The organism is uncultured Corynebacterium sp. (assembly GCF_947253065.1).
Classification (GTDB): domain Bacteria; phylum Actinomycetota; class Actinomycetes; order Mycobacteriales; family Mycobacteriaceae; genus Corynebacterium.
The window spans coordinates 1-57,671 of the sequence record NZ_CAMXWS010000002.1 but is presented as its reverse complement, the minus strand read 5'-3'; the positions used below and the strand labels follow the sequence as shown (position 1 = coordinate 57,671).

Genomic DNA, 57,671 nt, shown 5'->3' with positions numbered 1-57,671 from the left:
GCAAGCGAGGTTCTCAGCGCCGACATACTGCTCGAGGTAGCGGATGGTGCGCTCAGCAGCCTCGTCGCCCTTCAGGCCGTCGCGAAGCGGGTAGGACATCGGTGCGCGGTAGATGTCGCTGGCGAACGGGCCAAAGCTGGACTTGTACGGCTTGTTCTTCGCGGTCATGGCCATGGTCAGGTTGGTGCGGCCGTGGTATGCGTAATCGAAGACGGCAACACCTGCCTTGCGAGTGTAGGAACGCGCGATCTTCACGGCGTTCTCCACTGCCTCCGCACCGGAGTTGAGCAGCACGGTGCGCTTCTCAAAATCGCCCGGGGTCAGCTCGTTGAGCAGCTCAGCGACCTGCAGGTAGCTCTCGTACGGGCTGACCATGAAGCAGGTGTGGGTGAAGTGGGAAGCAGCCTCGGAGACAGCGTTGACAACGCGCTTGTTGGAAGCGCCAACGGAGGTCACGGCGATGCCGGAGCAAAAGTCAACGAACGAGTTGCCGTCGGCGTCGACAAGCACGCCGCCGTCAGCGTCGACGATGTAGCCCGGCAGGCCCGGGTTCATTGCTGCAGCGACGCTTGCTTTACGACGCTTGTCCAGCTCGGCGCTGGCCGGGCCGGGAAGCTCAGTGTTGATGCGGCGCTCCTGGGGGAGGCGGTATTCGAGATCCTGCATTGTGCGGGTTCCTTTCCGGGGTTCTAGGCGAGCTGCCCATGAATGAAAGTGGGCAAGCGATCTATGGCTGTAGTATCCGCTCTCTGCCCACCCCTAAGGCAACCGACACCGTGTCCATGTTGTAGCGCTAACTTGTACACTGTGTCCATGACTGGTGATGTGCTCGCTGAAACCCGTGGTGGCAGCGTTGAATGGCACGATGCGGCCGAGCTGTTGGATCTGAAATGGCTCTATGGAATTCGCACCCTGCAACTAGCCCCGATCGGCGAGCTCAAACGTGGAAAATTTGGCTCGGTTCAGGCCAGTGAGATTGTTGAGACCGCGGAATTCTTCCGCCCTCACTCCATCCTGTTGACGCTGGGCCTGCGTATTGATCCCGACGATGAGCAGGGGATTCATGACTATGTGGAAGGCCTGTGTCAGGCCGGCATCGCCGCGCTCGGTTTCGGTACTGGCCTGCAGCACACCGAAGTTCCGGTGGCTTTGCGTACGGCATGTGCGGCGGCCAATCTGCCCCTTTTTGAGGTCCCGCGCAAAACTCCATTCGCGCTGATCTCCAAAGTGGTGGGCGAGGAACATGCTCGCCGGCAGGCCGCCGCGGCGAATGAGATCTTGGAGGCAGCCGAAGGTTTGAACCGTGCTGCGTGGAATGGGGGAGTGGATGCCCTGGTCGGGCGCACGCACAATGCCGTTGGTGCGGACGTGCTCATCGGCGACAGCGCAGGGCGGGTTGTTTCTTCCGCGCCGACAAAGCCGACGGAACGTGCGCTGAAAGCCCTGCGCTTGGCCATTTCTGATGGTGGGCGCAGCCGTGCCTACCGTGCTGAAAACCGCACGATCATTGTTCAGCGCATGCGCGCTTTGGGCGGGAAATACTTCGTGGCTGTCGTTGATTCGCCACATGCTCTGCCCCCGCTGTCACGCAGTGCGATCAAGCACTTCGTGGGCCTGGCGGAGATCGTCCTGCGCGATCCGCTTGCGCTGCGCAGCGCTGAAACCCAACTCCACGGCGCCGCATTGGAGCTTTTCCTTTCGGATCCCACGACTAAGCCCGCGGTGGAAAGGCTTCTCGACGGCGCTGCGGACGGCCACGGTGCCGTGGTTCCCGTCGCGATCGTCGCGGCGAATAAAGCTGCATCGACCCGTGCACTGAACAGGCTCGATGAGGGGCTTGGCCTGGGACAAAAGCCATTGGCGCATCTGCGGACATCCCGTGATGGCTTCGTGTTTTTATCCCGCACACCGCTAACCGAAGCTGCCGCGATAGAACTCTTCGGAACCTTTGCTTCACGCCTGCGCGTGCTCTCCGGGCAGAAGACCCAGTGGCGGGATTTGAGCGCTGATGAACTGACTCACTTGGTGGAACGTGCACGTTCCCTGCCACCGGGCACCGTCGATGAATACGTGCCACGCAGACTCGATTGGGTGGAAGACACAGCAGTGCAAACAGCGCTTTCCCGCCGCTACCGGGAGGTGCTCGAACCATTAGCTGCCGACGATCCGACATTGCTCGAAGCGGTTCAAGCTTTCCTGATTCATGGTTGTGAGATCCGGGCTTCGGCTGAAGCACTCGGCGTGCACCGCCACACCCTGAAAGCACGGATTGATCGTGCGGAGCAGCGCTATGGGCTGGCCTTGGAAGATCCGCTTGCCCGTGCTGAGCTGCTGGTTTTGCTCAGTGCCGCTGATGCGGGATAGCTACCACAAAGGCAGCCAAGGCGCAATGCCCCAAAACGGGGGCGAGGTGCCAGCGTGCGTCGAACATTGCCTGGCGGTATAGCGTTGCTCTTATAGGGAGCCGGTGCGCGTACCGGCTGATTAAAAGACAACAAAGAAAGGCATGATCATGGCTGATTCCAAGGGTGCTGTGGATACCGCTAAGCTGCTCGAATCCCTGCCCACCGGGCTCTTCATTGATGGCGAGTGGCGCGATGCGTCCAGCGGCGAATCGTTTGATGTGGTCAACCCCGCCACGGGCGAGGTGCTGGCCACGCTGTCTTCCGCAAACAGCGATGATGCAGTAGCAGCGCTTGATGCTGCAGCGAAGGTGCAAAAGGAGTGGGCACGCACGTCGGCACGCGAGCGCAGCGAGATCCTCACCCGCGCTTACCAGCTGGTCACCGAACGTTCCGAGGAATTCGCCACGCTCATGACCCTGGAAATGGGCAAGCCGCTGGCGGAGGCACGCGGCGAGGTCAAATACGGCGCTGAGTACCTGCGCTGGTTCGCTGAGGAGACCGTCCGCCAGTACGGCCGCACCCAGGAGGTGCCGGAAGGCGGCATCCGCATGGTCACCCGCCGCAAGCCGGTCGGCCCGTGCCTTTTGATCACCCCGTGGAATTTCCCGCTGGCCATGGCCACCCGCAAGGTCGCCCCGGCTGTTGCTGCTGGCTGCACCATGGTGCTCAAGCCGGCAGAGCTCACCCCGCTGACCACTCAGTACTTCGTGCAGACCATGATCGAGGCAGGCCTGCCGGCAGGTGTGCTCAACGTCGTCTGCGGTACTGATCCGGCTGCGATCTCTGAGCCGCTCATTGCTGATCCGCGCCTGCGCAAGGTGTCCTTCACCGGCTCCACCGCTGTGGGCAAGATCCTGATGAAGCAGGCAGCCGACAGCGTTCTGCGCACCTCGATGGAGCTTGGCGGCAACGCCCCGTTCATCGTTTTCGAAGATGCAGACATCGACCAGGCAGTTGCAGGAGCAATGGCCGCCAAGATGCGCAATATCGGCGAGGCATGCACCGCTGCTAACCGCTTCCTAGTCCACTCCGACGTTGTCGACGAGTTCACCGAGAAGCTGGTCAAGGCCATGGAAGCCCTCACCGTGGGCAATGGCATGGAAGATGGCGTTGACGTCGGCCCGCTGATCGAGGAGAAGGCACGCAAGAACGTGGCAAGCCTTGTCGACGATGCGAAGCAGAACGGCGCTGATGTCCTTACCGGTGGCAGCGCTATCGAAGGCGATGGCTTCTTCTTCCAGCCGACCGTCCTGCGCGGCGCAAGCACCGATTCCCGCATCTTCCAGGAGGAGATCTTCGGCCCGGTCGCATCGATCTACGAGTTCACTGACGAGGACGAGGCTATCGAGCTGGCTAATTCCACCCCGTATGGCCTGGCTTCCTATGTGTTCTCGGAGACCCCGGATCGTATGTGGCGTCTGGCAGACGGCCTGGAATTCGGCATCGTCGGCTACAACGCTGGTGTCGTCTCCAATGCGGCTGTTCCGTTCGGCGGCGTGAAGCACTCCGGCCTCGGCCGCGAGGGTGGCGCCGAAGGTATCGACGAGTACACCGAGGTGCAGTACATCGGTGTGCGCGACCCGTACGCCAATAAATAACCCAACCTGCGCGAATCCGCGCAGGTAAGCGAGAAAAGACCGGGCGATCATTGGGGCACTTTCAACCCCAGATGTGACCCCGGTCTATTCGTTGCTAGATTCACTTCCATGTCTTCGACTGGTACAACTCCCGCGCCGTTGCGCGATCATGAATCAGATCCTTCGCGTGCAAAGAGTCACGCAATCGGTTTTTGGCAGGGCGTAGCCCTCATCTTTGGCACCAATATCGGTGCAGGCATTCTTTCTCTTCCATATGCAGGCCGCAATGGCGGATTCCTTGCCCTGGTGATTGCACTCGCTATCGCGGGAACGCTGACCACCATTTCTATGCTCTATGTGGCTGAGGTGTCGCTGCGCACCAAGGAACCACTCCAGCTCTCCGGTTTGGCGGAGCGTTTCTTGGGCCAGACTGGCCGCTTTCTGGTCTTCGCCGCGATCGTGGTCAACAGTATTGGTGCGCTCATTGCGTATGCATCAGGTTCTGGCCAGCTGATGAACAACCTCTTCGGACTCCCACCGCTGGCAGGCACGTTGATCTTCTACGTCCTGGGCTCCTACATCATGTGGAAGGGACTGCAGGCGACTGGTTTCGTCGAGGGCCTGATCACCAGTGGTATGGCTGCGATCATCTTGACGCTTGTGCTGTGGACCATTCTTGGTCCGGGCATCGAGTTGACCAACCTGTGGGTGCTCAAGCCGTACTTCATCATTCCGATCATGAACCTGGCTGTGTTCACGTTCTTGGCGCAGTATGTCGTGCCGGAGATGGCTCGCGGTATGGCTGAAACCAAGCCGGAAGCGCTGCCGAAGGCGATCATCGCCGGTATGTGCATCACCGCATTCACCTTGGCTTTGGTCCCGTTCGCAGCACTCGGCCTGCTGGGCACTGAGGTGACTGAGGTGGTCACCATCGCCTGGGGCGAGAAGCTTGGTACCGCTGCCTACTACATGGCTAATCTGTTTGCCCTGCTGGCCATGTTCACGTCCTTCCTGGCCATCGGCTTTACTGCGATGCGCAATGTGCTGGATATCTTCCACTGGCCGGAGGACGGCTGGCAGCGCGTGGCCGCAACCGCACTGACTGTTGTGCCGCCGCTGGTGATTGCATTGGCTGGTCTTGGCGGTTTCGTTTCCGCACTGACCTATGCCGGTGGTTTCGCTGGCGCCATCATGTCTGTCGTGCCGGTCCTGCTGCTGCGTCGCGCACGAGTTGCCGGTGACCAGAAGCCGGTGTGGCAGGTCCGCGGTGTGGACCATGTGGTCATCCAAGCCACGATCATCGTGGTCTATGTGGCTGCGTTCATCTACTCGGTGATCTCGCTGCTGGGACTCGTGCCAGCTGGCTGGGCTTAAACACCAGAACACCGAGAAATACAAAAGGTGGAGGGGAATCCCCCTCCACCTTTTCTCATGCGGGTTTGATCTAGCGGATCTCCAGGAGCACGGCGGTCTTATTCACCTGATCGCCCTGCTCCACAGCAAGACCCTTCACGGTGCCAGACTTGTGGGCCTTGACCGGGTTCTCCATCTTCATGGCCTCGAGCACGAGCAGGATATCGCCCTCGTTGACGGTATCGCCCTCAGCGACATTCACCTTGACCACGGTGCCCTGCATCGGTGCCGGCACAGCATCACCGGACAGAGCCGTACCGGAGGAGCGACGCTTTTTGGACTTGCGCTTGGAACCATTGCCGATCACCAGGGAAGCGGGCAGTGCGACCTCGATGCGGCGGCCGTCGATCTCCACGGCGTAGGTGCGGTTGGTACCCGGCTCATCGCCTTCTTCATCGCTGTCCTGGTACTGCGGGATGGTGTTGTTGAATTCCTCTTCGATCCAACGGGTGTACACACTGAAGCTCTCGCCATCACCGATGAAAGCCGGGTCATTCAGCACAGCCTGGTGGAACGGGATGACGGTGGGCAGGCCTTCAACGATGTACTCGTCAAGCGCACGGCGGGCACGCTGGATCGCCTCATCACGGGTCTCACCAGTGACGATCAGCTTGGCCAGCATCGAGTCGAATTGGCCACCGATGACATTGCCGGAACGGACACCGCTGTCCACGCGCACGCCAGTGCCGGACGGCTCGACATAGCGAGTGATCGTGCCCGGTGCCGGCATGAAGTTCATGCCCGGATCCTCACCATTGATGCGGAATTCGATGGCATGTCCACGCGGAGTGGGATCCTCCGTCAGACGCAGCGGCAGACCAGAAGCAATGCGGAACTGTTCACGCACAAGGTCAATGCCAGCGGTCTCCTCAGTGACCGGGTGCTCCACCTGCAGGCGAGTATTCACCTCGAGGAAGGAGATAATGCCTTCCGGGTTGCGCTCATCAGGAGGGCTGACCAGGTACTCGACCGTGCCGGCACCGTAGTAGCCAGCCTCCTTCACAATCGCCTTTGCCGAGGAGTGGATTGCTTCACGCTGCGCATCCGTCAAGAACGGGGCAGGGGCTTCCTCCACGAGCTTCTGGAAGCGGCGCTGCAGGGTGCAGTCACGGGTGCCGGCGACGATGGCGTTGCCGTGCACGTCCGCAATCACCTGTGCTTCAACGTGGCGGGCACGATCCAGGTAGCGCTCCACGAAGCACTCGCCACGACCGAATGCGGTGACTGCCTCACGGGTAGCGGATTCGAACAGCTCCGGGATTTCCTCACGGGTGTGCGCGACCTTCATGCCGCGGCCACCGCCACCGTAGGCAGCTTTGATGGCCACCGGCAGACCGTGCTCATCAGCGAAAGCCACGACCTCATCAGCAGTAGCGACAGGCTCCTTCGTGCCCGGTGCCATGGGGGCAGAGACCTTTTCCGCAATCCGGCGAGCCTCCACCTTGTCGCCAAGCAGAGCAATTGCTTCAGGCGACGGGCCGATCCAGGTCAGACCCTCATCAATCACACGACGGGCGAAGTCAGCATTCTCCGACAAGAAGCCGTAGCCCGGGTGAATCGCATCAGCGCCCGATGCCTTCGCAGCACCGATGATCTTGTCAAAGTTCAGGTAAGAATCCGCCGCCGTGGCACCACCAAGGGCGAAAGCCTCATCAGCAAGCTCCACGAAAGGACTGTCGGTGTCTGGCTCGGCGTATACCGCCACCGAGGCGATCCCGGCATCCTTAGCTGCACGAATCACGCGCACGGCGATTTCGCCGCGGTTAGCAATGAGAACCTTAGAAATGGTCAAAGGCGAAGACACTTCCAACAACGCTTCCTATCGGTGGACAATTCAAGGGGCCAAAACACAAAACGTACGGCAACGCATACTTCTACCCATGGGTTTGTCCCCCAAGGGTAGAGCACAAGGCGGTTAAAACAGCGTTGAACACTGCTTAACGACGCATCAGAGACCTTAAAAAGGCTGCGCTACCAAACGTCCTCTACTCATCCCTATCGATCGGCATGCGGACCATGTTTCCCCACTCGAACCACGAGCCGTCATAAAGAGAAACATTTTCCAGGCCAAGGACGTATCGCAGAATGAACCACGTGTGGGCAGCAGACTGGCCATTGCCGGAATACGTGATCACATCCGCATCAGTCGGAACATCCTTGTATGCCTCCGCAATGGCCTCACGGTTTTTCACCCGACCATTCGGGTACACCGCATCGCCCCACGGATGATTCACCGCACCAGGAATATGCCCGTGGCGCAGAACAGGGGAGACCCGCAGGCGGTCCGTTTCCAGTTCGGTCTCGGAGCCGGAGTAGTACTCGGGCCCGCGGACGTCGATAAGCATGCTCTTCTCGTCGCGGTCACGCACCTCGTCGACGAATGTGCGCCACGGCTTATCCGTGCGCTCCACCACCGGGTAATTCTGTGACGGGTACTCCGGCACCGCGAAGGACGTATCACGCTCCTCGCCCATCCAGGCGTCCCGCCCGCCATCAAGAATGCGCACATCCGGGTGGCCAAACAGCTCAAATACCCATGCCGTGTACGCCGCCCACCAGTTGTTGTGATCGCCGTAAATGACCACCGTGTCATCGCGGCCAATGCCACGCGCATTCATCAACTCAGCAAAAGCCTCACCGTCGATGAAATCACGCACGACATCGTCGTTGAGATCCTTGTGCCAATCAATGCGCACCGCGCCGGGGATATGGCCAATGTCGTAGAGGAACGAATCCTCATCCGACTCCACAACGCGCAAACCGTCCACACCCAAACGGGCGGACAACCACGAAGCGGAGACGAACTTCTCCGGATGCGCGAAGTCCTGGAACTGCGGGAAGGGATCTGCGGGGATTCCCATGAAAACAACCTCTGCGTACGGGGTGGAATTAACGGACAAATGAGGCTACACAACCATGTGCAGCGAGTCACCCGCAACCTTACCTGTGAACACTGGGGAACTGGTCATGAGATTGTGAACTTTGAGCGCTGTGAGCTTTATTACTATCCATTTCACTTGCCCCGCATACACGGGCAAAACACCCTAATGTCAGACAGGGAACACTCGGGATATGGGCTTGAGGGTTCCTCCCGCACTACAAGCACTTATCTGAAGGGATTCACTGTGCACAAGGCAATTGTCGTCTTCGAGGTTGAAGGCGGATCTGACAAGTACTTCGACGGGCACCGCAAGGACACCATGCCCATCGTCAACGCCATCAAGGAAAAGGGCTGGAATTCCGAGGTCGTGTACTTCCGCCCCGAGTGGTCCGACGACATCTTTGAATACGTCTCCAAGAATTTCGACGGCTACATCTCCCGCGTGAACCCGGGCAATATCCCGGGCGGCGAGAAGGGCTACTTCGACCTACTCACCCGCCTGTCTGAGGCTGGCCTGGTGGGCATGTCCACTCCGGAGGAGATGGTCTCCTACGGCGCCAAGGACGCCCTGGTCAAGCTGAACAAGACCTCCCTGGTCCCGGAGGACACCGCTGCGTACTACGACGTCGAGTCCTTCCACAACACCTTCCCGACCTCCCTGTCCTACGGTGAGCGCGTGCTCAAGCAGAACCGTGGCTCCACCGGTTCCGGCATCTGGCGCGTCCGCCTTGCCGACGAAGCGCTGGCCGAGTCCGTCGAGCCGGGCACCGCACTGCCGCTGGACACCAAGCTCAAGTGCACTGAGGCTGTGGACAACCACACCGAAGAGCGTGAGCTGGGCGAGTTCATGGACTTCTGCGACCAGTACATCGTGGGCGATAACGGCATGCTCGTGGACATGCGTTTCATGCCGCGCATCGTCGAGGGTGAGATCCGCATCCTCCTGGTCGGCCCGCACCCGGTCTTCGTTGTGCACAAGAAGCCGGCTGAGGGCGGCGACGCATTCTCCGCAACCCTGTTCTCCGGTGCGCAGTACACCTACCAGAAGCCGGAGGAGTGGCAGGAGCTGGTCGACATGTTCGCCGAGGCACGCCCGGTCATTGCCGAGAACCTCGGTGGCGACAACATTCCGCTGATCTGGACCGCGGACTTCATGCTTGCGGACGACGATGAGACCGGCGAGGACACCTACGTCCTCGGCGAGATCAACTGCTCCTGCGTCGGCTTCACTTCCGAGCTGGACATGGGCATCCAGGAAATGGTCGCTGAGGAGGCCATCAAGCGCGTTGAGGAGAAGAACGCCTAAGCACGTTCTGCTTATCGACGGCACCTTCGCCCGTCCCACACGGACCGTATAGCAGCTAGATCCTGCTATACGGTCCGGTTCTTGTTGGCCAACTTACGTGCACCAGTCTCTCGTGCCCAGTTCAGTAGCGTGAAGGTCGGAAGAATCTTGGATCCAACTTGATAACCGCGTCGCTGCAAAACTCACTAGTCCAGCAGCTGCGCCACGCTGGCCGGGTCTGCGTCGGAAAGCATCTGGCGGCAGCGGTCGTACTCGTCCTGGTCGCCGATCGCCTTGGAGGTCAAGGCCAGCATCGCGATGGCCTTGAGCACACCCTGATTTGGCTCGTGGCTGGCTGGGACCGGGCCCCAACCCTTCCAGCCATTGGCGCGAAGGCGATCTAGGGAGCGGTGGTAGCCGGTGCGGGCGTACGCGTAGGCGATGAGTTTGTCGCCGACGCTCAGTTCGCGTTCCGCGCGGGAAGCCCATACAGCAGGGGAGTCGGGGTGGGCGAGTGCGGTGCCGTCTGCAAGCAGATCCTTGCCCGCGGCCGGATCGGCGGGCAGCTTGATGGGCTTAGGGGCGAGCATATCGTTGATTTCCATGGCCACCAGGCTACCGATTACCTGGGGACCAGCGTGGGGATCAGCGTGGGGATCAGCGTGGGGATCAGCGCCGTGGCTACAACCTCCGAAAAGCTAAATACCTATTCCTGGATACCTATTCACAAGGTGACGGGTTCAACGCCCGCTGTCCCGACCCGGTGAATAGGTGTTTAGGAATAGGTATTTGGACCCTAGCCGGCCCTAGCCGGGCCCTAGCTGGCCCTAGCTGGCCCTAGCTGGGCCCTATAAGGGGTTAAGCCTCGCCAGCGATCAGCTGAGCAGCACGCTCACCGATGACGTAGCAGGTGATATTCGGGTTGACCGCGACGATCTGCGGCATGACCGAAGCATCAGCAACGCGCAGGTTCTTGGTGCCCTTGACACGCAGCTCCGGATCGAGCGGAGACATCTCATCGTCCTCAGAGCCCATACGCACGGTGCCCACCGGGTGGTAGACGGTGTTGTGGGTCTTGGAGATGTAGTCGGCGATGTCCTCATCCGACTGGACATCCGCACCCGGGGAGAGCTCGCGGGCAACGATGTCCTTGAGAGCCGGCTGGTCAGCGATCTTGCGGGCCAGCTTGATGCCCTCGACAGCGATGCGCATGTCGTAGCCCTCTTCATCGGTGAAGTAGCGCGGGTCGACCTTCGGCTTATCGCGGTAGTCATTGGAACGCAGACGCACGGTGCCGCGGGAGCGGGCGTGGCAGACATTCGGGGTCAAAGCGAAGACCTCATCTGCCTGCGGGTAGCCCTGACGTGCGGTGTGCATGTCGAACGGGGTGCAGCCGTAGTGCATCATCAGGTCCGGCAGATCGGTGTCATCGTCGATCTGGGTGAAGATGCCGATCTCCCACCACTGCGTCGAGTCGCGGACCATCGGGACCTTGGTTTCGAACTGGATGACAGCTTCCGGGTGGTCCTGGAGGTTGGAGCCGACACCGGGGGCGTCGACACGCACGTCGATGTTGAACTCCTCGAGGTGCTCACGCGGGCCGATGCCGGAGAGCATCAGCAGCTGCGGGGAGTTGATCGCACCGGCGGAGATGATGACTTCCTTGTTGGCGGAGATGGTGGCCTTGCGGTTGAAGGAGTCCGCCAGGTACTCGACGCCGGTGGCGGTGTTGGTGTCATCGTCAGCGAACAGGATGCGGGTGACCCACATGTCGGTGAGGATGTCCAGGTTCTCGCGCTTCTCATTCGGGTGCAGGTAGGACACTGCGGAAGAAGAACGGGTGTTGTCCTTGTGGGAGTTGATCTGGAAGAACTCCGCACCGTGCTTGACGGTCTCACCGGTGTTGAACTTCTTGCGCGGCAAGCCAGCTTCCTCACAAGCGTCCAGGACAGCGGTGCCCACCGGGTCGACCTGTGGGACGTCCATGATCTCGACCGGACCGTCGTGGCCGTACTGGTCGCCTTCGCGGGAGTTGGTCTCCAGCTTCTTGATCAAGGGGAGGACGTTTTCCGGGTTCCAGTTATTAGCGCCCAGCTTCTCCCAGATCTCCAGGTCCTCTGCCGGTGTGTGGAAGGCGATGCAGGAGTTGTGGGAGGAGCAGCCACCGAGCACCTTGGCGCGTGCGTGGCGCATAAACGAGTTGCCGTTCTCCTGCTCTTCGATGGGGTAGTCCCAGTCCAGGCCGGACTCGAGAAGCTCAGGCCAGCGCTTCAGGGAAAGGACCTCGTCGTACTTGCGGTCGTCCGGGCCAGCCTCCAGCAGGGCGACGGTGACGTCCGGGTTCTCCGACAGGCGGGCAGCGACAGCAGCACCGGAGGAGCCGCCGCCGACAACGATGTAATCGTAGGAATCACGAATAGCCATGAAAAATCTCCTTAGAACTAAGAGTGAAAACTAGGACTGCTTATTCGGGAACCAGCCGGTCACCGCCGGTTCGGTGTTGTGGTAGATGTGCTTGGTCTGCTGGTATTCCTCGAGACCGGTGTGGCCAAGTTCGCGGCCGATGCCGGAGAGCTTGAAGCCGCCCCACTCCGCCTGCGGGATGTACGGGTGGTAGTCGTTGATCCAGATCGTGCCGTGCTGCAGAGCACGGGAAACACGGTTGGCGGTGCCCATATCGGAGGTCCAGACTGCGCCGGCGAGACCGTAGTCGGTGTCGTTGGCAATCTTGATGGCCTCTTCCTCGGTGGAGAAGGTCTCCACGGTGATGACCGGGCCGAAGCCTTCTTCTTGCACAGCCGGGTTGTCGCTGGTGCACTGGTCCAGGACGGTCGGGGAGTAGAAGAAGCCGTCCTTGAGTTCCTCGCCACCCCAGTCGTGGCCACAGCGAAGGCGAGCGCCAGCCTTGATGCCGCGCTCGACGTAGTCGGTGACCTTGTCGCGGTGCTCCTTGGAGATCAGCGGGCCGGTCTCAGCCTTTTCATCAAACGGGCCACCCATGACGATGTCCTTGGCGCGGGCAACCAGGTCGTCGACGAAGCGCTCGGCGATGGATTCCTCGATGACCAGGCGGGTGCCTGCAGAGCAGACCAGGCCGGAGTCCATGAACGCGGCGTTAAGCGCATTGTCCAGCGCTGCGTCGTAATCCGCATCCGCGAAGATGACGTTCGGGTTCTTGCCACCCAGCTCGAGTGCAACCTGCTTGACGCCTTCGGCAGCGGACTTAGCAATGATGCGGCCGGTCTCCAGACCACCGGTGAAGGAAACCAGGTTTACCTCCGGGTGGGAGGAGAGCACGGAGCCGACATTAGCGCCGTCGCCGGTGACCACATTGGCCACGCCCTTGGGCAGACCCAGCTCATCCATCAGTTCCACGATCTTGATGGTGGTGTGCGGGGTGAGCTCAGACGGCTTGATCACAAAGGTGTTGCCAGCAGCAATGGCCGGGGCGATCTTCCACGATGCCTGGAGCAGCGGGAAATTCCACGGGGTGATCATGCCGCAGACACCGATCGGCTCGGTGACAACGCGGTCGATGACGGTGTCATCTCCAGCGTCGATAAGCCGTCCCGGGTTGGAATCTGCGACCTTGCCGAAGTAGCGGAAGCAGTTGGCGATGTCTTCCATATCGCCCTCTGCCTCGACGAGGCGCTTGCCCGTGTCGAGTGCCTCGGCCTTGGCAAATTCGTCCTTGCGGCGGAGCAGCTCGTCACCAACCTTGATCAGGAAGTCACCGCGCTGTGCGGCCGGCGTGTTCCTCCACTCGCCCTTCTCAAAAGCGGCGCGGGCGGCCAGAACTGCGCGCTCCGCATCGCCGGAGGTGCCTTCGGAGACGGTGCCCACGTGGGTGCCATCTGCCGGGCAGAGGATGTCGCGGGTTGCGCCATTTTCTGCTGCGACCCACTGGCCGTCGATGAACAAGGTTTGGGCTTGTGACATTAACTGTCCTTTCGCAAAACGTATTGTCCGCGGTCACGCCAAGGAAGTTCTCGGCCGATCGCGCTTCCCCTCTTTCGAGGGTACCTATCTCTGTGTTTAGTGCTCCGTGTTCTCCGCCACATCGATGTCCGCGCCAGCGTCGTCCCACGTGGTGGGGGCCGGCACAGAGGAATGAGCGATGACCTGGCCGCTGGCATCGTCTGCCATGTCCATGTAGAAGAGGTGGCGGTCGAAGTAGTTGATCACGTCCTGGATGACCTGGTCCTTGTTGTACATGATCACGTTGTGGCCGCGGGTGCCGCGGGCGTTGAAGACCTCGACGCGGTAGAAGTGCTCCTGGCCTTCACGCGCGTTGGTGGCGTAGGTGGGCACCTCGTAGGCGAGCGGGTAGAGCTGGTACTTGAACTCGTCGTGGTCGGTGAACGTCATGGTCAGGTCGATGAACGGCAGGCCGGTGTCTTCGGCGACATCCTCGACGACGTGCACTTCGCGGCCGAGGTGCTTGAGCTCGGCGGCGATTTCGCGCAGGGCGGGGGAGGCGGTGTCGTTCATGAATGCGACAGCATCGGCGCGGGTAGGGAAGTAGACGCGGCGGGCAAGACGGTCCCGCCAGTCGCGGTTGTCTTCACCGGCGCCACTACCTGCCATGGAGCGCGACACGAGTGCGCGGGTGGCGGAATCTTGGGCGCGTTTCTCGGCGCGCAGTACCTTCGCCACCGATGCCATGAGCAGGTACATCACCACCGAGAACGGCAGGCCGATCAGGACGGTGGCGGCTTGGAGGGTGTACACGCCGTCTACAAGCAGCATGGCTAGGGTGAGCGCGCCGATGATGACGGCCCAGAAGATACGCAGCCACGGCGCACCGTCGGAATCGCCGCGGGTGGCGTACGACGTCATATTCGCCATGACGAGTGCGCCGGAGTCGGCGGAGGTGACGTACAGCAGCAGACCGACGAGGACGGACAGGCCGATCAGGAAGGTCGCGCCCGGGTACTGCGATAGCAGGTTGAAGTAGCCGGATTCGGGGATCTCCACGGCCTCGTTCAGGAAAGCCTCGTCGCCCGCCTGGAAGTGCGCCAGCGCGGAGTTGGACAGGATGGAGATGAACAGCAGGATGAATCCCGGCGGGACAATCAGCACGCCGATGATGAATTCACGCAGGGTACGGCCGCGGGAGATGCGGGTGAGGAACAGGCCGACGAACGGCGCCCACGCGATCCACCACGCCCAGAAGAAGATTGTCCAGTCCTGCAGCCACTGGTCCGCCGGGTAATCGGCAGCGCCGCCGGTGTAGCCGAAGGTGGCGAACAGCATATTCGGCAGCTGGCTGAGCGAGTCGCCGGCATTCTGCACGAGCTGCTTGAGCAGGGTGGGCGTGTCGCCCGCGAGCAGGATGTAGGCCAACAGGCCCAGGGCAAGGAAGACGTTGGTCTCGGAGAGACGTCGAATGCCCTTATCGACGCCTGAGACTGCCGACACCGTCGCCATTGCCACCGACACGATGATGAGCGCGATCCAGACAGTCAGGTTGTTCGGGATGCCGAACAGCGCGGTCAGGCCGTAGTTGAGGAAGACAACTCCGATACCCAGCGAGGTACCAATACCGAAGATGGTGCCGATGGTGGCCACGACGTCAACGGTGTCGCCGGCAACCCCCTTGATGCGCTTGCCGAACAGCGGGGCGAGCGCGGAGCGGATGGACAGCGGCAGGTGGTAGCGGTACGCCGCCAGGCCGAGCGCTACGCCCATCAGGGCGTACATGGACCAGCCGGGGATGCCGTAGTGGAAGATGGTCCAGACGGGGGCCATCCGCGCGGCTTCGTCGGAAAGCGCGGCGTTGTCCGGCGGGGTCAGGAAGTTGGCGGCCGGGCCGGAGATGGCGAAGAACATCAAATCCACGCCGATGCCGGCGGCAAAGAGCATCGATGCCCACGTGAAGAGGCTGAATCGCGGCCGCGAGTGGTCGGGGCCCAAACGGATCTCGCCGAATTTACTCAAGGCGACGGTGAGGACGAAGATCACGATGAGCGCGGCGGTGAGGACGTAGTACCAGCCGAACGTGCGGCCGATCCAGTCCATGGAACCGAAGATCACGGTCTCGGCCTGGCCGGGGAAGATCGCGGACCACAGCACGAAGGCGATGATCAGGATGCCGGAGGCGATGAACACGCGCTTGTTCACGCGGGAGTAGCCCTTGGCGTCCAGTTCTTCGTGTGCTTCGTCGTGGAAGCTCTCTACATCTAGTTCTTTGGTTTTTTCAGGTGCGGTCGCGCGCATTCGGGACGCGTTAGGACTCACCGGAACTCCTTCAAAAATTCATGTACGAAAAATGGCATTTTGCTGTGCATGAAAAGCACAAGTCCACCAGCGTAGCCCTTTTCGCCCACCAAACACGAGCTGAGACCCGTAAACTACGTGGCATTCGTCCGCGTTCAACATCGTGCGCAACGCTGTGCGCTGGGACGCTTATCGACGAACCACCTATTCCCGACCATCCCCGAATTAGCCACGAAGGAACAAAATGTCTACACCTTTCAACCCGGATAACAACCCGCTGAACCCAGATGACACCGCCACCGATTCCACTGATTTCAACGCCATTGATGGAACCGCTGAGACAGAGAACCTGGACAAGCTGAACAACCTCAACAGCGCTACTGGGGTTAACGAAACTGCTGAAACCAAGAGCCTCCCTAAGTCCGAGAACATCGATCAGGTTGATTCCACATCCGCGTGGGGCGCGCCGTCTTCCACCTCCACGCCGACCACGGGCACTGGCACCGGCACTTACGGTGCAAGCTCGTACGGCACGACGCAATACCCGCAGCACGGTGCACCGATGGCTGGTTACCCGCCGCAGTATGGCTACCCACAAGGCGCGTACCCAGGCCAGCCGATGGTGGGCGGACAGCCGGTGCAGAAGAAGTCATTCTTCTCCGCCCTGTTTGATTTCTCCTTCCGCGACTTCGTCACCGACGACTTCGCGAAGGTGCTCTACATCATCCACATCGTCACCCAGATCCTGTTCTGGATCGGTGGTTTGTTCTACATCATCATGAGCACGTCATTTGTCTACGGTGTAGGAATTTCCTCCGTCCTTGGTTGGCTGATCTTTGGCACCATCTGGGTGGTACTGAACATCATCATTGGACGCGTGGTCCTGGAGTTCGTCATCTCAGTGATCCGGCTGTACCAGAACTCCGAAAAGCTGGTTGAGCAGGGCGAAAAGGAATAGCGTCCTGGTAGGGGGGGAATTACTAGCGCCAGAGGTCCGAGGCGCTGATACCAAACGAGTACAGTGCCTGGCGCAAAAGCGGCAGGGATAGGCCGATCACGCTGGTTTGATCACCCTCGATCGAATCGATGAACCAGCCGCCAAGGGCCTCAAGAGTGAACGCGCCGGCGCACTCGAGTGGTTCGCCGGAGCGGGCATAAGCCTCAATATCAGCATCGCTGACATCACCGAAGTGGATGCGGGTGGACACGGTGTCCACGACCCACTGGCCATTGAGGCCGATCGCGTGGCCGGTGACCAGCTCAGCGGTTTGGCCACGCTGGGCTTTCCAGCGCGCAATGGTCGCTTCCACGGTGTGCGGTTTGCCTTGGAGCTCCCCGTCGAGCAGGAGCATGGAATCGCAGCCGACGACGATATCGCCCGGGTATTCCGGTGCGACAGCATCAGCCTTGGCACGTGCCAGAGTGGACACGACCTCAGCGGGAGTGGCGCCAGCGAGCGAGGCAATGATCGCATCCTCATCCACATGAGCCGGATGCTGGATGGGATCCACACCAGCATTGGTCAGGATCATCTTCCGTGAAGGTGACTGGGAAGCGAGAACAAGGCGCATTATTTAAAACAGCGTCTGCGAGTTGAAAGCCGAAGGGTTGTACAGCACCGGGCCGTGATCGCGCGGGGTAGGGCGGCCCCAGAGGTTGCGGTGGCCGCCGGAGGTACGGGACTTCGCGGCTTGCTGCAGGTCGGTGAGCACCTGGGTCAGCGCAGCTAGCTCTTCTTCGGTCGGGTTGCCCTTGACCACGGTGAACATCGGCTTGGCGGTGGACTGTGCCTGAGATTGCGGCGAAGACATTGCAGGTGAACCTCCTAACAGGGAATGTGCGGGACTAATTACAACTTTTAGAGCGGAATATTGCCGTGCTTCTTCGGCAGGGCGTAGACCACCTTGCGCTCCAGAAGGCGGAGAGCCTCAAGGATCTGGGTGCGGGTCTGAGACGGCTCGATGACGATGTCCACGAGACCACGCTCGGTGGCTACATACGGCGTCATATTGGCGGCGGCGTATTCATCAGCGTCGACGGAGAGAAGCTCGGCGGCAGTGGTGGCGTCGGCAAGCGCGATTTGCGCAGTCGGCCATGCCAGGACGATGTCGGCGCCGAGGTCCTTCGAACCCATGGTCACGTACGACGGGCCGATCGCGCGGCGGGTGATCACCGTGACCTTGCCAACCTGTGCCTCCGCGTACGCGAATGCGAGGGCAGCGCCATAATTCGCGGAGCCGAGGTGCTCTTCCTCCTCGGACGGGAAGAAGCCAGGGGAGTCGACAAATTCAACGATCGGGATATTGAAGGAATCACACACGCGGATAAAGCGTGCGGCCTTGCGTGCAGCGGCGTGGTCGAGGCAGCCGGCGAGCACGCTCGGCTGGTTCGCCACAATGCCCACAGCACGGCCCGAAATGTGGGCAAAACCGGTGACGATATTGTCCGCGTATCCGCGGCTGAGCTCCATCAGGCCCTTGTCAGTGACACGGTTGATGATCTCGCGGACATCATAAGATTCCGCATTCGAATTCGGGATGAACGTATCCAGATCAGCGGTTTCCGGCTCGGTCGAGCTGTCATTGATCGGGGAGGCCGCGCGGTTATTCTCTGGCAGGAATGCCACCAGCTCACGCACGGTGGACATAGCCTCCAGGTCCGTTGGGGCGGTCAGCTGCGCAATGCCCGTGATCTTCGAATGAACATCGGAGCTGCCCAGCGACTTCGCGGTAGCCACACGACGCGTCACCTTCGTCACAGCGCTCACCGACGTCAGGTGCATCGTCGCATTCTTCACCATCACCGTGATGTCACTGACCGGCACCAGAAGTGCCGCCAAGGATGCGACCTCACCAGCAACAACGGAGATCTGCGGGACAACGCCCGATGCCTCAGTGGCCTTGCGTAGGATCCGCGCCGACATCGCCGCAGTGACCACGCCTTCCTGCAGACGTCCGCCCGTGGAGTCGTGGATGGCAATGACGGGAACACCCGTCTTGATTGCCAAGTCGTAGATCTTCAGGATCTTCTCGGCGTACACCTCACCCATCTGACCGTCGAAGATGGAGGAGTCGTGGGAGTAGACGGTGACCCGTCGGCCGTCGATAAGCCCGTAGCCCGTGACAACACCATCGGTGGCGGGCTTGGTGCGTCCCATGCCGTATTCCTCAACACGGTGACGTGCCAGCGCGTCTGTTTCCACGAAGCTGTCTGTATCCAACAGTGCCTCAACGCGCTGCCGTGCGGTGGAGATCCCTGCCTCGCCCGCGGCACGCGTCGCTTCGCTGCCCATCGGCTCACGCGATTCAGCGAGCCTGTTACGCAGGTCCTCGATCTTTCCGGCGGTCGTGGTCAGGTCGGGCTTCTTGTCGGTCATGGCGCTCCAGTTTACGGGCTCACAGTTACTACATCAGGTTCCAAACCACCTATCGGCCCGCGCGCCGCCAATGTTTCGCATCGCTTATCGACGATTCCGCGTCCACCAGCCCCAATTCCCACGAGGGGGAGCCGAGGGGGAGGGAAGCAGGGTTATTTTTGGCCGAGATCGAACGCCGTGACCCCGGAAAGACTCTTCGGATCCAGGCGCGTGGTGATTCCGATCCGGTTCCACGCGTTGATCGTGACAATCGCCATCAGCAGATTCCGCGCACCCTTTTCGCCGTGGTGGTGCTCAACACGGTCCCAGAGCTCATCCGGCACCGATTCTTCACCGTGGATCTTCGTCACCGCATCCGTCAGCTCGAGCGCTGCCCGCTCCTTATCGGTGAAAGCGTCCGGAGTGTCCGTCCAGTTCTCTACCCGGCTGATCTTCTCCTCCGACCAGCCATCTTTCCTGGCATCCCGGCGGTGCATCGCTAAGCAATAGACGCACTGGTTGATCGCGGAGGCCCGCAGCTGCACAAGGTGCGAGTATTCCTTTTCCACACGTGCCCGCACGTAGGTCTCCATGCCAAGCATGGGCGCGTAGGCGACTTTCGGAATTGGTTTCCGTTGGTTTGTTGTCATACCGCGACCCTACGCGCGCTCCCCGAATCCGTCAGACGGTTTAGTCGTAGGTGCCCAGCATGTATTGGAAGGACGGTTCATCCCACACACGGTTGAACTTGCCCACTTCGCCGTCGACTGCCTCAATCCGCCCGTTTTCCGTGGTGAGCGTGACGGAATAGTGCGCGGTGATGCCATCAGCGGTGTAGCCGGTGCGCTCACCCCAGGAGAACTCAACGGTGTCGCCATCGACATGGATGTCCTCGATAGCGGCGAAGATACGCATCTCGCCGTCCGGTTCACCGTTGATGTAGAACGCCACGCCGTCGGCACGCGCACCCGCAGTCATTGCCGGGCTTTCCGGTGAGCCGGTCTCACCGTGGAAGAGAACCCAGCTGACTTCCGCACACGGGTCGTAGTGGTTTTCAATGTCCGCGATCCAGTAGTTGAAATCACTGCCGGGCTCCATGGTTGGCATACGCCCCGGTGCGGTGCCGTCCGCGTATTGGTCGCGCGGGTCCTTCGGCAGGGAAGCGCATGTGCTGGAGCCCTTGCGCTTTTTCTTTTTCGCGCCCTCGCTGCCGTCCCCGTTGTCATCGCCATCATCCGGGTCGGCATCCTTGGTCACGGTTTCGGTGACCTCTTCATCAGCGGCGGATGCCGAAGGTTGAGCCTGCGTGCTCAGCTCCGGCTCTTCAAGACCGGCGGGGGAGGAGCAGCCAGCAGCAAGCATTGCGATTGCTGCCAGGACTGCAAGAAAAGGACTACGGTGCGCTTTCATAAGCGATCAGCTTACTGGGCACACGCTAGTTTTCCTCCCCATGTCCCAGGACATACTCATTTTCGGGGGTCTCATTCCACATGGCGAGGAATGGTTTTGTATCACCGCTCACCGGTTCAAGTACGCTGCCCCTGGACTCAAGGGTTACTGAGTAGTGGTCAGTGATGCCCTCGACCGTCGCGCCGCCACGCTCACCCCACGAGAATTCCACGGTGCGTTCGTCGAGCTTCTTCACACCTTCTACTGACGTGACGATTTTCATGCCACTGACCGGGATGCCGTCGATATAGAAGGCTGCACCATCCACGATGGACGAGGCCGTACCGCCCTGCTTATTCTCATCACCTAAGGTGCCGCGGAAGACGATCCAGCTAATCGGTGCGCACGGGTCATAGTTGTTTTCCACGTTTTCAATCCAGTACTGCGTGCCCGACGGGTTCGGGCCTGCCTGCGGCATCCGGCCCGGCGCGGAACCGTCCGGGTACTGCTCGCGTGGATCGGTGGGCAGGGCCGCGCAATTTTCATCAGGGGCCCCGCCATTATCGCGGCCGTTCTCAGGTGTCTCTGCGCCATCCTTGCCAGCGGCGTCATCGCCACCAGATGCCTTCTCAGTGACCGTCTCCGTTACCGCATCCGGACTTGATTCCGCACTACTAGCGACCTCACTGGTCGGCGGCGGTTCGGCATCATCTGCAGTGGAGCAGCCGGCAGCCAACGCCGCGATGGTCGCGATGCTCGTGAGTGCTGTTCTACGTAAGTACTTCATAGTGCGAAACTTTAATTGCCATAGATCGTCTGTGAACCCTGAAGTTTCTAATTTCGGCGCTTCAGCGTTCTTGGCGACTAATTAGGGGGCCATGATGGAGAGCGGCTGAGGAGCGTCGTTGTATGGGTTTCGTAGCTTTCGGGGCTCTAAATGTAGGAGTGCAAGTTACATCTGGAAAATGAGCGTTTGAGGTTTATAATCCTGTTTAATTTAATAGTGGGCACAATCAAGGAAAATTGTTTTGGCACTCTCGGCGGATCTCGTTATGTGGCTCATGGCCCAAGGGCATAGGCAAACAGATATTGCGAAGGAATACGGCGTCTCGCGACAATACGTACACAAGCTTGCGAAAAATGGGGGCTATGTGCCCCCGATCACCACGATCACGGAAAATCTTCCTTGGGAAGTCGATAGCGCATGCTTTCGTAACACTATCTATATCTCACTGAGGGCGTACGGGCATATTAATTTGGGTGGCCCGGAATCACTTGAGAAAGATACTGCCCGGAGGGCAGAAACCCTAATTAGAAGGCTCAAAATCTTTAATCAAGTAATTGATTACGATCCGGAATATCCACCCGTTCCAGGGTTGAGTAACGTTAATGGGTTTGCTTACCTGCCTCGGACTGAAACAGACGAGGATTACGTCATAAAGATTCGACCAGGGGTCAAAATCACTCCGCTTGGGGAAAAGCTTTGGCGAATGCCACAAGAATGAGAAGGGATTTAATCGAGCAAGCCAAGCTGTCAACAGGTACCCCTCGTTGTCTAGAGGATGAGTAGGGAAGTTTTAGTTACTCGCAGCTTTTGCGTTCCTTGAATTCCCTTACAACCCCCACTCCTCGAAGGCCAGTTCGCAATCCGTTACCCCCTTGTCACGGATTGAAACCCTGCTGTCACACTCGAAGCTTTTATCGTTGAAAATTCCCGTCACGTTAGCTCTTGCGCTATTAATTGCAGGTCGGAGTGTTTTTGGCCAAGGGCCGAACTATGGCCCTATGTCCGAAAAGATAGAAAAGTGCCCCGCACACGCATAAAGTCTTTCTAATCCGGTGCTCTCTCACGAAAGGCTACTCATGTCCACTGCCTCCGGTACGCCAACTCCTAACACGCCTGAAAGCGATGCCGACGAACTGCCGGAGTTGCACAGCGAGGAGCATCTCGAGCAGGCCCGCGACGAATTCGAGCTCGACCACCTTTCGGACGCGGACAGGGAGTACATCGAGACCCAAGCGGAGACCGATGAGGTTCCCGACGGCACGGTGATGTCCTGGGCGCTGACGCTATTCGGTACCGCTGTCGGTGCCGGCATCTTGTTCCTCCCGCTCGACGCCGGTTCCTTCGGTTTCTGGCCCCTCGTCGCCGCGACCTTGTTCATCGGTCCTTTGGTGTTTTTCTCCCACCGCACTTACGCCCGCATTGTGTCGGGCTCACCGATGCCCGGCATGGACGTCCTGCAGATCATCACCGCGCTTACCGGGCGCAAGCGGGGGTTTGCCACGGCGTTGGTGTATTGGTTGGCTGTCTTTCCCACTGTGTTGATCTACGGCGTGTCCATCACCAACACGATCGACAGCTTCATTACCAACCAGTTCGGTGGCCCGGAGCTAAGTCGTTGGGTGCTGGCGCCGATCTGCGTGGGTATTCTCACCGGTGCATTTGCGTTCGGGCAAAAGGCAACCCTGGCGATGGCCAACTTCCTCGTCTACCCGCTCATCATCGCCTTAGCGGGTGCGTCGCTGTTCCTTATTCCACGTTGGGATGTGCAGAGCTTCATCTCCTACGAGTCCGATACCCCGATCTGGCAGTCACTTCTCCTGCTGCTGCCTGTCCTGGTCTTCTCCTTCAGTCACATGGCTGCTCTGTCGCAGTTCGTCCTAGACGTGCAAAAGAAGCATGACGACGACGTCGCTAAAACCGAGAAAGACGTGACCAAGATCGAGCTCATCGCCGCGACTGCGCTGGTTCTGTTCACCATGTTCTTCGTCTGGTCGTGTGCGTTCGCCCTCGGCGCGGAGGGCCTTGCTGCCGCGGCGGAGCAGAACATCCCCGTGCTGTCCTACCTGGCTAACGAGACAGGCACGCCGCTGATGGCCTGGTTGAGTCCCATCGTGGCCATCTGCGCGATCGCCTCGTCCTACTTCGGCCACATGATGGGTACCGAGGAGGGCACGACGTACCTGCTGCGCGTCGCCGCACCGAATTTCGCGCAGCGCGTCAGCGAGAACGCCCTGCGCTGGGTGATCAATATCTTCGTCTTCGTCACCGGCACCCTCGTTGCGGTGTTTAACCCGTCCATCATGACGCTGATCTCCGTCGTCGGTGGCGTCTTCGTTGCGTTCTTGGTCTACATCGTCCCGTCGCTGCTCTTCCGCAAAGCCACCGCGTACAAGCACTACGCCAACCGCCCCGACACCATCTTCGTTGGCGTGATGGGCATCGTGATTGTCGGTGTGGCTATTTGGAATATGGTGCGTTAACGCCCGAGTCAGCGGGAAACCTCCTCAGACAGTTACAACCCCCACTCCTCGAAGGCCGCCCGAACTACAGGGGGGCTGCCGAATTCGGTCTTCAGCGCACCTAGTTCTGCTTCCCAATCGATGCGGACATCTTCTGAGCCAGCGGCTTTTTCCACCGTCTTGCGCAGCCTGACAATCCGCTCCATGATTCGGGCAAGCGATGCACGCTGCACTGCCACCGATCCTCGCACAACTGATCGTGAGAGTTGCTGGCGGATATGCACGAAGATCACGCCCATTGCCCACACCGGGTCGTATTTCATACCGACGGCCGACGCGAAATCCGCCGCCATCCTTGCACTGGGACCACCGGTGGTGATGACATCAAAGCCGATGTCGAAACGCTCAAACCACGTTGCAGCCAGCAGTGTGTAATCCGGATCCGTAGCCACGTCCTCCACCGACTGGAGCGCGAACACCGCCTCGGCGAAGTCCACGCCGGGCGCACGGATGAAGTCGAGGAAGTACTCCAGCGACGGGGCCGCGAAGAACCAGTAGCGGTGATACATCCGCATTCCGTCATCACCGAAGTATTTCGCTGCTGCTTCATAAAGCACCTCGGGGGAGAGCACAGTCGGATCGTTCGCGGACAGCGCATCCGTGACCAGCTTCTCCGCGCCTACATCCATCCCGTTGCGCTGATAGAAGCTCAGCAACGCGTCGTAATTTCCGTACCGCTCACACAAACGCTTCAGCTCGTGCATGTTGTTTCGGAGCAACGCCACATCGATCTCCAGTGGCAGCAGCTTCTTCGGATGCAATGGCCGGTATTTGTGCGCTTCTTTGATCAGTCGGTCCAGACCCTCACTGCCCAGCAGATCCGCATATTCGTCCACCTTCGTGGGCAGGTACCCGCCTGGCGCGAAATAGGTGTTTAGCAACCAGTCGATCACTCGATCCGCATCCAACTTCAACCAATGCGCGATAGCCACGTGGTGCAAATAGAGCTCCTCCAGCGCCTGCACCACCGACCCGACCGGCAGCGCAATCAGCTGTGCCCGCTCACTGGCCTCAAACATCAGCGTTTCCAACGCCACCAGCAGCTGCATCTCGCGCCCATCAGACGCATGACTGCGGATCACATTGCCGGTGTAGCGCAGCTGGCTTGCGGCGGCGTCCACGTCAGCGTCCATAAACGCGTTCTCAAACAGCACCCGCGTGTGCTCGATTGCCTCCTGCACAGCCACCAGCCCCTCTGGCTGAACTGATGAATACGGCATCACCAGCTTGGTCACCGCTGGCTCCACCATCGGCTTCTTCTCCCGCAACGTGTTGATCACCGTGATCAGCTCCCGCTTCCGCATGATCCCCAGCGTGCTATCCACCACGTCCCGCACAGTCACGTCTGCATCAGCGGGCGCATCGTCTTCGTCCAGCTCTTCCACCTTCCGTGCCTGACGCACCCACTCCGGGTCCCGCATCATCCGCCGCGCCACCGCCACCGCATGCTTGCACCACTCCCGCGGCACCGGGCACGTACACCACACATTCAGCCGATCCGCCACCGTGGCACCGTCATCAATCACCAGCTCAAACCGCACCACCCACACATCCGTGCCCACAACCTGCGCGCTAAACGACGCCCCCGCGTCCACCAATGCCGTCATCTCCCCATCCGCGATCTCATCCGCCCGCATAAAACTCTTCAGATCCGACCGCGCCGCCACGCCCGCCTCACCCAGCGCCCGGACAAACTCCACCACGTTCTTGCTCATACCTTGAGCCTACGAAGACGGCGGGACATAGAGGTGGGGATTGTTCGAGTGGGTGTTCGTGAGGAATCTAGTGGGATAACGCATTTCGCTTATCGACGACAATCCCAAAAAACTGTTCTCTAACCACATGGCTCGTGATGGCATATCTATAGTCTGGTTAAGGTTCACCGCGTGGGAGGAAACATGAAACTCAAGGGGAAGGCTGTAGTCAGGTCGTTTCCGTACAGCGTCGACCATCTTGAGCATTTCCTGGTGGAGGTGGCACAGGAAGACGAAGAAACTCGGCGTCTTCTCCTTAAATACCCGACCGTTTACGTCATCTATCAAGAAGCTGATGGTGCGTATCAGGTCTATGTCGGCGAAACGAACGATATTGCACAGAGAACAAAGACCCACCTAGAAGTCGATCCCGACAAAATCGATCTGGAAAGCAGTGCATTCGATGATGCTTTGCTTCCAGTAGAAGAGCCTGAAATTGTCACACTGAAACCGTCAAAGTGGAATTCATTCCGCGATAACGACTCGACGATCATCGTTATTGGGCACTCTTTATTCAATAAATCGTTGACCTTGGATATTGAGGATCGGTTGATGCTGTATCTGTCCTCTGTTGAAGGGGTAAAAGGGGCAGACTCAATCACTTTGACTAATGCTCGTCGCAATATTCAGACTGACTACTTCACGCGCGACTACGTTGACGTCACTTTCAACTCAATTTGGCGCAAACTTCGACAGCATGACCCTGTCCTGTTTCCTCTCGAGCGACTTATTCGGGAATCGGCACTCTTCAAGGCATCTCCGTTTCATCAGCTCAACGAACAGCAGGTGGGAGCAAAAGTTCAGATCCTCAAAGCAGTTGACCGTGCATTGACTCCGGATGAGTTTCACCGAGATCGCGAAGAGTCGGATCTGATCCTCGTTAAAGGCGGAGCGGGTACTGGCAAGACAGTGCTACTCAGCAGTGTTTTCTATGACCTCATTCAAGCGCGTGCTGCCGAAACTGAAATCGGAGGAAACAAGAGTTTCAATGCTTGTCTGTTGGTGAACCACGATGAGCAGGTGACCGTCTACCAGCAAATCGCGGAGAAGCTCGGTCTGCATGACGATAAGCATCCAAGTGTCATGAAGCCGACACGGTTCATCAATGAGCATCAAGCCGCTGGCACCAAGGCAGATGTGGTGTTCATTGACGAAGCGCATCTGCTTTGGACCCAAGGAAAACAGTCTTACCGAGGTGACAATCAGTTCCGGGACATTCTTGAACTGGCTGATGTGGTCGTTGCGGTATTTGACCCGCTTCAAGTGTTGGCTGGTAACCAATTCTGGACAGACGAGCAGCTAAGGGAACTGGAAGTTCGCGCAGGGCAAGAAAATGTCATCAACCTCAGCCAACAGATGCGCATCGACTCAGATGGTCCAGCCGAGGACTGGATTCGCACGGTCATCGACCAAGGGCTGATCACCCGAATTCCTACGAATGATCGCTACCGCATTGATGTTTTCGACACCCCCGAGGATCTTCACTCCGTTATCCGAGCGAAATCGGTGCACGGTGAAGCTTCCGAGGTTGAGAAGGGGCTCAGCCGGCTGATCGCTACATACGATTGGAAGTTCTCGTCTGGAAAGACACGCCCGACTGATAGCGAAACCTGGGACGTCACCATCGGTGATTTCCGTCTTCCCTGGAATAACCAAATGCCGATCTCGAGAGCAGAGAAGAAGCTTTCGTGGGCCGAGCGAGACTCAACGGTTGATGAAGTGGGCTCGATCTTCACTGTTCAAGGCTTTGACCTGAACTATGCCGGAGTCATTCTTGGACCATCAGTGAAGTATCGCGATGGTCGAATTGTCTTCGACAAGAGTGAGAGCCGAAATCCGAACGTGACGAGCAAACGCTCCATGGAGATTGACGGTGAAAAGAAGAAGCTCGACGTCAGTGAGGAACTCCTGCGCAATCAGCTAAACGTGCTTCTAACTCGAGGGGTGCGTGGCATGGGAATCTATGCCGTTGATGACGCACTGAGGGAAGAGCTTAAGAAAGCTGCACAACGAGCAGACTGAAGACAGCTAAAAAGGGTCAAGCAAGAATTAACTGCTCGGGAAAAGCCCAGGAACTCCGCACTGCGGAGTCCCTGGGCTTTTGATGCTTGTTGGTTACGGCAGCTCCACCTCACATTGCTCAAGAATGGTCTTAGGCAGGCGGAAGCGGGCGGTCATGCGAGGGTCGACGATCTGGCTGATCTGGGTATCGCCGGTCAGCGAGAGCAGCATGAGGGCATCGGTTGCGTCGAGAGGGGATTCGTCGACAAGCCAATCGCGCATCATGCGGGTGGATTCCTTGACGGCGTCGGTGAGGCCGATCTCGGAGGAGATTGTGTAGACCGCATCGCCGGAGTCGAGGAAAGGCAGGGGCAGTGGGCGGCCGTCGAGGACGGTGACGCGGATCTTTACTTCAGCTTCGATTTCAGCGCCGCATACGGCGACTTCGCCGTCGCCCATGACGGCGTGGACGTCGCCAAGGCTGAGGTTTGCGCCGTCGACTTCGACTGGGAGGTAGAGCGTGGAGCCGGCGACGATTTCTTTGGTGTCCATATTGCCGCCGTGCTGGCGGGGCTCGCCGGTGGCGACGGATTCGGTGGCGGGGGAGGTGCCGATGACGCCGATCATGGGGCGGAGCTCAATGGCGATGTCGTCGGAGAAGTGAGCCTTGCCGTCGCGGATGGGGATGATACGGGTGCGCTCCTCAACCGTGCCGGGCAGTGCGCCGAAGTCCGGGTGGGTGGTCATGGTGGCGTGATCGCCGATCTCAATGCTGAGGATCTCAACCTTGAGAGTGTCGCCCGGCTTAGCACCGTTGATGGCGATGGGGCCGGTGGCCGGGTTCACCTTGTCCCAGCCGACGGTGCTGAACAGCTGCGATTCATCGGTGATGGTGTTGGAGAAGCAATCCATGGTGTGGACTGTGACTTCGGCGCCGCTTTCAATGTGCAGCTGTGGCTCTGCATCGGGAGACATAGCCAAAACACACGTGTGGGAATCGATGGAATGCATTGGTTGCCCTCTCTTGTAGAAAAGAACGACTAAGACTTGTCTCGACCCTAGCCGGAAAAGTAGTGGTTAGCGGGGGTTCTGGAGTGCGCGCATGGCTTTGTGTGCCTTTGGTTAAGGTCTCGGGAGCTATATGGAATCCATACACTGTGGCTCATGCGCTACATGGACTATGACGAGGTAATGGCAACGCTTTCGCCATCAGCAGCAGTTGATGCACTGCGCGAGGAGCTGAAAGGCGGGTTTGAACCTGCCAACGACCAGGAGCGTCAAAAGGTGGCGCTTCCGCATGGTGAAATGCAACTGCTGCCAGCGGCAACTGAAGCTGCCGTTGGCGTGAAGGTCCTCGGCATCCAGCCTGTTGGTTCCGATGTGGATGTTCCGTTCGTGCAGGGCTCCTACCTGCTCATGGGCGGTAAGACGCTCACACCGGAGGCGGTCATTGATGCTGCTGCTCTGACTGAGCTGCGTACTCCGGCTGTGTCCGTGGCGTGTGTGGTGGATCTGCTGCGTGACTCGTCGGAGTCGTTGAATGTAGTGATTTTTGGCACCGGCGTTCAGGGAGTCGGTCACGCGAAGACCATCGCGGATGTGTGTGATGGTGTGCGCGAGGTGACGCTCACGTTCATCTCACGTAATCAGCCGAGTGACTTCCCGTATGAGTGGGTTGAGTCGGGAACGTCAGCGGCGGATGAAGCAGTGTCGAAGGCGGATGTCGTGGTCACTGCGACGTCTTCGCAGGAGCCGATACTTGATGCAGAGCACCTTCGTGATGATGTAATCGTTCTTGCCGTCGGTTCACACACGACGGATGCGCGCGAACTTTTTGAAGATGTGTTCGCCGATGCGCAGGTGGTTGTTGAAGATCCTGGTGCAGCGGAGCGTGAAGCAGGGGATGTGTGCATCGCCATTGAAAAGGGAGTGGTGACCTGGGATTCACTAATCCCGATGGTCGATGTTGCTCGCGGTGTCGTCGAGCTTGATCCGAGTCGTCGTGTTGTGGTGAAGACAGTCGGGATGCCGTGGCAGGACCTGGCTGTTGCACGGGCACTAACGCAGCAGTAGGCACTTGCTACAGATGAATCACTTCCACCCCGGACCACTTGTCAGCGAGGTATTCCGCGGCGATGAGGCGGTGGCAGGTGGAGGGATCGGCCTCGGAGCACAGTAGGACGGCGTGGTCGAAGGTGTCCTTGGTGGGCATGTCGCGGTCGTCGAATTGGGAGCGGAGCTTGCGTGCGAACTCGTCGAAAGGCAAGCCTTCTTTGCGGTAGGCATGCATGAGGTCCTCGCTGGGGGCGAGGGCTAGGACGTGCTCGTAATCGATGTCGGCGATGGTTTTGAGGAACCAGGCGAGATCATCTTTCTTTGTGAAGCCGGCGAGCTGGTTCGTGTTGTGCCGCCGGATATCCACGACTCGCTTCACGCCGTTGTCGCGCAGAATGTCGAAGAATTCTTCCGCGCTCTTCTGCGAATACCCGATTGTGAAAAGCTTCATGTCCGACATGGTGCCCAGTGTAGAGCGGGCTAGTCCATCTGCAGGACTGTGCGAAGGTCCGCGAATGGGCCGGGGCAGACTTCGTGTGTGACGGTTTTTCCGTTTCGGATCTTGCGAAGCAATCCGGCATCAGTCAGCTTCTTCAAGTGGTGAGAGACGGTGGGCTGACTCAAGCCGGACTGTGCGGCGAGTTCAGAAACGCTGATGGGTCCGCACCCGTCCTCGGCGAGCTGGGACAGGAGACGGAGGCGAGCCGGGTCCGCGAGCACCTTGAAAAGCTGCGCGTAATGGTCAGCTTCTTCGATACTGAGCAGGCCCGCGCTGAGGGAGCAGCACGTAGGTGGTTCTGCGACAGCTGAGGTGTTAGGGGAAGCCATGGTTCTCACTTTCTCATATTGACAGTGATCAATAGGAGTTTTAGATTTCATATCGACGTTTGTCGATATGAAAGGTTTCTGATGTCCGAGTCAGCAATAGCTCAAGAACCTGCCCGCATGTCATTCCTCGATCGCTTCCTACCAGTTTGGATCATCCTCGCGATGGCCCTGGGGTTGGGGCTGGGCAATTGGTTCCCAGGCTTGAGCGGCGGATTGCAGAGCATGGAGGTCGGTGGAATCTCGCTGCCGATCGCGCTGGGCTTGCTGGTGATGATGTACCCGCCGCTGGCAAAGGTCCGCTATGACAAGACCAAGGAGATCGCTACTGATAAGCGGTTGATGGCAGTGTCGATCTTGCTTAACTGGGTCGTGGGGCCGGCATTCATGTTCGCTCTTGCCTGGATCTTCCTGGCGGATGAACCGGAGCTCCGCACGGGCTTGATCATTGTCGGTTTGGCCCGGTGCATCGCCATGGTGCTGGTCTGGTCGGATCTGTCGTGTGCTGACAGGGAAGCGACCGCTGTTCTGGTGGCCATCAACTCGGTGTTCCAAGTGCTCATGTTTGGTGTGCTGGGCTGGTTCTATTTGCAGATTCTGCCGTCGTGGCTCGGCCTTTCAACGACGTCGGTGAATTTCTCATTTTGGGCGATTGTGTCATCGGTGCTGGTCTTCCTTGGTATCCCGTTGTTAGCTGGTGTCTTGTCGCGAATCATTGGTGAGAAAGCTCGTGGGCGCGAGTGGTACGAGGAGAAATTCCTTCCAGTGATCTCCCCGCTCGCATTGGTGGGGTTGCTGTACACGATCGTGCTGCTGTTCTCCCTGCAGGGCGAACAGATCATTTCTCGCCCGTGGACGGTTGCTCGGGTAGCGGTCCCGCTGCTGATCTACTTCGTGGTGATGTTCTTGGTTGGGCTGTTCGTGTCTAAGTCTTCGGGCATGGGGTACGCACAATCCGCATCGGTCGCGTTCACGGCAGCAGGTAATAATTTTGAGCTGGCTATCGCTGTTGCGATTGGTACCTTCGGTGCTACTTCCGCAGAAGCATTGGCAGGCACCATCGGGCCACTGATCGAAATTCCGGTGCTTGTGGGGTTGGTCTACCTGATGCGGTGGATCGGCCCGAAACTGTTTGCTGGCGACCCAACTTTGCCTGAGCAGCAATCGATGAATGCCGGAGTATCCGCATAGGAGGAGATGAAGATGCCAGATCGCCCGAAAGTGCTTTTTGTCTGCGTCCGCAACAGTGGAAAATCCCAAATGGCAGCTGCTCTAGCTCAGCATCATGCTGGTGAGCAGTTGGAGATTCACTCCGCTGGCACGCAGCCGGGAACAGCGATCAACGCGGAATTGAAGGAATGGAGCGCATGCGGCTGGTCCGCGGGCTTATCGCTGAGCTTTTAGCTGTCTAACCCGTTTGGTGCGGAGTAGGGAACTTTTCAAACGGCAATATAAAACCCCAGGAACTCCGCAGCGCGGAGTTGGTGGTTGCGTTGCGCGGGGTGGTTCGTGGTCTAGATATTCTGGTCCCTATGACAGTCCAGAACATTGCCCGTATCGAATCTGAGGTCTCGCAGTATTGGCGGGAGGTGCGGCATGTTGAGTCGACGACGTCGACGAATACGGAGCTGCTCGCAACGGGTGCGCCAGGGACGGTGCTGATTGCGGATCAGCAGACTGGTGGCAAGGGGCGGCTTGGGCGAGTGTGGGAGGCACCATCGGGGGCGAGCCTGCTTATGAGTGCGGCGGTGGAGCTGGCGCACACGGATGATCTGGGGCTGGTGTCGTTGGCAGCTGGGCTGGCGGTGACTGATGTGGTGCCGGAAGCGCAGCTGAAGTGGCCGAATGATGTGCTGCTGAACGGGAAGAAATTCGTCGGGATCTTAGGCGAGATCGATGCGGGTGCAGCCACGCCACTGTTGGTTGTGGGCATGGGTGTGAATGTCGCGTGGCGGCAAGAGGACCTACCGACGGATTGGTCGACCGCGCTCAACCTTGAGGGCATTGACGTTCAGTGGGATCAGTTCGTGGTGGACCTGCTCAACGCGCTGGGGCGTCGTTTGACGCAGTGGCGTGACTGGGACGCATCGCTGCTGGACGACTACCGTGCGGTATCAGCCACGATGGGGCAGACGGTGCGGCTGGATACGGTGGGGGGAATTGTTGAGGGGGTGGCAGGGGACGTCGATAAGCATGGCTCGATTGTGGTGAATGGGACGAGTTACTCCACTGGCGACGTGACGCACCTGCGTGCGACCGATTAATGTTTGGCGCGTGGCAAAGATCAAGCTTGGTAGGGGAGAAGTCGTCCTGGCGGACATGGCGCCGCCGTTGCGCGGCTTGATCTTCCCGTTCCTTGAGCTGATCATCATCACCGGGCTGTGCTGGATCGCGATCGGCTGGATGGATGCGGGAATGGTCGATAGTGCCATCCGCAATGCTGTTGTGGGCGTGTGGGCTGTGCTGGCGCTGTGGCGGTTTGTGCTGCCGCTGATTCGGCAGCGGCGTCAACGCTTCATGGTGACCAATAAGCGCGTGATCTTTGTGCCTGGTGGGCGCGGGCGAACCGAATCGATCCCGCTGATGCAGATCCGCGGGGTGAGGAAGCGTCGCGGCGGGATCGATATCGGTGTGCTTGGTTACGGCGTGCCCGTGCACTTCCCGGATGTGGGCAAAGCCAAGCGGGTGCAAGCGCTGATTGAGGGGCAGTTGCGTTAGCTCTTCACCTCAGTGGTGTGGATCTGCTCGTCGATGTCGTCGGGGGCGAGGTTGCCGGCGGCGAAGTCTGCGGTGAGCGGGAGGTGGAGCTCCATGTCGGTGCCGGGGCACAGTTCGATGGTGGCTTCGTCGACGGTGTAGTCGAGCACGTGGCCGCCGGAGGTGCGGTCGTCGTCGATGAAGTGGACGTGGCAGCCGGGAATGCCGATGCCTTTGGCGTACTTCGGGGTGCGGAAGCCGCCGATGATGCCGCTGGCGTTCTCAAACGAGATTTCCTTGTCGTCGCCAACGGCATCGCGCATGGGAGGGTAGGGCTTGGACTGCTTCGTTACCGTGCGGGTGGTCACGTTCGTGAACGTGCCTTTGATACGCACGGCGTGGAAGTAGTTGCCGGATGGCTCCAGATCATCGATGAATTTGGAGAGTTCACTGCGCTTCATGCCCTTCGGGGCCTTGGCGACGATCTTCGGCACGAAGTTGGTCACCTGCGCGAAGGGGCTTTTCTGGTCGAGGTCGGCGATGGTGGCGGTGCCGTCGCTACGCAGCTGGTAGCACGTGCCATCAAGAATGATCATCTCGCCATCGAGGCCATCAAAGGTGCCCAGGCCGAAATTGCCCTTGGACAGGATCTGGCCGATGGTCATCTCGCCGTCGTAGATGCCGTCGAGAAGCGCGGACATGAGCGAGTTCTGGAAAACAGTGTGGCGGCCAAGTTCAGTCATATGGCCGATGGTAGTTGTCTTCGTCGGCGGTGTTGGGTGGGGTTGCGGTAGCTAGCTCATAGGTTGGGGCGGGTAGGTTGCGGCAGGTTTGCCTTTTGTGGTTTGCCTTTTGCGGGCGAGGATTGGGAAAACCGCAGGTCAGCTTCGGCGGGTTTGGACAAAAGACAAACCACAAAAGGCAAACCTGGCTCGACTGGGAAGACTCGGCTCTGGAGTGGGGGCTTGTTCCTGAGTGAGGACCTCAATTGCTTTAGTTGGCTCGATAGCAGTACACACCTGCTTGTTCACTACAGTGGGCAAGCGTGAGTGATGCACAAAGAGATGCCCAGGGAATGCCCGTTGTCGCGGTGATTGGTGATGGCCAGTTGGCACGCATGATGCATACGGAGGCGATTGAGTTGGGGCTCGCGCCGCGTGTGCTGGCGGGAGCTAAGGATTCGTCGGCAGCGCAGGTCTTCGGTGACGTGCGCATCGGGGACTATAAGGACCTGGCTGATTTGAAGTCGGTCGTGGATGGTGCGGCGGCGGCCACGTTTGATCATGAACATGTGCCAAATGAGCACCTGGATGCGTTGATCGCGCAGGGGGTGAGTGTGCAGCCGCAGCCGCATGCGTTGATTTATGCGCAGGACAAGTTGGAGCAGCGGCGCAAGATGAAGGAGATCGGTGCGCCGGTGCCGGAATTCGCGCCGATTGAGTCGGCGGAAGATGGTGGGGAGTTCTTCGACACTGTCGAAGGACAGATGTGCTTGAAGGCCACGCGTGGTGGCTATGACGGGCATGGTGTGTGGTTCCCGAAGTCGCGCGAGGAGGCAGTGAGCCTGGTCGGTGACCTGCTGGACAAGGGCACGCCGCTGTATGCCGAGCGCAAGGTAGATTTTGACCGTGAGCTCTCCGCGATGGTGGCACGCACCCCGTCGGGTGAGGTTCGTGCGTGGCCGGTTGTGGAATCGCGTCAGCGTGACGGGATTTGTGTTGAGGCGATCGCGCCCGCGCCGGGCATGAGCGAAAAGGACGCGGAGTTCTGCCAGGAGCTGGCGAAGAAGATCGCGACGGAGCTGGACGTCACCGGCGTGCTGGCAGTCGAGCTGTTCGCCTCAGACGGGGAGATCACCGTCAATGAGTTGGCCATGCGCCCGCACAATACGGGGCACTGGACGCAGAATGGTTGTGTGACCAGCCAGTTCGAGCAGCACCTGCGCGCGGTGCTGGATTGGCCGCTGGGTTCGGTGGCCACCACGGCGCCGTACACCGTGATGGTGAACACGCTCGGTGCGGACACGGAGCCGGAGCAGCCGATGGAGGAGCGCGTCATGGAGGTCATGCGCCGCTACCCGGATGCAAAGGTGCACCTCTACGGCAAGGGCTACCGTCCGGGCCGCAAGATGGGGCACATCAATGTCGCAGGCGATGACCTGGACACCGTGCTCGAACGCGCGAAGGCAGCAGCAGACATCATCGTTCACGGCACAGGTAACTAAGAAAAGCTAGAAGGAGCGCACATGGAACCACAGGTAGGAATCATCATGGGGTCCGATTCGGACTGGGACACCGTCGCACCCGCGGCGGAGGTGCTCGCCGAATTCGGGATCCGCTTTGAGGTCGGTGTGGTTTCCGCGCACCGCACCCCGGACAAGATGCTGGCGTATGCCAAAAGCGCGCATGAGCGTGGCTTGAAGGTCATCATCGCCTGCGCCGGCGGTGCCGCACACTTGCCGGGCATGGTCGCGGCCGCAACGCCGCTGCCGGTCATCGGCATTCCGCGTGCGCTCAAGGACTTGGACGGGCTGGACTCGTTGCTGTCCATCGTGCAGATGCCAGGTGGTGTGCCCGTGGCCACCGTCTCCATCGGTGGTGCGAAGAATGCTGGTCTGCTCGCCGCCCGCATCCTTGGTTCCGCGGACCAGGAGATTCAGGCACGCATGGTGGACTACCAGGAAAAGATGGCCGCTGAGGTCGAGCGCAAGGACGAGGCGCTGCGCAAGCGCCTACTCGGCGAAGGTGAGTAAGAGCACCGACCCGGTCGTCGTCCTTGGGGCAAAAATTATCGACGGCCGCCCCTCCCGCATGCTCCAGGCCCGCCTAGCCACAGCATTGTCTGTGGCAACAGCGCGCCCAGCAGCACCCGTTGTGGTGACGGGAAAGGGGGAGAGCGATGTGATGGCGCGCTGGCTCGTATCTCACGGCGTGCAAGCAGCACGGATCATTGAAGAGCCGGTAGCCACATCGACGAATGAGAACCTGGAGAATTCCCGGGCGCTGTTTCCGGATGCGAAGCGCTTGATCGTGGTCACCAATGGTTTTCATGTTGCGCGCACCAAGGTGTGGGCGGCGCACCTGGGCGTGCCTATCCAGGTGGTGGCGGCACCGACGCCGAAGAAATCACGGGTGAAGAACTACGCGCGTGAAGTCTTCGCCGTGCCGCATTCGGCCACGCGAGTGGTGTGGCGCAAACTCGCGCGCCGTTGGTTCGGCCACTAATTCAACCGGCGGTCGACTTTTTCTGCCTCTGCGATCTGCTCAAGCCGGTCAGCAGAAGCCATACCGGCGACCACCACGACGGAACCGCCAGCGGCGAGGGTCGCCATGACGGTGGCATCGAATTCCTCGCGCGAGTGCCACGCCGGAATCAGTAGGCGCTCAGCGTTCGTGTTCTCTGTATCCCAGGCGGAAAGCTCAGGTGATTCGCCGTAGTACTGGTCGCCATAGAAGCGCACGGTCGGACCGAAATCCACCACACCGGCAGGCAACGTGCCACCGGTCTCTGTCACACCACGACCGAATGGATCGTCGGAGACCACAGCGACATCAGTGACGGACTGCCAATTGCCCATCCGCTCCACCGTGGTGAAAACCAGTTGTGGGGTAGGGGTGTTTGGCTTGTTGCTGCTCGAGTCGTGGCTGCTGGAATCAGTGGTGGCAAACGTCAGGCCGGCGTTGTACATGCCGATCGGTAGGACGGCGGCTTGCCAGGAGACGGGGAGGTCCACGACGATGCGGGGGTTCTCCTCGTCGGTGAGAGTGTCGGAAGGCTCAAAGTCGAATTCCTCGACGAGCATGTTGGCGATCTTGTTGGCCCAGTTATCCAAGGTCACGCCGGAAAATTCCATGCGTGTTCCGGCGGTCTCGTCGTAGACGGTGAGGCGGGGACTGGCTGGGTCAGTGGACAGGATCGGGGAGAGCAAGCTCATGTAGTCCCATCGTAGGCAAAACGAGTGGGGCCGGTTTAAGCGCCTAGTTCACGCAGCGGGGACCGCCGCCAGCATTGAATTCGGGGGAGACTTCGGCTGCACCGAAATCTTCGCCCGGGGTGCCCACGGTGTCTTCCTGCGTGACCTCTTGCGGTGCTTCATCAGCGGCGGGGCCGGTGTAATCATCGGCGGTGACCACGATCAGGGAGCCAGGCTCGAGAGTTTCATTGACCTCAATAGGCAGGCCACCGAGCAGTTCAGAGAGCTCCTTGGCAGCCGGATCATCGGCGTTAGCTGCGACGATCTGTGAGGTGCCGTAGATACCCGGGGTGGCATTGCCCACCGATTCGATGGTGATCTGCTTTTCCTCCAAGAAGGCACCGACCGTGCCGGCCAAGCCAGCGGTCTGGCCCGCATTGAGCATGGTCACCGACGCATTGGACAGTTCAGCACCAATGCCAGCGGCATCATCGCCCTCATTCTTCTTGTCCCCACCGTTGCCGTTTTCGGGGGTCTCGGTTTCCTCCTGCTCGCGGGCGAGCTTGTCCATGAACTCGTGGACCTGCTGCGGGTCGACGGTGACGATGGACTCGCCATAATCGCCCACACCGTTAACCGAGGTGACTGGGATGGTGGCAAAGGTGACATTGCCAGCAGCCAGATCGGACATCTGGGTGGCCAGGGACATGATGTCCCAACCGGAATCCACGTTCACGGAACGTTCTACCGCATTGGAAATCTCACGCAGCTTCGCTGGATTGGACAGCGTGCCAGCCGAGATCGCTTCATTGACCAGGGAGGCCATGAAGACCTGCTGGCGCACAATGCGGTCCAGGTCGCCGCGGGGCAGATCGTGGCGCTGGCGGACGAAGGCGAGTGCTTTTGCGCCGTCCAAGGTGGAGTTGCCAGCCGGGAATTTCGCGCCGGAGAGTGGTTCATCCACTGCCTCATTCAGACAGACTTCCACGCCACCAACAGCATCGGTGAGCAGCACGAAGCCGAGCAGGCCCACCTGCGCATAGTGGTCGACTTCGACGCCGGTGAGGTTCGCCACTGCGTCGATAAGCCCTTGCTGTCCTGCTTGGGCGACCTTCTCCTCGAGCTCGCGGCCTTCCTTCTCCCCGGCTTCGATCAGCTCATCGCGCTTCTCGGTGGCGTACTGGCCGTAGATGCCGTTGATCTTGGAGTTGCCGAATTTCGAATCGTGGATATAGGTATCGCGCGGGATGGATACGGCAGTCGCACGGGAGCCGTCATTAGGCACGCGGATCACCATGATCGTGTCCGTGTTCAGCTCACCATCAGCCTCACCAGCATTGAGGCGGCGCAGCTCTTCCTCGCTGAGTGGATTGCCCTGGGCGTCGGTGCGTGAATCGGAGCCGACCAGCAGAATGTCCACCGCGCCGTCGGTCCCGTCCAAGCCGTCCTTGGACAGTGACAGATCAGAAGAAGACAGATTGCCGCCCAGCCGGCCGACGGAATAGTAGCCCAGACCCGTGATGAGAATGAGCAGCACAGACAGAACAGCCAGTGTGCCCTTGAGGGCCGGGTGACCGGACTGGCTGATGTCCTTCACACGCGACGGGGCTGGCTGAATATCGCGTACTGGCCGGTAATTCTCGCTCACGAAACGCTGTCCCTTTTATCGTCCACCTGCTGAGATGCAGTTGTTCACAATAGGAGAAAAGTATAGTGCACACTCCCGCGCGCGCCGGGATCCAGCACGAGCGTGCGGCGGTAAGCTCGCACACTGTGACTGCACAAGAAGTTGGTGGTGTCACCCCGCTGGCGGTGGTGACGGTGACGTATTCGCCGGGCAAGCACCTGCCGGCGCTCGTCGATACGCTTTCTGCTGCTACTGGTGCGACCACACGCCTGGTGTGCGCGGACAATGGCTCGACCGATGGCGTGCCTCAGGCGATTGCGGCGCAGCGTGATGATGTGGAATTTCTGCCCACCGGCGGAAATATCGGCTACGGCGCGGCGATCAACGCTGCTGCGCGCCACCTTGCCCCGGCGCGTGCGGCGGGTGAGATTGACGGCGAGTTCTTCCTCATCGTCAATCCTGATGTGGAATTTTCTGCGGGCTCGATCGATGCTTTGCTCGCCTGTGCCCGTGAATACCCGAATGCCGGTGCCGTTGGGCCGCGCATCGAAGAAGCTGATGGTTCGGCCTATCCGTCCGCGCGTGAGGTGCCCACGCTGGCCACGGGCATTGGCCATGCTGTGCTCTATCCGTTCTGGTCTAATAATCCGTTCAGCCGTGCATACAAGGCAGGGGAGAATCTCACGGAGGTGCGCCCGGCTGGGTGGTTGTCTGGTTCGTGCTTGCTCGTGCGCTGGGATGCATTTGATGCGATCGGTGGCTTCGACGAGCGCTATTTCATGTACTTCGAAGACATTGACTTCGGTGACCGCCTGGCGCGTGCTGGGTGGCAGAACATCTTCTGCCCAGACGCGGTGATCTTCCATGATCAGGGGCACTCCGCGAAGAAGCACTCGCGCGTGACCGTGCCCGCGCACCATGATTCGGCGTACCGCTTCCAGGCGGACCGTCACCCGCACCTGTGGCAGCTGCCCATTCGCGTTGTCCTGTGGGCGGGACTGAAAGGTCGTGCTCTCCTCGCTCGGGTCCTGGGTTAGCTGCAAGGTAGTTCCCGGCAACTCCTCAGCCACCCGCGCCCAGCCAAATCCCGCGTTTTCTGCCCGCGCCGGGTTAGGTTTAGGCGCAGAGATCTTTTCCATCAATAGAAAGGCCTTGCCATCATGGCACCGAAGGCAACCACGGTTGATCCCGCCAAAGTAGACGCTGTCGTCCTTGTCGGTGGGCAAGGAACACGCCTGCGTCCGCTTACTGTGTCCACGCCGAAGCCGATGCTGCCCACCGCGGGCTACCCATTCCTGGCGCACCTTTTGGCACGCATCAAGGCTGCGGGAATTGAGCATGTGGTCATGGGTACCTCTTATAAAGCTGAGGTCTTTGAGGAGTACTTCGGCGATGGCTCCGAGATGGGCTTGGAGATCGAGTACGTGGTTGAGGAGGCCGCGCTGGGCACCGGTGGTGCGATCCGCAATGTGGAATCCCGCCTGCGCCATGACACGGCGATGATCTTCAACGGAGATGTTCTCTCTGGCGCGGACCTGGGCGACATCCTGCAAACGCATGCGGATAATGAGGCGGACGTGACGCTACACCTCGTGCGCGTGCCAGATCCGAGCCAGTTTGGCTCCGTGCCCACGGATTCTAAGGGGCGCGTTGAAGCCTTCCTGGAAAAGACGGAGGCGCCACCGACAGATCAGATCAATGCCGGCTGCTACGTCTTCCAGCGCGATGTGATCCGATCGATCCCGGCGGATCGCGTTGTGTCGGTTGAGCGTGAGACTTTCCCGGGCCTGCTCAAATCCGGTGCGCGCGTCTTCGGTCACGTGGACACAAGCTACTGGCGCGACATGGGTCGCCCGTCCGATTTTGTGCAGGGCTCCTCGGACCTTGTCCGCGGCATCGCGCCCAGCCCACTGTTGGAGGGACGTACGGGCGAGGCGCTTATCGACGAATCCGCTGGCGTCGCCGGCGGCGCCATCCTGGTCGGCGGTACCTCTGTGGGGCGCGGCTCCACCATCGGTGCTGGTGTGCGCTTGGATGACTGCGTTGTCTTTGATGGTGTGACCATTGAGCCCGGCGCGATGATCCGTGATTCGATCATCGCTTCGGGCACGACCATTGGTGCGAATGCGCGGATCCAGGACTGCGTGATTGGCGATGGCGTGAATATCGGTGCCCGCTGCGAACTCCAAGGCGGCATGCGTGTGTGGCCAGGCGTGGATATCCCGGATCTGGGAGTGCGTTTTTCCCCAGACGCGTAGCGACACGCCGGAGAGCATGGGGATTAGTTGCTTGCCGGTTCACCTACTACTACATGTAGTACCCCCGGTACTTGCCCCCGGTACGGGCGGCATGTGACTCGTGTGACTGGTGTGGCACTTCACGGCCGAAACCTGAGCTTTTGCCCAGCGAAGCGGTAGTTTTGAGGAACTTTGTGTTGACGCTATTTAGTGCGCCAGGGTTGAATCACAAGGGTGTAATCAACGGCGGTAACACGGCGACAGACAAGACTCAGAAAGGGGACGGCGTGGAAGACATGGTTTCAGGCGCCACGCTCCGCGGCGCGGCCGCGGGTGGAATGACCCTCGACGAACTGTTCGGCACCGTCGAGCAGGAGTGGCAGGACCAAGCCCTGTGCGCTCAAACTGACCCGGAGGCATTCTTTCCGGAAAAGGGTGGCTCCACCCGCGAGGCAAAGCGCATTTGCCAGGCATGCGCTGTGCGCGATGAATGCCTCGAGTACGCACTCGAACACGATGAGCGTTTCGGTATTTGGGGCGGTCTCTCTGACCGTGAGCGTCGTCGTCTGCGCAAGCAGATCGGTTAGTTATATCAATCCTGGAAATTCGGGTCGATATCCCGCGGATCCAGATTCAAATAGTGCGCTACTAAAGCGGTCAGAACATTAGTCAGGAGTTCTGCCCGCTCAATTTCATTTGTGGCCCTTTGTTCAATGGGCATGCGGAAAATTACAAAACGCGCGCGGGTAGGGTTGCCTGCGCGATCCACACCTGCCTGCAGCACACGGCCCAGTGGGACCGGGCCGTCAGCAAAGATCTCCTCCGGCATGAGCATGTCCGGGCGCAGACGCATGCGCGGAACGGTATCCACGGCCAGGTCAACGCCGGTCAAGTGATCGAAATAGCGGTTCTGCAGCGGAGCATATGCATCCAAAACGGCCTGGTCAAAAGCCATGGAGCGCGTGCGGTAACGCGGCACAGCCACTGGCATGAGGGGGCCGCGCACGCCACGTCCATGCCGGTCGCGGCGCAAGGGCAAGCGGGATGAGCTGGCAGAAGCGTCGGTCATGCCTATCAATCTAGGCCGGAAATGTTCTGGGGCAGATAGTGGCGCGCCGCGTGGCGCATGCCCAAAAGTTAAACCTTGGGTTTAGACTATTGCCCCGTGAGTACCTTCCGTCGTTGCTGTCGCCCCGGGTGTGGTCGCCCCGCCATCGCCACACTCGTCTACGCGTACTCCGAAAAAACCGCCATTGTCGGCCCGCTCGCCCCGTCCACAGACCCACACGCCTGGGATCTGTGCCAGCGACACTCCGAGCACATCACCGCCCCCGTTGGCTGGGAGATGGTGCGCATTGACAATATCGAGCTTTCCGACGAAGAAGAGATCACCGCCCTGGCCCAAGCCGTCAGTGAGGCAGGCCGTGTGACCACGGGTCTGGTGGATACCACCCAAGACCCCATCGAATTCGACACCGAGCGGGACTTCACTAACCCGCAAACCTCGAATCATCCCGTTTACCGCACCAAGCGTGTTGGCGAGCACCTCGCCGAGCACAAAGCTGCCCGCCGTGCGCATTTGAGCGTTGTGCCGGACCCGGATTCACAACAGGACGGATCATCTTCTGCCACTGACCGTGGCAACAGCGAGGGGTAGACCGCTTGGGCGCCGATCACGTTTAAGATCGGTGGGCATGACTGAAAATCCGTCACAGCTAGAACACCGCACTCGTTCCCGTGAAGATGTCCAGGCCGCGATCAAGGCCTATGACATCCGCGGTGTCGTAGAACCCGCAGATCAAGCTACCGTCGATGCAGATTTCGTCTTCGATGCTGGCGCTGCCTTCGCCTCTATTTTGCGTGGGGAGGGTGAGAAGACCGTGGCTGTCGGCCACGACATGCGCCCGTCCTCGCCGGAGCTCGCCGCTGCTTTTGGCCGTGGTGTGACCAGCCAGGGGCTGGATGTGATTGAGCTTGGCCTGACCTCTACTGATGAGCTGTACTTCGCCGCCGGCGTGATCGGTTGCGCTGGTGCGATGTTCACCGCCTCCCACAACCCGGCTCAGTACAACGGCATCAAGCTGTGCCGGACGGGAGCCACCCCGGTCTCGCAGGATTCTGGCCTGGCTGAGATCACCGACATGCTCGTTGAAGGTGTGCCTGCCTTTGATGGTGAGCAGGGCACTGTGACCCAGCGCGACATCTTGGGTGATTACGCGACCTTCCTCCGCGATTTGGTCCCGGTTCCGTCGGACCGCAAGCTAGTCGTCGCTGTCGATGCCGCCAATGGCATGGCCGGCCACACCGTCCCGGCGGTGCTGGGTACCGAGGACCACCTGGATATCCGCCCGCTCTATTTTGAACTCGATGGCACCTTCCCCAACCACGAAGCGAATCCCTTGGATCCGAAGAATCTGGTGGATCTGCAGGAATTCGTCGTCAAGCAAAATGCCGATATCGGCCTTGCTTTCGATGGCGATGCGGACCGCTGCTTCGTCGTGGATGAAAAGGGCGAGCCGGTCTCGCCTTCGGCGATCACCGCTTTAGTGGCAGAGCGCACGCTGGAGAAATCCCCGGGCGCGACGATCATCTACAACGCGATCACCTCGCAGGCTGTGCCGGAGCTGATTGAGGCGCACGGCGGCACCGCTGTGCGCACGCGCGTGGGGCACTCCTACATCAAGGCGCAGATGGCGGACAAGGGTGCGCTGTTCGGCGGCGAGCACTCCGCGCACTACTACTTCGCCGAATTCTTCAATGCGGATTCCGGCATGGTCGCAGCGCTGCACGTGCTCGCTGCTCTGGCTGAGCAGGACAAGCCGCTGAGTAAGCTGATGGCCAGCTACAACCGCTACGCAGCCTCCGGCGAGATCAACTCTGAGGTCGCTGACCAGCAGGCAACGATGGACAAGGTCGTCGAGGCTTTCGCTGATCGCGCTGAGAGCGTCGACCGACTCGATGGTGTGACCGTTTCGCTGTCCGGCACCAAGGCCTGGTTTAACGTGCGCGCATCCAATACCGAGCCGCTGCTGCGTCTGAACGTTGAGGCTGAGACCCAGGAAGAAGTAGATACCCTGGTTGAGGAAGTCTTGAGCATTATCCGCGCCTAGAAGGGGAGGAGACCGCGCCATGAGCGAGGGCAGGAGCTATTACGAGGGTGCCGCTGATTATGACGCGGAGACCGTCCGCTTCTTCGATGTCGCTCATGAAGGAGCCCACGTGCGCGCGATCACTGAAGCGGCGAGCTTGCTCGCCGAGCTGGAAGGCTCCACCCCGCGCAGCGTGGTCGTGCTGGTCACCGACGCGATCTCTGAGGCCGCCGCGCAATGTGCGGTGGCGGTGCTCGGTTACGACCGCGCGCCCGTGACGGTGACGCGCTCCCTGCCGGAATTCGTCGGCGCGCTCGACGTGGTCATCGTCGTTGGCGATGCACCCGATGCCGAGAGCGCTACCCGTCAATTGAATGCGGCAGCGGGCCGTGGCGCTGAGGTGATTCTCGCCGGTCCAGCCGGCGGCCCGGTGGTCGAAGATGCATCAACCCGTGTGATCCAGCTGCCCACCCCACCGACCGCACTAGGCGCTTCGCCGCTGCGCACCATCGCGGCCATCACTGCAGTGATCACCACACTAGATGGGGCGTCATCGCTTATCGACGGTCTTGCCGATGCAATCGACGAAGAGCTCACCGGCCTTTCCCCGGAACGTGATGTATCGGTGAATTCGGCCCGGCAGCTGCGTGAATTCATTGCTGGTTCGCGTGTGCTGCACACCGGCTACACGCCTGTTGGCGTGGCTGTGGCAAAGTTCATCGCCACACTGTGGTCGGCCCGTGGATTGCCCAGTGGTTTCGTGGGCAGGGAAGACCTTGGTCCGACCTTGGAAGCGAGTTTCCGGAATGGCGATAGCGCTGCGGAAAGTAACTCACAGGCGGACCCGAACGATATTTTCTATGACCCGTTCATCGACGGCCCGCCAGCTGAAGTCCCGGTGAAAACGATCGTGTGGGTGCAACGCGAACCACATTTAGCTGGTGCGCGTGCAGAATATGTCGAGGACGACACAATGAACTCGATACCGACAGCGGCAGGTTCTCCTGGTGCAGACGCGCACCATCTGGCCGCTGCATTAAGGCTGATTGTCAGGGGACTGGCCACAACAGCTTTGAACTGATTCAAGGAGGCGACGAATAGCGTGCAGGTGCTCAACCCGGCGCTGCAGACCTACCCGTGGGGCTCGAAAACACTGTTGGCGCAGCTGCGTGGACTCGACGTTCCTTCTGCGACACCGCAGGCTGAACTCTGGTTTGGTGCCCACCCGGCATCCCCAGCAACGATTGGGGAAACTGGGCTTGATCAGGTCATTGCTGCTAATCCGGCGGCTGCGCTCGGTGCAGAGGTGCAAGCAGAATTCGGGGATGAACTGCCATTCCTGTTGAAGATTCTCGCTGCGGATGCACCACTGTCGATCCAGGCGCACCCCACCGCGGAACAAGCCCGCGCGGGATTCGCTGCGGAGAATGAAGCAGGTATCGCACTGGAAAGCCCGGAGCGGAATTACAAGGATCCGCACCACAAACCAGAGCTGCTCATTGCGCTGACGCCATTCACTGCGCTCGCGGGGCTGCGGCCAGCGCACCAAACTCTGGACTTCTTCGCCCATCTCGACTGCCCGGAGCTCGACCGGTTCGCGGACATGCTCCGCTCGGAGGATGAGGAAGAAGGTCTGCGCGCTCTCTTCACTACGTGGATCTCCTTGCCCCGCACCAAGCGTGTGGAGGTGATTGAGGGGGTCAGGGCAGCCGTGGAGAAGCGATCCTTCGCTGGAACCCCAGACTGGATGCGCGCGACTGCTGAGTGCTTCGTTCACGTGGATGAGGCCTACCCGGGTGATGTCGGCGTGCTCGCCTCGCTGTTGCTCAATTATGTGCAATTGGCGCCGGGCGAGGCCCTGTACCTGGGGGCCGGTCGCCTGCATGCGTATGTCTCCGGCATGGCCGTGGAAGTCATGGCTAATTCAGACAATGTTTTGCGCGGTGGGTTGACCACCAAGCATGTGGACGTGCCGGAACTGGTGCGTGTGACAGATTTCTCGTCGCAGATCGATCCGCGGGTGACAGCCGAAATCCGTGGTAGTGCCCATGATTTCAATGTGCCCGCCCGTGATTTCACGCTGACGCGCTACGAGCTCGGCAGTGGTGAAAGCTTCACCGCTGATTGCGCGGGCCCGGCGATCGTGCTGTGCACCGCAGGTGAAGTTGAAGGTGGCGGTGTTTCGCTTAGCTCGGGGACCGCTGCATGGATTCCCGCTACTGATCCGGCGGTGGAGATCACCGCGCATGATGCTGGTGCGGAAGTGTTCTATGTCCGCGTTGGAGCTTAGAAGCTTTAGCTGATTACTGCGAGGAGTTCTCGGCCGGATTATTCGCACCAGCGGCCTGAGCCTTTTGCTCATTAGGGACCTGTGGTACGCGCGTGGAGGCGGAGAATGGATCCTCCGGGCGCGGCTTGTTCTGGGGCAGGCCTTCCTTCGCTGCGTCAGCTGCCTGCTGTGCCTTCTCTTCGAAAGCCTGCGGGGCCTTGGGGTTCGTGCCCTGCTGCTGATTCAGCAAGTCCGGATTGATATCCTTCTCGGCCTGTTCCTCGCCGCTTTGTGGCTCTGCCGGCACGACCGTGGTTGTGGTGTTGTCCTGCGGCTGCGTTGGCTGCGGGGACGTGCCCGGCTGGGTGGAGGTTCCCTCGGAGCCCTCATTCGGCTGCTGCGTCGGCTGCGCAGTGGTCTTCGGATTAGTGCCCTGCGGGGCCGGAGCCACATTGGTCGGGCGGTAGTAGGAGACATCCTGGTCGCCGCCACGGTTGCCGTTCAAGTTGGCATTGCGTGGTGCCAGCGGATCGTAGCCCGCGCCGCCAGCACCATTATTCGCTGGTGCAGCCTGTGCCTCGTCGCCGTCTCCTTCGTTCTCGATGGAGGTCGTCGACTCTTCTGTAGAAGGCTCGGAGGCAGTCATCTCGCTCGAGCTGGAATCAGCCGCAACGACCGGCTGGCCCGCGAATTCAGTTTCTTCACTGTGCAGATGCGCCCCGGTATCGGAGATCTTCCACACAAGCAGACCCACCACGACGGCGAGCGCGAGGCCCGAAGACAGGAAGATGGCAAAGCGACGGTTAGTCAGTTCCATGGACATCTCCCTTCCTTCAGGTGCCTACCTGCGAGGTGTTGCAAACAAGCCTTATAACAACTCGATAACAAGCTACCAAGGAAACCAACATGAAGCTAGGCCAAGTTTCATCACCGGCGCGTCGCGGGCGCACACATTGCTCACCGCGCTTGGTGGGGTGTTGCTTTGTAAAAACCGAAAAATGATGGTGGACAGGCAGCAAAATACGCAGTAGAAGTGGACTTTGACGGACCTTAAACGTCTCTGCACAGGCAGTAAGACGATGAGCGACTGACAATTTTCTAAAAGGTGACGAGCCGTAAAGGAGAAAAGGCATGAGCACCTGGGATCTGGCCATCTTCAACGAGGGCACCAATGTCGATTTCCTCGACGACCTCGCGGATCTGGAATTCGACGAAACAGTAGAAGCGGTGCGCGATGCGTGCCTGCTGGCCTTGGATAAAGACAATGCCTCCGAGGACGAGGTTCTTAACGGCCAGGCAGCAGCCACCATCGCTGCGATCTGGGCGGGTGCACCTTTCAGTGCCGGCGAGGTCGCCGACACGTACTCTTTCCTGCGCGTTTCCACTGTCGAGCTAGATGAGAAGCTTATCGACGCAGCGGTGGAGATCCTCGAGGACGTCGACTCCGAGCAGGACGTCGATCAGTTCATCGAAGCACTGTCGTAAAGTCGCTTGAGGCTTTCAAAACACAAAACTCAAAGGAGAACCCCTTCACATGAATCAAAGCCACGATTCCGGCCAGGACTTCAAGGTCGCCGATCTGTCCCTGTACGAGGCAGGCCGTAAGCAGATCGACCTGGCGGAGCATGAGATGCCGGGCCTGATGCAGCTGCGCCGCGAATACGCCGAGGAGCAGCCGTTGGCCGGTGCCCGCATCGCCGGTGCGATTCACATGACCACCCAGACCGCAGTGCTGATTGAAACGCTCACGGCACTCGGCGCTGAGGTGCGTTGGGCATCCTGCAATATCTTCTCCACTGAGGACCCGGCTGCCGCAGCCATCGTGGTGGGCAAGGACGGCACCCCGGAAGATCCGAAGGGTGTGCCTGTTTTCGCATGGAAGGGCGAGACCCTCGATGAGTACTGGTGGTGCATGAACCAGATCTTCAGCTGGGGCGATGGCGTGTACCCGAACATGATCCTGGACGATGGCGGCGATGCCACCATGGCTGTGATCAAGGGCGCAGAATTTGAAAATGCTGGTGCTGTCCCGGCAGCGGCAGACACCGACTCGGACGAGCAGGTGGCCTTCTACAACATGCTGCGCGAGACCCTCGCAGCACAACCGCAGAAGTGGACCGAGACCGCGAAGTCTGTCAAGGGCGTCACTGAGGAGACCACCACTGGTGTTCACCGCCTGTACCACTTCGCTAATGAGGGAACCTTGCCGTTCCCGGCGATGAACGTCAACGATGCGGTGACCAAGTCCAAATTTGATAACCGCTACGGTACCCGCCACTCTGTCATCGACGGTCTGAACCGTGGCACCGACATGCTCATCGGCGGCAAGAAGGCCCTGGTGTGTGGCTACGGTGACGTGGGCAAGGGCGTGGCTGAGGCCCTTGACGGCCAGGGCGCGATCGTGTCCGTCACTGAGGTCGACCCGATCAACGCTCTCCAGGCACTGATGGATGGCTACAAGGTGGTCACCGTCGATGAGGCGATCGCTGATGCAGACATCATCATCACGTCTACCGGCAACCTTGGCATCATCACCTTCGACGACATGCTGAAGATGAAGGACCACGCCGTGCTGGGCAACATCGGCCACTTCGACAATGAGATCGACATGGCCTCCCTGCTGCACCGCGAAGATGTCACCCGCATGAATATCAAGCCGCAGGTCGACCTGTTCACCCTGCCCAGCGGAAATTCCATCATCGTTCTGTCCGAGGGCCGTCTGCTCAACCTGGGCAATGCCACCGGCCACCCGTCGTTCGTGATGTCTAACTCTTTCGCCGATCAGACGATCGCGCAGATCGAGCTGTTCACCAACAACAGCCAGTACGAGAACCAGGTGTACCGCCTGCCGAAGATCCTCGACGAGAAGGTCGCACGCATTCACGTCGAAGCACTCGGCGGCACCCTGACGGAGCTGACCAAGGAGCAGGCCGAGTACATCGGCGTTGATGTTGCTGGTCCGTACAAGCCGGAGCACTACCGCTACTAAACATCATGATTGTTGCACTCGAAGGCATCGACGGTGCCGGCAAGAACACGCTAGTTCAAGCGCTCATCCGCGAGATTGTGCAGTTGGAGGGTATCGACAGCGCGGCCACCATGTCGTTCCCGCGTTACCAGGAATCCATTCACGCCCAGCTCGCCGCCGATGCCTTGCACGGCAAGATGGGCGACCTGGTGGATTCCGCCCATGGCATGGCAGTGATGTTCGCGCTTGACCGTGCCGGGGTGAGTGAGGAACTGGGGCAGTGGGCGGCGTCGCCAAGCGATGTGCTTTTGCTCGATCGCTACGTAGCGTCCAATGCGGCGTACACGTCAGCGCGCACCGGCGATCTCGCTGACCGCGAGTGGGTCGCCGAGCTTGAATTCTCCCGCCTCGGTCTGCCACGCCCGCACTTGCAGGTCCTCGTGGATACCGCGCCGGATACCGCGCGTGAGCGTGCCACGAAGCGCGAAAGCGAAGATGCCTCACGCACCCGTGACCGCTATGAACGCGACACCTCCCTCCAGGATGCGACCTTTGCCGCATACGAGGAGATGGCGCGTACCAGCTGGGAGGGTCGATGGATTCGCGCGACCGAACCAGCGCCTATCATTCAAGCTATCCGCGCGATTAGCGCCTAGTTGTCAGCGAACGCTTCTAAGGAGCACCGAGACCCGATGTCCCACAAGATTCTCGTCGTCGACGACGATCCAGCTATTTCTGAAATGCTCACCATCGTGCTGGAAGCCGAGGGATTTGAAGCAAAGCCTGTTGTTGACGGGCTCGAAGCGATCCCCGCTTTTCACAGCTACCAGCCGGACCTGATCCTGCTGGACCTCATGCTGCCTGGCATGAGTGGTGTGGATATCTGCAAGGAGATCCGCAAGGAATCCGCTGTGCCGATCGTCATGCTTACCGCTAAGACGGACACCGTCGATGTGGTGCTGGGGCTTGAATCGGGCGCGGATGACTACATCACCAAACCATTCAAGCCACGTGAGCTGGTCGCGCGTATCCGCGCACGCCTGCGTCAGAAGGTCGAGGAACCGACTGAGATCCTCGAGATCGGTGACCTGCAGATCGACGTCCCGCAGCACATCGTCACCCGCGGTGAGACCGAGATCAACCTCACCCCGCTCGAATTCGATCTGCTGGTGGAGCTCGCCCGGAAACCGCACCAGGTGCACACCCGCGAGGAGCTCCTTGAGAGCGTGTGGGGCTACCGCAACGCGTCCGATACCCGCCTAGTTAATGTCCACGTGCAGCGTTTGCGCTCCAAGATCGAGCACGATCCGGAGAACCCGGAGATCGTTCTTACCGTCCGCGGCGTGGGCTACAAGACTGGACGGTAGGGGGTGTAACAGACCCTGGTTAACGAGCTGAAACGGGTAAGAGATTCTCTTGCCCACCGTTGGCGGACCTCACTCCAGGTCCGATTTGTGGGCACGGTGCTCATCGTTTCCACGATCGTCATGGGCGTGCTCGCCCTCGCGCTCGCATCTGTGGTGACGCAGCGTCTCGTTGACCTGAAATTGGATAATGCCCAGCACGATCTGGAACGCGTGCGCGTCGCCGTCGAAGAGCAGCTGCGCAATACGTCTGCAACGGGCACATCGACGCAAAGTCGCCTCAATACTGCGCGTGCCACATTGGCCCAGCGCTCCCAGCAGGACCAAGCCGCCACCGGCAGCTATGAGGCAGTGCTGGTGGTGCCACAGAAAAGCGGCGTGATCACCTCGCCGGAAGATTTCGCCGTGCCGGAACGGCTGGTGGACTTTGTCAACGAGGGCCAGGTGGCCTACCAATTCAACCCGGTCAACAGTGGGGGACGAGTCTTTGATGCTTTGATCATTGGCACCCCGACCGATTCTGATATTCCGGGCCTGCAGCTTTACCTGGTCATGGATATGGAAAGTGAGCGCCAAACACTCGCGCTCATGCGTGGCCTGCTCACCTCAGCCGGCATCGTCGTCGTTGTTCTCCTCGTGGGCATTGCTTGGCTGTCCTCTCAACAGCTCGTCGCCCCTGTGCGTTCTGCATCCCGCATCGCTGAGCGTCTCGCTGGCGGTCACTTGCGTGAACGCATGGCCGTTGAAGGCGAAGATGAGATGGCACGCCTTGCACTGAGTTTCAATGACATGGCGGACAAGCTCTCCAGTCAGATCAACCAGCTTGAGGAATACGGTGACCTACAAAGGCAATTCACCTCAGATGTCTCGCACGAGCTGCGCACGCCACTGACCACCGTCCGCATGGCAGCGGACATGATCGCCGCGGATGAAGAGAACCTCGAGCCCCACGTCCAGCGCGCCTCGCAGTTGATGATGCGCGAGCTCGATCGCTTCGAAGCGTTACTTGCGGATCTGCTTGAGATTTCGCGTCACGACGCCGGCGTGGCCGACTTGTCCTCCGCCACCATCGATGCCCGCTCGCCGATCGAATCCGCTTGGGCACAGACCTCTGTGCTGGCCGAAGAACTTGATGTGGCCGTCGAATTCGACGTGCCCGAAGAACCAGTACAAATGATCGGTGACCCACGCCGTATTGAGCGCATTGTGCGAAACCTGCTGGCTAATGCCATTGACCACTCTGAGGGCAACCCAGTTGTTGTCGAATTGGCCGCTAATGAGCATGCAGTGGCGATCACCGTGACCGATGGGGGCGTCGGTCTGAAACCCGGCCAGGAAGAGCTGGTGTTTAACCGTTTCTGGCGCGCGGATTCTTCCCGCAAGCGCCACTCCGGCGGCACCGGCCTTGGCCTCGCCATTGCGCGCGAAGACGCCCAGCTGCACCACGGCACACTTGATGCAGCTGGCACCCCGGGGGTCGGCTCTCAATTCCGTCTCGTGCTCCCACGTGACCCAGAAGTGGAATTCACCGAGGTGCCACTGGAGCTGCACGCGCCGGGCGCTGATGAGCAGGAAGCTGAATCGACGCCAGCTATCGAGCGTGCCGCGCAGCCCGAGCTGACTGCTGATAAAGCAGGAGAAACAGGAGAAACACGTAACGAGCCTGAACAGGAGGAGCAGCGGTGATGAATACGACCCGATCCCACAAGCCCGCTGCCTTCCGGGCGATTCTGGCGACCTGTTCGGCCTTGACCCTTCTGACGGTCACCGGCTGTGCGACACTGCCGACAAGTACTGAACCGCACGCCTTGCATGAATTCGAGGGGCGCCCTGATCCGGAGATGGCGGTCGAGCCGACCAAGGACGCCGATCCGGATCTGATCCTGCGTGAATTCTTCGCCGCCTCCGCGGACCCGTACAGCCAGTACGAGGCCGCGCGCCGCTACCTCACCGAACCGATGTCGCAGGCCTGGGAGCCCCGCGAGAGCATCCTGGTGCTGGACACCTTTGAGCTGTCCTCAAAGCCCATGACGGATCAGACGAAGCGCTCGTACCAAGTCGAAGGCCGCATCATCGGTTCGCTTGGCCCCGGTGGAGTCTTCCAGCCAGAAAACCAGCAGTACCAAGCCACGATGGAGCTCTCCCAAGAAGACGACGGCCAGTGGCGCATCGCTGGCCTGCCCAATGACGTGGTGGTGGACCGCGTTGAGCTGCGCAACCACTACGAGCCACGCAATCTGTTCTTCTACGATGCCACCGACCAAGCGCTCGTCCCTGACCGCCGTTGGGTGTATTCCGGAGCATCAACAAAGGAAGACGCGCTGCTGAATCTGCTTGCCGACGGCCCGTCCGCCCTCATCGCCCCAGCTGTGTCCACCGCAGGTAGCGGTGATCTGGCCTATACCGGTTACACGGACGGGGTCTACCGCTTCACTGGTTTGGCCGATGCGGATGAACAGACCCGAGCCCGCTTCGCAGCACAAGTGGTGTGGACCTTGGCGTCGGCCGGCGTGCCCGGTCCGTACCCGGTCACGCTCAATGACGTGCCCATAGTGGGGGAGAATAACGAGCTGAGCACAGAGACTTTCCGGGAGCTCGACCCGGTCAAGCAGAGCGACGGCGGTCCGGACCTGTACACCCTGAGCAATGGCAAAGTCGTCGCAGTCGATGGCATCGGCGAGGGCGAAGACCCCGTGGTGGAGCGCGTCGAGGTACTGGACAACTTGGATAGTATTTCGGCGATCGATATTGGTGATGAAGGCAATTTCGCCGCCGTGCTCAACATCAGCGATGACGAACAAGCGCTCGTGGCGGGCTCTGTCGATGGTCGAACCAAAGAGGTCCAGCGCGCCGGCAGCTTCGCCCGCCCCACGCTGGAGCCTGATCACAATGCTGCGTGGGCAGTCGTGGATGGCAAGGGTGTGATCCGTGCTGAATATTCCACCGCCACCAGTGAAGTGGATGTCCGCAGCGTCCGAGTGGAGCTGCCAGAAGACGTGGAGGGCGAGATCACCGTCCTGCGCCTGTCTAATTCTGGTTCCCGCGTGGCCATGATCGTCGATGGCCACCTCGTCGTCGGCGTGGTTGAACGTGGTGAAGACGGTGGGCGTGCCGTGGTGAACACCGCGCAATACGCCGAAGTCGAACTCGATGGCTCAGCAGTCAGCGTGGATTGGCAGCCGGACGGTTCACTGCTCGTGGGCACATCTGCCAGCCAACGACCGATCGTGCGCGTGGAACAAGACGGCTCCTCGCTCACCGCACTGCCATCGGGCAATATCAGTGGCCCAGTCGTGGCGGTGGGCGCCACACCAGAGATGATGTACCTCACCGATTCCAAGGTGATCATGCGCATGCCACTGCCCACGAAAGACTCGTTGAACTGGCGTGAGGTCCCTGGCCAACAAGGCGTGCGTGCCGCCCCGGTGGTGCCGCGGCCGTGATCTCCGAGCTGCTCTTCCCGCGGCAGTGTGCCGGGTGTCGGACACCCGGTCATCTGCTTTGCCCGCGGTGCAAGACGCAGCTGGCCACTCCGCCGTTTCGTTATAACCCCGGTGCACCGGTGCATGTCCCGGTCTTCGTCCTCGGTCCGTATGCGGACCCACACCGTGGGGTGATCCTGGCAATGAAGGAGCACAAAAACCTTGCTGTTCGCCGCCACATCGGGGCAGTGCTGAGCGCAGCAATCGACTATCTGGAGGCGAGGGGAGACATCCCAATAGGAACGCATCTTGTCCCCGCGCCGACACGACCTGCCTCTGCGCGCGCACGCGGTGGTGATCCGGTCACAGCGATCTGTCGTGCTGCCGGCCGGCCTACCCACGATGTGCTCACTTTGGCAGAGCACACCCCAGATCAGGGCTCGCTTGATGAGTCGGGTCGCAGGCGCAACCTGGAAGGCATGATCTCCATTTCTGCGGTGCCGCCCCAACCGGTCATCGTGGTTGATGATGTCGTGACAACGGGGGCAACGCTGCAAGGAAGCGTCGAAAAGCTGCTCGCACACGGTGGCGATGTTCGTGCTTGCCTCGTCCTCGCGGCCGCCTGATGCACGTTGTTTACAAACGCGTGAACTCATGGCAGCGCGGTGATGTCGGGCGGTATAATTTCTAGTAGAGCGAGCGAAGCGCGTTCGACGTGTCCGACCAAAAGGAGGAGAGCAGATGACCTCTGCAAACGAGCACAACAACGAATCCCTGAGCCCTTCCGCCCAGGTGACTATCACTGGCCGCAACGTCGAAGTTCCGGAGCATTTCCAGGAGCGTGTGAATGGCAAACTGGCCAAGATTGAGAAGCTCGACCCGACGTTGACCTTCTTCCATGTTGAGCTGCAGCACGAGCCGAACCCGCGCCGTGAAGCACAGGCCAACCGCATCCAGATCACTGCGACCGGCAAGGGCCACCTGGCTCGCGCCGAGGCAAAGGAAGACAGCTTCTACGCCGCACTCGAATCCGCAGTGGGCAAGATGGAGCGCTCCCTGCGCAAGGTGAAGGTCCGCCGCGAAATCTCCATGGGCGGCCACCGCAAGCCGAAGTCCACGGGCGAGATCGCAGCAGAGCTCGCAGCCGAGGCAGAGGCAGCACGTGCAAAGCAGGAGCAGGAGCAGCCGGCTGACCCGTACGCAGCACAGATTGAAGATCAGCTGCCGGGCCAGGTCGTGCGCACCAAGGAGCACTCCGCCACCCCGATGACTGTGGATGAGGCTCTGTCCGAGATGGAGCTCGTTGGCCACGACTTCTACCTCTTCATCGATAAGGAGACCAACCGTCCGTCCGTGGTGTACCGCCGCCACGCATACGACTACGGTCTGATCACCCTCGTGCCGGAAGAGGAAGGCAAGTAAAACTTGTCTCGCCGTTAGGCGTGGCTGAATAACTGCCCGTTTCCCCGCTAAATCCGCCGGGGGAGCGGGCATCAGCATTTTCACAGCGGACTAGCAGGCCAACTGCCCGCCTGAAAGTGGTTCTGAAACTGGGCGTGCGTACAATAGCCTTTTGAATAAAGGGCAGACCTGTGTCGTTTAACGCTCACGTGTTCGTCTGCTCATGCCAGATGTATCCAACCGGAAAAGGAAGCACAACGTGTTCGGACTGTCTAAGCTGCTGCGCGCCGGCGAAGGCCGCACAGTCAAGCGCCTTTCCAAGATCGCGGACGACGTTCTCGCTCTGGAGGACGAATACGCCGCGTTGACCGACGAGGAACTAAAAGCCAAGACCGATGAGTTCCGGGCGGCGCTTGAAGACGGCAAGAGCATGGACGACATCCTGCTCGATGCTTTTGCCACCGCACGCGAAGCATCGTGGCGCGTCCTGGGCCAGAAGCACTACAAGGTTCAGGTCATGGGCGGTGCAGCCCTGCACTTCGGCCAGGTCGCCGAGATGAAGACCGGTGAAGGTAAGACCCTGACCTCCGTGCTCGCTGCCTACCTCAACGGCCTGGGCGGCAAGGGCGTCCACATTGTTACGGTCAACGATTACCTGGCTAAGCGTGACGCGGAGATGATGGGCCGTGTTCACCGCTTCCTCGGCCTGGAGGTCGGCGTGATCCTCTCTGAGATGCGCCCGCCGGAGCGTAAGCAGGCTTATGCTGCCGACATCACGTACGGCACGAACAACGAGCTGGGCTTTGACTACCTGCGCGACAACATGACCAAGTCGGTTGATGACATGGTCCAGCGCGGCCACAACTTCGCCATCGTGGATGAGGTTGACTCGATTCTTATCGACGAAGCGCGTACTCCGCTCATCATTTCCGGCCCGGTCGACGGTTCCAGCCAGTTCTACACTGTCTTCGCCCAGCTGGCCCCGCGCATGCGTGAGGGCATCCACTACGAAGTGGATCACCGCAAGCGCACCGTCGGTGTGTCTGAGGAAGGCGTCGCTTTTGTCGAGGATCAGCTCGGCATCGACAACCTTTATGCCCCAGAGCACTCCCAGCTGGTCAGCTACCTGAATAACTCGCTGAAGGCGAAGGAACTCTTCGAGCGAGATAAGGACTACATCATCCGCAAGGGTGAAGTCCTCATCGTCGACTCGTTCACCGGCCGTATCCTGCCGGGCCGTCGCTACAACGAGGGCATGCACCAGGCCATTGAGGCCAAAGAGGGCGTGGAGATCAAGAACGAGAACCAGACCCTCGCTACCGTCACGCTCCAGAACTACTTCCGTCTCTACGACAAGCTCGCCGGCATGACCGGTACCGCTGAGACTGAGGCAGCCGAGCTGCACCAGATTTACAAGCTCGGTGTTGTGGCGATCCCGCCGAATAAGCCGAATATCCGTCAGGATAAGGACGACCTGATCTACAAGACTCAGGAAGCGAAATTCGCTGCTGTGGCAGAGGACATCGCTGAGCACGTGGAGAAGGGCCAGCCGGTGCTGGTTGGTACCACCTCGGTTGAGCGTTCGGAGTACCTGTCGCAGCTGCTGACCCGTAAGCACATCAAGCACAATGTGCTGAACGCGAAGCAGCACGAAGAAGAAGGTCGCATCATTGCAGAGGCTGGCCTGCCGGGCACCGTCACGGTGTCCACCAATATGGCTGGTCGCGGTACGGATATCGTGCTGGGCGGCAACCCGGAAATTCTGCTGGATGCCAAGCTCAAGGAGCAGGGCCTCGACCCGTTCGAGGACGAAGAGGCATACCAGGCAGCATGGGACGAGCAGCTGCCGAAGGCGAAGGAGCGTTCCAAGCAGCTCGGTGATCAGGTGCGTGAGGCCGGTGGCCTGTACGTGATTGGTACTGAGCGCCACGAGTCCCGCCGTATTGATAACCAGCTGCGTGGTCGTTCCGGCCGTCAGGGTGACCCGGGCGAGACCCGTTTCTACCTGTCCATGCGCGATGACCTGATGGTCCGCTTCGTGGGCGCGTCCATGGAGAGCATGATGAACCGCCTCAACGTCCCGGACGATGTGCCGATCGAGGCAGGCATGGTCTCTCGTGCGATCAAGGGCGCACAGTCTCAGGTGGAGAACCAGAACTTCGAAGCACGTAAGAACGTGCTGAAGTACGACGAGGTGCTCAATGAGCAGCGCAAGGTTG

At 60.0% G+C, this 57,671-nt stretch carries 53 protein-coding genes and 1 pseudogene (1 of these 54 running past the window's edge); 32 read left to right on the top strand and 22 right to left on the bottom strand.

The genetic code is table 11. The features are described from left to right. On the bottom strand, positions 1–666 hold the 5' portion of the coding sequence (gabT, locus tag Q0X21_RS01075; protein WP_297849848.1) for a 4-aminobutyrate--2-oxoglutarate transaminase. Its footprint begins 663 nt before the window's first position; 666 of the gene's 1,329 nt are visible here — the first part of the coding sequence; the start codon lies at positions 664–666; its stop codon lies off the left edge, out of view. Positions 667–813: 147 nt separating this feature from the next. On the opposite strand from gabT, the gene Q0X21_RS01070 reads away from it, so the two are divergent. The 3 genes from Q0X21_RS01070 (at position 814) to Q0X21_RS01060 (ending at position 5,356) form a co-directional block, all read left to right on the top strand. Further along, positions 814–2,364, top strand: coding sequence for a PucR family transcriptional regulator ligand-binding domain-containing protein (locus tag Q0X21_RS01070; RefSeq protein ID WP_297849847.1), 1,551 nt, complete (start codon positions 814–816; stop codon positions 2,362–2,364). A 142-nt stretch (positions 2,365–2,506) separates the two neighbouring features. Next, positions 2,507–4,003, top strand: coding sequence for an NAD-dependent succinate-semialdehyde dehydrogenase (locus tag Q0X21_RS01065; RefSeq protein WP_297849846.1), 1,497 nt, complete (start codon positions 2,507–2,509; stop codon positions 4,001–4,003). Positions 4,004–4,111: 108 nt separating this feature from the next. After that, positions 4,112–5,356 carry an amino acid permease gene (locus tag Q0X21_RS01060; protein ID WP_297849845.1) on the top strand — a complete coding sequence of 415 codons (1,245 nt, stop codon included), beginning with the start codon at positions 4,112–4,114 and terminating at the stop codon, positions 5,354–5,356. A 70-nt stretch (positions 5,357–5,426) separates the two neighbouring features. On the opposite strand, the gene Q0X21_RS01055 is transcribed toward Q0X21_RS01060, so the two are convergent. After that, positions 5,427–7,199 (bottom strand): acetyl/propionyl/methylcrotonyl-CoA carboxylase subunit alpha, encoded by a 1,773-nt coding sequence (locus tag Q0X21_RS01055; protein WP_297849844.1) that lies wholly within the window; start codon positions 7,197–7,199, stop codon positions 5,427–5,429. Between the two features lie 181 nt (positions 7,200–7,380). Next, positions 7,381–8,256 (bottom strand): sulfurtransferase, encoded by an 876-nt coding sequence (locus tag Q0X21_RS01050; RefSeq protein ID WP_297849843.1) that lies wholly within the window; start codon positions 8,254–8,256, stop codon positions 7,381–7,383. A 264-nt stretch (positions 8,257–8,520) separates the two neighbouring features. Between Q0X21_RS01050 and Q0X21_RS01045 the strand changes: the two genes are divergently transcribed. Further along, positions 8,521–9,582, top strand: coding sequence for a Cj0069 family protein (locus Q0X21_RS01045; protein ID WP_297849842.1), 1,062 nt, complete (start codon positions 8,521–8,523; stop codon positions 9,580–9,582). Positions 9,583–9,767: 185 nt separating this feature from the next. Here the strand turns inward: Q0X21_RS01045 and Q0X21_RS01040 are convergent, their stop codons facing one another. From Q0X21_RS01040 to betT, 4 genes are all read right to left on the bottom strand, one after another. After that, positions 9,768–10,166 (bottom strand): DUF3151 domain-containing protein, encoded by a 399-nt coding sequence (locus tag Q0X21_RS01040; protein WP_297849841.1) that lies wholly within the window; start codon positions 10,164–10,166, stop codon positions 9,768–9,770. Between the two features lie 253 nt (positions 10,167–10,419). Further along, the gene (locus tag Q0X21_RS01035; RefSeq protein WP_297849840.1) at positions 10,420–11,985 is read right to left on the bottom strand and encodes a GMC family oxidoreductase; all 1,566 of its coding nucleotides are present in this window, start codon (positions 11,983–11,985) and stop codon (positions 10,420–10,422) included. A gap of 30 nt (positions 11,986–12,015) precedes the next feature. Then, positions 12,016–13,500, bottom strand: a complete 1,485-nt coding sequence (locus Q0X21_RS01030; protein WP_297849839.1) for an aldehyde dehydrogenase family protein — start codon at positions 13,498–13,500, stop codon at positions 12,016–12,018. 96 nt (positions 13,501–13,596) lie between these two features. Further along, the gene (gene betT, locus Q0X21_RS01025; RefSeq protein ID WP_297849838.1) at positions 13,597–15,801 is read right to left on the bottom strand and encodes a choline BCCT transporter BetT; all 2,205 of its coding nucleotides are present in this window, start codon (positions 15,799–15,801) and stop codon (positions 13,597–13,599) included. Between the two features lie 223 nt (positions 15,802–16,024). Here betT and Q0X21_RS01020 point away from each other — a divergent pair, with 223 nt between their 5' ends. Beyond that, complete coding sequence (locus tag Q0X21_RS01020; protein ID WP_297849837.1) at positions 16,025–16,738, top strand: DUF4282 domain-containing protein; 714 nt, start codon at positions 16,025–16,027, stop codon at positions 16,736–16,738. Between the two features lie 22 nt (positions 16,739–16,760). Here Q0X21_RS01020 and Q0X21_RS01015 read toward each other — a convergent pair whose 3' ends face one another. The 6 genes from Q0X21_RS01015 to Q0X21_RS00990 all read right to left on the bottom strand — a co-directional run bounded on the left by Q0X21_RS01015 (position 16,761) and on the right by Q0X21_RS00990 (position 21,311). Next, positions 16,761–17,351 carry a nucleoside triphosphate pyrophosphatase gene (locus Q0X21_RS01015; protein ID WP_297849836.1) on the bottom strand — a complete coding sequence of 197 codons (591 nt, stop codon included), beginning with the start codon at positions 17,349–17,351 and terminating at the stop codon, positions 16,761–16,763. Positions 17,352–17,354: 3 nt separating this feature from the next. After that, entirely contained in the window at positions 17,355–17,591 is a 237-nt protein-coding gene (locus Q0X21_RS01010; protein WP_297849835.1) for an acyl-CoA carboxylase subunit epsilon, read from the bottom strand. A gap of 47 nt (positions 17,592–17,638) precedes the next feature. Further along, on the bottom strand, positions 17,639–19,156 hold the full coding sequence (locus Q0X21_RS01005) for an acyl-CoA carboxylase subunit beta (RefSeq protein ID WP_297849834.1): 1,518 nt from the start codon (positions 19,154–19,156) through the stop codon (positions 17,639–17,641). 152 nt (positions 19,157–19,308) lie between these two features. Beyond that, entirely contained in the window at positions 19,309–19,785 is a 477-nt protein-coding gene (locus Q0X21_RS01000; RefSeq protein WP_297849833.1) for a carboxymuconolactone decarboxylase family protein, read from the bottom strand. Positions 19,786–19,825: 40 nt separating this feature from the next. Then, positions 19,826–20,545, bottom strand: a complete 720-nt coding sequence (locus Q0X21_RS00995) for a hypothetical protein (RefSeq protein ID WP_297849832.1) — start codon at positions 20,543–20,545, stop codon at positions 19,826–19,828. A 25-nt stretch (positions 20,546–20,570) separates the two neighbouring features. Then, complete coding sequence (locus Q0X21_RS00990) at positions 20,571–21,311, bottom strand: hypothetical protein (protein WP_297849831.1); 741 nt, start codon at positions 21,309–21,311, stop codon at positions 20,571–20,573. Positions 21,312–21,552: 241 nt separating this feature from the next. Here Q0X21_RS00990 and Q0X21_RS00985 point away from each other — a divergent pair, with 241 nt between their 5' ends. Further along, complete coding sequence (locus Q0X21_RS00985) at positions 21,553–22,029, top strand: helix-turn-helix domain-containing protein (protein ID WP_297849830.1); 477 nt, start codon at positions 21,553–21,555, stop codon at positions 22,027–22,029. A gap of 358 nt (positions 22,030–22,387) precedes the next feature. Continuing rightward, a complete protein-coding gene (locus Q0X21_RS00980; RefSeq protein ID WP_297849829.1) occupies positions 22,388–23,791 on the top strand; it encodes an aromatic amino acid transport family protein in 1,404 nt (467 codons plus the stop codon). A 32-nt stretch (positions 23,792–23,823) separates the two neighbouring features. On the opposite strand, the gene Q0X21_RS00975 is transcribed toward Q0X21_RS00980, so the two are convergent. Beyond that, on the bottom strand, positions 23,824–25,545 hold the full coding sequence (locus Q0X21_RS00975; RefSeq protein WP_297849828.1) for an SWIM zinc finger domain-containing protein: 1,722 nt from the start codon (positions 25,543–25,545) through the stop codon (positions 23,824–23,826). A 171-nt stretch (positions 25,546–25,716) separates the two neighbouring features. On the opposite strand from Q0X21_RS00975, the gene Q0X21_RS00970 reads away from it, so the two are divergent. Next, the gene (locus Q0X21_RS00970) at positions 25,717–27,606 is read left to right on the top strand and encodes a DUF2075 domain-containing protein (protein WP_297849827.1); all 1,890 of its coding nucleotides are present in this window, start codon (positions 25,717–25,719) and stop codon (positions 27,604–27,606) included. A gap of 93 nt (positions 27,607–27,699) precedes the next feature. Here the strand turns inward: Q0X21_RS00970 and Q0X21_RS00965 are convergent, their stop codons facing one another. Beyond that, on the bottom strand, positions 27,700–28,596 hold the full coding sequence (locus Q0X21_RS00965; RefSeq protein ID WP_297849826.1) for an acetamidase/formamidase family protein: 897 nt from the start codon (positions 28,594–28,596) through the stop codon (positions 27,700–27,702). 153 nt (positions 28,597–28,749) lie between these two features. Between Q0X21_RS00965 and Q0X21_RS00960 the strand changes: the two genes are divergently transcribed. Beyond that, positions 28,750–29,658, top strand: coding sequence for an ornithine cyclodeaminase family protein (locus Q0X21_RS00960; protein WP_297849825.1), 909 nt, complete (start codon positions 28,750–28,752; stop codon positions 29,656–29,658). Between the two features lie 7 nt (positions 29,659–29,665). Here Q0X21_RS00960 and Q0X21_RS00955 read toward each other — a convergent pair whose 3' ends face one another. Beyond that, positions 29,666–30,100 carry a DUF488 family protein gene (locus tag Q0X21_RS00955; RefSeq protein WP_297849824.1) on the bottom strand — a complete coding sequence of 145 codons (435 nt, stop codon included), beginning with the start codon at positions 30,098–30,100 and terminating at the stop codon, positions 29,666–29,668. 20 nt (positions 30,101–30,120) lie between these two features. Further along, positions 30,121–30,468, bottom strand: a complete 348-nt coding sequence (locus tag Q0X21_RS00950; RefSeq protein ID WP_297849823.1) for a helix-turn-helix transcriptional regulator — start codon at positions 30,466–30,468, stop codon at positions 30,121–30,123. Positions 30,469–30,549: 81 nt separating this feature from the next. Here Q0X21_RS00950 and arsB point away from each other — a divergent pair, with 81 nt between their 5' ends. The 4 genes and pseudogenes from arsB to Q0X21_RS00930 all read left to right on the top strand — a co-directional run bounded on the left by arsB (position 30,550) and on the right by Q0X21_RS00930 (position 33,183). Beyond that, positions 30,550–31,656, top strand: coding sequence for an ACR3 family arsenite efflux transporter (gene arsB / locus Q0X21_RS00945; protein ID WP_297849822.1), 1,107 nt, complete (start codon positions 30,550–30,552; stop codon positions 31,654–31,656). Positions 31,657–31,668: 12 nt separating this feature from the next. Beyond that, positions 31,669–31,815, top strand: a pseudogene (locus Q0X21_RS00940) (low molecular weight phosphatase family protein); the annotation flags it as partial. A 182-nt stretch (positions 31,816–31,997) separates the two neighbouring features. After that, positions 31,998–32,729 (top strand): biotin--[acetyl-CoA-carboxylase] ligase, encoded by a 732-nt coding sequence (locus Q0X21_RS00935; protein WP_297849821.1) that lies wholly within the window; start codon positions 31,998–32,000, stop codon positions 32,727–32,729. Between the two features lie 10 nt (positions 32,730–32,739). After that, positions 32,740–33,183: a hypothetical protein gene (locus tag Q0X21_RS00930; protein ID WP_297849820.1), complete on the top strand. Its 444-nt coding sequence runs from the start codon at positions 32,740–32,742 to the stop codon at positions 33,181–33,183. Here the strand turns inward: Q0X21_RS00930 and budA are convergent. After that, the gene (gene budA, locus Q0X21_RS00925) at positions 33,180–33,905 is read right to left on the bottom strand and encodes an acetolactate decarboxylase (protein ID WP_297849819.1); all 726 of its coding nucleotides are present in this window, start codon (positions 33,903–33,905) and stop codon (positions 33,180–33,182) included. The two genes, Q0X21_RS00930 and budA, sit on opposite strands and share 4 nt — an antisense overlap. A 302-nt stretch (positions 33,906–34,207) precedes the next feature. Here budA and Q0X21_RS00920 point away from each other — a divergent pair, with 302 nt between their 5' ends. From Q0X21_RS00920 to Q0X21_RS00910, 3 genes are read left to right on the top strand one after another with little or no spacing between them, the layout of a single operon-like run. Then, positions 34,208–35,386 carry a 5-(carboxyamino)imidazole ribonucleotide synthase gene (locus Q0X21_RS00920; RefSeq protein ID WP_297849818.1) on the top strand — a complete coding sequence of 393 codons (1,179 nt, stop codon included), beginning with the start codon at positions 34,208–34,210 and terminating at the stop codon, positions 35,384–35,386. Positions 35,387–35,407: 21 nt separating this feature from the next. Continuing rightward, positions 35,408–35,914, top strand: coding sequence for a 5-(carboxyamino)imidazole ribonucleotide mutase (purE, locus tag Q0X21_RS00915; RefSeq protein WP_297849817.1), 507 nt, complete (start codon positions 35,408–35,410; stop codon positions 35,912–35,914). Beyond that, entirely contained in the window at positions 35,907–36,386 is a 480-nt protein-coding gene (locus Q0X21_RS00910) for a YdcF family protein (RefSeq protein WP_297849816.1), read from the top strand. The genes purE and Q0X21_RS00910 overlap by 8 nt, the downstream gene beginning before the upstream one ends. Here the strand turns inward: Q0X21_RS00910 and Q0X21_RS00905 are convergent. Both Q0X21_RS00905 and Q0X21_RS00900 read right to left on the bottom strand, forming a co-directional pair. Next, a complete protein-coding gene (locus Q0X21_RS00905; protein WP_297849815.1) occupies positions 36,383–37,096 on the bottom strand; it encodes a TIGR03089 family protein in 714 nt (237 codons plus the stop codon). The two genes, Q0X21_RS00910 and Q0X21_RS00905, sit on opposite strands and share 4 nt — an antisense overlap. A 43-nt stretch (positions 37,097–37,139) precedes the next feature. Next, positions 37,140–38,723 carry an LCP family protein gene (locus Q0X21_RS00900; RefSeq protein ID WP_297849814.1) on the bottom strand — a complete coding sequence of 528 codons (1,584 nt, stop codon included), beginning with the start codon at positions 38,721–38,723 and terminating at the stop codon, positions 37,140–37,142. Positions 38,724–38,848: 125 nt separating this feature from the next. On the opposite strand from Q0X21_RS00900, the gene Q0X21_RS00895 reads away from it, so the two are divergent. The 3 genes from Q0X21_RS00895 (at position 38,849) to Q0X21_RS00885 (ending at position 41,526) form a co-directional block, all read left to right on the top strand. Further along, entirely contained in the window at positions 38,849–39,739 is an 891-nt protein-coding gene (locus tag Q0X21_RS00895; protein WP_297849813.1) for a glycosyltransferase family 2 protein, read from the top strand. 123 nt (positions 39,740–39,862) lie between these two features. Then, positions 39,863–40,960, top strand: coding sequence for an NDP-sugar synthase (locus tag Q0X21_RS00890; protein WP_297849812.1), 1,098 nt, complete (start codon positions 39,863–39,865; stop codon positions 40,958–40,960). 266 nt (positions 40,961–41,226) lie between these two features. Then, entirely contained in the window at positions 41,227–41,526 is a 300-nt protein-coding gene (locus Q0X21_RS00885; protein ID WP_076599791.1) for a WhiB family transcriptional regulator, read from the top strand. A 5-nt stretch (positions 41,527–41,531) separates the two neighbouring features. Here the strand turns inward: Q0X21_RS00885 and Q0X21_RS00880 are convergent, their stop codons facing one another. After that, positions 41,532–42,008 (bottom strand): metallopeptidase family protein, encoded by a 477-nt coding sequence (locus Q0X21_RS00880; protein ID WP_297849811.1) that lies wholly within the window; start codon positions 42,006–42,008, stop codon positions 41,532–41,534. A gap of 96 nt (positions 42,009–42,104) precedes the next feature. Here Q0X21_RS00880 and Q0X21_RS00875 point away from each other — a divergent pair, with 96 nt between their 5' ends. The 4 genes from Q0X21_RS00875 to manA are packed head-to-tail and all read left to right on the top strand — an operon-like array spanning position 42,105 to position 46,318. Beyond that, complete coding sequence (locus Q0X21_RS00875; protein ID WP_297849810.1) at positions 42,105–42,596, top strand: DUF3499 domain-containing protein; 492 nt, start codon at positions 42,105–42,107, stop codon at positions 42,594–42,596. Positions 42,597–42,633: 37 nt separating this feature from the next. After that, positions 42,634–44,049, top strand: coding sequence for a phosphomannomutase/phosphoglucomutase (locus tag Q0X21_RS00870; RefSeq protein ID WP_297849809.1), 1,416 nt, complete (start codon positions 42,634–42,636; stop codon positions 44,047–44,049). Between the two features lie 19 nt (positions 44,050–44,068). Further along, positions 44,069–45,109, top strand: coding sequence for a hypothetical protein (locus Q0X21_RS00865; protein ID WP_297849808.1), 1,041 nt, complete (start codon positions 44,069–44,071; stop codon positions 45,107–45,109). A 21-nt stretch (positions 45,110–45,130) separates the two neighbouring features. Next, positions 45,131–46,318 (top strand): mannose-6-phosphate isomerase, class I, encoded by a 1,188-nt coding sequence (manA, locus tag Q0X21_RS00860; protein ID WP_297849807.1) that lies wholly within the window; start codon positions 45,131–45,133, stop codon positions 46,316–46,318. A gap of 13 nt (positions 46,319–46,331) precedes the next feature. On the opposite strand, the gene Q0X21_RS00855 is transcribed toward manA, so the two are convergent. Beyond that, positions 46,332–47,114 carry a hypothetical protein gene (locus Q0X21_RS00855; RefSeq protein ID WP_297849806.1) on the bottom strand — a complete coding sequence of 261 codons (783 nt, stop codon included), beginning with the start codon at positions 47,112–47,114 and terminating at the stop codon, positions 46,332–46,334. A 314-nt stretch (positions 47,115–47,428) separates the two neighbouring features. Here Q0X21_RS00855 and Q0X21_RS00850 point away from each other — a divergent pair, with 314 nt between their 5' ends. From Q0X21_RS00850 to secA, 9 genes are all read left to right on the top strand, one after another. Further along, complete coding sequence (locus Q0X21_RS00850; protein ID WP_297849805.1) at positions 47,429–47,782, top strand: DUF4259 domain-containing protein; 354 nt, start codon at positions 47,429–47,431, stop codon at positions 47,780–47,782. A 49-nt stretch (positions 47,783–47,831) separates the two neighbouring features. After that, positions 47,832–49,286: an adenosylhomocysteinase gene (ahcY, locus tag Q0X21_RS00845; RefSeq protein WP_297849804.1), complete on the top strand. Its 1,455-nt coding sequence runs from the start codon at positions 47,832–47,834 to the stop codon at positions 49,284–49,286. Positions 49,287–49,291: 5 nt separating this feature from the next. Further along, positions 49,292–49,921 (top strand): dTMP kinase, encoded by a 630-nt coding sequence (locus Q0X21_RS00840; protein WP_297849803.1) that lies wholly within the window; start codon positions 49,292–49,294, stop codon positions 49,919–49,921. 36 nt (positions 49,922–49,957) lie between these two features. Continuing rightward, positions 49,958–50,632: an MtrAB system response regulator MtrA gene (mtrA, locus tag Q0X21_RS00835; RefSeq protein WP_297849802.1), complete on the top strand. Its 675-nt coding sequence runs from the start codon at positions 49,958–49,960 to the stop codon at positions 50,630–50,632. A gap of 27 nt (positions 50,633–50,659) precedes the next feature. Beyond that, positions 50,660–52,315: an MtrAB system histidine kinase MtrB gene (gene mtrB / locus Q0X21_RS00830; protein WP_297849897.1), complete on the top strand. Its 1,656-nt coding sequence runs from the start codon at positions 50,660–50,662 to the stop codon at positions 52,313–52,315. Further along, positions 52,315–54,072: an LpqB family beta-propeller domain-containing protein gene (locus tag Q0X21_RS00825; protein ID WP_297849801.1), complete on the top strand. Its 1,758-nt coding sequence runs from the start codon at positions 52,315–52,317 to the stop codon at positions 54,070–54,072. Before mtrB ends, Q0X21_RS00825 begins: the two co-directional genes overlap by 1 nt. A 182-nt stretch (positions 54,073–54,254) precedes the next feature. After that, positions 54,255–54,677, top strand: a complete 423-nt coding sequence (locus Q0X21_RS00820; RefSeq protein WP_297849800.1) for a ComF family protein — start codon at positions 54,255–54,257, stop codon at positions 54,675–54,677. A gap of 115 nt (positions 54,678–54,792) precedes the next feature. Further along, positions 54,793–55,473 carry a ribosome hibernation-promoting factor, HPF/YfiA family gene (gene raiA / locus Q0X21_RS00815; protein WP_297849799.1) on the top strand — a complete coding sequence of 227 codons (681 nt, stop codon included), beginning with the start codon at positions 54,793–54,795 and terminating at the stop codon, positions 55,471–55,473. A 238-nt stretch (positions 55,474–55,711) separates the two neighbouring features. Beyond that, positions 55,712–57,671: preprotein translocase subunit SecA (secA, locus tag Q0X21_RS00810; protein ID WP_297849798.1), on the top strand; the 1,960-nt coding region annotated here is incomplete at its 3' end.

Coding starts and splice junctions, on each gene's coding strand:
- Q0X21_RS01015 (WP_297849836.1), bottom strand. CDS start 17,351: ATGCGCCTTGTTCTCGCTTCCCAGTCACCTTCACGGAAGATGATCCTG.
- Q0X21_RS01065 (WP_297849846.1), top strand. CDS start 2,507: ATGATCATGGCTGATTCCAAGGGTGCTGTGGATACCGCTAAGCTGCTC.
- Q0X21_RS01070 (WP_297849847.1), top strand. CDS start 814: ATGACTGGTGATGTGCTCGCTGAAACCCGTGGTGGCAGCGTTGAATGG.
- Q0X21_RS00960 (WP_297849825.1), top strand. CDS start 28,750: ATGCGCTACATGGACTATGACGAGGTAATGGCAACGCTTTCGCCATCA.
- Q0X21_RS00870 (WP_297849809.1), top strand. CDS start 42,634: ATGACTGAAAATCCGTCACAGCTAGAACACCGCACTCGTTCCCGTGAA.
- Q0X21_RS00880 (WP_297849811.1), bottom strand. CDS start 42,008: ATGACCGACGCTTCTGCCAGCTCATCCCGCTTGCCCTTGCGCCGCGAC.
- Q0X21_RS00840 (WP_297849803.1), top strand. CDS start 49,292: ATGATTGTTGCACTCGAAGGCATCGACGGTGCCGGCAAGAACACGCTA.
- Q0X21_RS00950 (WP_297849823.1), bottom strand. CDS start 30,468: ATGGCTTCCCCTAACACCTCAGCTGTCGCAGAACCACCTACGTGCTGC.
- Q0X21_RS01060 (WP_297849845.1), top strand. CDS start 4,112: ATGTCTTCGACTGGTACAACTCCCGCGCCGTTGCGCGATCATGAATCA.
- Q0X21_RS00905 (WP_297849815.1), bottom strand. CDS start 37,096: ATGAGCTTGCTCTCCCCGATCCTGTCCACTGACCCAGCCAGTCCCCGC.
- budA (WP_297849819.1), bottom strand. CDS start 33,905: ATGACTGAACTTGGCCGCCACACTGTTTTCCAGAACTCGCTCATGTCC.
- Q0X21_RS00865 (WP_297849808.1), top strand. CDS start 44,069: ATGAGCGAGGGCAGGAGCTATTACGAGGGTGCCGCTGATTATGACGCG.
- Q0X21_RS01010 (WP_297849835.1), bottom strand. CDS start 17,591: ATGTCTTCGCCGCAATCTCAGGCACAGTCCACCGCCAAGCCGATGTTC.
- Q0X21_RS00890 (WP_297849812.1), top strand. CDS start 39,863: ATGGCACCGAAGGCAACCACGGTTGATCCCGCCAAAGTAGACGCTGTC.
- Q0X21_RS00955 (WP_297849824.1), bottom strand. CDS start 30,100: ATGTCGGACATGAAGCTTTTCACAATCGGGTATTCGCAGAAGAGCGCG.
- Q0X21_RS00995 (WP_297849832.1), bottom strand. CDS start 20,545: ATGAAAGCGCACCGTAGTCCTTTTCTTGCAGTCCTGGCAGCAATCGCA.
- Q0X21_RS01020 (WP_297849837.1), top strand. CDS start 16,025: ATGTCTACACCTTTCAACCCGGATAACAACCCGCTGAACCCAGATGAC.
- Q0X21_RS00820 (WP_297849800.1), top strand. CDS start 54,255: ATGAAGGAGCACAAAAACCTTGCTGTTCGCCGCCACATCGGGGCAGTG.
- Q0X21_RS00825 (WP_297849801.1), top strand. CDS start 52,315: ATGAATACGACCCGATCCCACAAGCCCGCTGCCTTCCGGGCGATTCTG.
- ahcY (WP_297849804.1), top strand. CDS start 47,832: ATGAATCAAAGCCACGATTCCGGCCAGGACTTCAAGGTCGCCGATCTG.
- Q0X21_RS00975 (WP_297849828.1), bottom strand. CDS start 25,545: ATGAGCAAGAACGTGGTGGAGTTTGTCCGGGCGCTGGGTGAGGCGGGC.
- Q0X21_RS00935 (WP_297849821.1), top strand. CDS start 31,998: ATGACAGTCCAGAACATTGCCCGTATCGAATCTGAGGTCTCGCAGTAT.
- Q0X21_RS00965 (WP_297849826.1), bottom strand. CDS start 28,596: ATGCATTCCATCGATTCCCACACGTGTGTTTTGGCTATGTCTCCCGAT.
- mtrA (WP_297849802.1), top strand. CDS start 49,958: ATGTCCCACAAGATTCTCGTCGTCGACGACGATCCAGCTATTTCTGAA.
- arsB (WP_297849822.1), top strand. CDS start 30,550: ATGTCCGAGTCAGCAATAGCTCAAGAACCTGCCCGCATGTCATTCCTC.
- Q0X21_RS01030 (WP_297849839.1), bottom strand. CDS start 13,500: ATGTCACAAGCCCAAACCTTGTTCATCGACGGCCAGTGGGTCGCAGCA.
- Q0X21_RS00850 (WP_297849805.1), top strand. CDS start 47,429: ATGAGCACCTGGGATCTGGCCATCTTCAACGAGGGCACCAATGTCGAT.
- Q0X21_RS01040 (WP_297849841.1), bottom strand. CDS start 10,166: ATGGAAATCAACGATATGCTCGCCCCTAAGCCCATCAAGCTGCCCGCC.
- Q0X21_RS00990 (WP_297849831.1), bottom strand. CDS start 21,311: ATGAAGTACTTACGTAGAACAGCACTCACGAGCATCGCGACCATCGCG.
- Q0X21_RS00980 (WP_297849829.1), top strand. CDS start 22,388: ATGTCCACTGCCTCCGGTACGCCAACTCCTAACACGCCTGAAAGCGAT.
- purE (WP_297849817.1), top strand. CDS start 35,408: ATGGAACCACAGGTAGGAATCATCATGGGGTCCGATTCGGACTGGGAC.
- Q0X21_RS00855 (WP_297849806.1), bottom strand. CDS start 47,114: ATGGAACTGACTAACCGTCGCTTTGCCATCTTCCTGTCTTCGGGCCTC.
- Q0X21_RS01035 (WP_297849840.1), bottom strand. CDS start 11,985: ATGGCTATTCGTGATTCCTACGATTACATCGTTGTCGGCGGCGGCTCC.
- Q0X21_RS01050 (WP_297849843.1), bottom strand. CDS start 8,256: ATGGGAATCCCCGCAGATCCCTTCCCGCAGTTCCAGGACTTCGCGCAT.
- Q0X21_RS01005 (WP_297849834.1), bottom strand. CDS start 19,156: ATGACCGACAAGAAGCCCGACCTGACCACGACCGCCGGAAAGATCGAG.
- raiA (WP_297849799.1), top strand. CDS start 54,793: ATGACCTCTGCAAACGAGCACAACAACGAATCCCTGAGCCCTTCCGCC.
- Q0X21_RS01000 (WP_297849833.1), bottom strand. CDS start 19,785: ATGACAACAAACCAACGGAAACCAATTCCGAAAGTCGCCTACGCGCCC.